At 63.2% G+C, this 50,790-nt stretch carries 52 protein-coding genes, 2 tRNA genes and 1 pseudogene; 31 read left to right on the top strand and 24 right to left on the bottom strand.

Annotated features, from left to right (window positions below; all coding sequences use genetic code 11):
* Positions 1–1,772, top strand: a 1,772-nt coding sequence (locus tag EOB80_RS29040; RefSeq protein ID WP_245466473.1) for a molybdopterin-dependent oxidoreductase, incomplete at its 5' end; no start/stop codon positions are given.
* 54 nt (positions 1,773–1,826) lie between these two features.
* On the opposite strand, the gene EOB80_RS29035 is transcribed toward EOB80_RS29040, so the two are convergent.
* Positions 1,827–2,306: an Lrp/AsnC family transcriptional regulator gene (locus EOB80_RS29035; RefSeq protein WP_164749052.1), complete on the bottom strand. Its 480-nt coding sequence runs from the start codon at positions 2,304–2,306 to the stop codon at positions 1,827–1,829.
* A gap of 106 nt (positions 2,307–2,412) precedes the next feature.
* Here EOB80_RS29035 and EOB80_RS29030 point away from each other — a divergent pair, with 106 nt between their 5' ends.
* The 9 genes from EOB80_RS29030 (at position 2,413) to EOB80_RS28990 (ending at position 12,788) form a co-directional block, all read left to right on the top strand.
* Positions 2,413–3,621 (top strand): diaminopropionate ammonia-lyase, encoded by a 1,209-nt coding sequence (locus EOB80_RS29030; RefSeq protein WP_127331292.1) that lies wholly within the window; start codon positions 2,413–2,415, stop codon positions 3,619–3,621.
* The gene (locus tag EOB80_RS29025) at positions 3,618–4,844 is read left to right on the top strand and encodes a Zn-dependent hydrolase (RefSeq protein WP_127331290.1); all 1,227 of its coding nucleotides are present in this window, start codon (positions 3,618–3,620) and stop codon (positions 4,842–4,844) included. Before EOB80_RS29030 ends, EOB80_RS29025 begins: the two co-directional genes overlap by 4 nt.
* Before the next feature lie 18 nt (positions 4,845–4,862).
* Positions 4,863–6,035, top strand: coding sequence for a M20 aminoacylase family protein (locus tag EOB80_RS29020; protein WP_127331288.1), 1,173 nt, complete (start codon positions 4,863–4,865; stop codon positions 6,033–6,035).
* Positions 6,036–6,437: 402 nt separating this feature from the next.
* Positions 6,438–6,611: a hypothetical protein gene (locus tag EOB80_RS29015; protein WP_081738796.1), complete on the top strand. Its 174-nt coding sequence runs from the start codon at positions 6,438–6,440 to the stop codon at positions 6,609–6,611.
* 97 nt (positions 6,612–6,708) lie between these two features.
* Positions 6,709–8,802 (top strand): ATP-dependent helicase, encoded by a 2,094-nt coding sequence (locus EOB80_RS29010; RefSeq protein WP_127331286.1) that lies wholly within the window; start codon positions 6,709–6,711, stop codon positions 8,800–8,802.
* Between the two features lie 19 nt (positions 8,803–8,821).
* Positions 8,822–9,601, top strand: a complete 780-nt coding sequence (dapB, locus tag EOB80_RS29005) for a 4-hydroxy-tetrahydrodipicolinate reductase (protein ID WP_127331284.1) — start codon at positions 8,822–8,824, stop codon at positions 9,599–9,601.
* Between the two features lie 176 nt (positions 9,602–9,777).
* On the top strand, positions 9,778–10,791 hold the full coding sequence (locus EOB80_RS29000) for an ABC transporter substrate-binding protein (protein WP_127331282.1): 1,014 nt from the start codon (positions 9,778–9,780) through the stop codon (positions 10,789–10,791).
* A 160-nt stretch (positions 10,792–10,951) separates the two neighbouring features.
* The gene (locus tag EOB80_RS28995) at positions 10,952–11,806 is read left to right on the top strand and encodes an ABC transporter ATP-binding protein (protein WP_127331280.1); all 855 of its coding nucleotides are present in this window, start codon (positions 10,952–10,954) and stop codon (positions 11,804–11,806) included.
* A gap of 100 nt (positions 11,807–11,906) precedes the next feature.
* On the top strand, positions 11,907–12,788 hold the full coding sequence (locus tag EOB80_RS28990) for an ABC transporter permease (RefSeq protein WP_127331278.1): 882 nt from the start codon (positions 11,907–11,909) through the stop codon (positions 12,786–12,788).
* A gap of 4 nt (positions 12,789–12,792) precedes the next feature.
* On the opposite strand, the gene EOB80_RS28985 is transcribed toward EOB80_RS28990, so the two are convergent.
* A complete protein-coding gene (locus EOB80_RS28985; RefSeq protein WP_127331276.1) occupies positions 12,793–14,145 on the bottom strand; it encodes a sensor histidine kinase in 1,353 nt (450 codons plus the stop codon).
* Entirely contained in the window at positions 14,135–14,803 is a 669-nt protein-coding gene (locus EOB80_RS28980; protein ID WP_127331274.1) for a response regulator, read from the bottom strand. The genes EOB80_RS28985 and EOB80_RS28980 overlap by 11 nt, the downstream gene beginning before the upstream one ends.
* Positions 14,804–15,272: 469 nt before the next feature.
* Between EOB80_RS28980 and EOB80_RS28975 the strand changes: the two genes are divergently transcribed.
* A complete protein-coding gene (locus EOB80_RS28975) occupies positions 15,273–15,500 on the top strand; it encodes a DUF680 domain-containing protein (protein ID WP_127331272.1) in 228 nt (75 codons plus the stop codon).
* A gap of 168 nt (positions 15,501–15,668) precedes the next feature.
* Here EOB80_RS28975 and EOB80_RS28970 read toward each other — a convergent pair whose 3' ends face one another.
* The 3 genes from EOB80_RS28970 to purM are packed head-to-tail and all read right to left on the bottom strand — an operon-like array spanning position 15,669 to position 17,983.
* On the bottom strand, positions 15,669–16,178 hold the full coding sequence (locus EOB80_RS28970) for a histidine phosphatase family protein (RefSeq protein WP_127331298.1): 510 nt from the start codon (positions 16,176–16,178) through the stop codon (positions 15,669–15,671).
* A gap of 15 nt (positions 16,179–16,193) precedes the next feature.
* Positions 16,194–16,907, bottom strand: coding sequence for a phosphoribosylglycinamide formyltransferase (gene purN, locus EOB80_RS28965; protein ID WP_127331270.1), 714 nt, complete (start codon positions 16,905–16,907; stop codon positions 16,194–16,196).
* A complete protein-coding gene (purM, locus tag EOB80_RS28960; RefSeq protein WP_127331268.1) occupies positions 16,904–17,983 on the bottom strand; it encodes a phosphoribosylformylglycinamidine cyclo-ligase in 1,080 nt (359 codons plus the stop codon). The genes purN and purM overlap by 4 nt, the downstream gene beginning before the upstream one ends.
* A gap of 239 nt (positions 17,984–18,222) precedes the next feature.
* On the opposite strand from purM, the gene EOB80_RS28955 reads away from it, so the two are divergent.
* Genes EOB80_RS28955 through hdaA form a run of 3 tightly spaced genes read left to right on the top strand, consistent with a single transcriptional unit; the run spans position 18,223 to position 20,660 of the window.
* Entirely contained in the window at positions 18,223–18,780 is a 558-nt protein-coding gene (locus EOB80_RS28955) for a CDP-alcohol phosphatidyltransferase family protein (RefSeq protein ID WP_127331266.1), read from the top strand.
* Entirely contained in the window at positions 18,752–19,954 is a 1,203-nt protein-coding gene (locus tag EOB80_RS28950; RefSeq protein ID WP_127331264.1) for an AI-2E family transporter, read from the top strand. Before EOB80_RS28955 ends, EOB80_RS28950 begins: the two co-directional genes overlap by 29 nt.
* Position 19,955: 1 nt before the next feature.
* Positions 19,956–20,660, top strand: coding sequence for a DnaA regulatory inactivator HdaA (gene hdaA / locus EOB80_RS28945; RefSeq protein WP_127331262.1), 705 nt, complete (start codon positions 19,956–19,958; stop codon positions 20,658–20,660).
* An 8-nt stretch (positions 20,661–20,668) separates the two neighbouring features.
* Here the strand turns inward: hdaA and EOB80_RS28940 are convergent, their stop codons facing one another.
* A complete protein-coding gene (locus EOB80_RS28940) occupies positions 20,669–20,956 on the bottom strand; it encodes a hypothetical protein (protein ID WP_127331260.1) in 288 nt (95 codons plus the stop codon).
* Positions 20,957–21,049: 93 nt separating this feature from the next.
* Positions 21,050–21,126 (bottom strand) — tRNA-Pro (locus EOB80_RS28935).
* Between the two features lie 140 nt (positions 21,127–21,266).
* Between EOB80_RS28935 and EOB80_RS28930 the strand changes: the two genes are divergently transcribed.
* Both EOB80_RS28930 and EOB80_RS28925 read left to right on the top strand, forming a co-directional pair.
* Positions 21,267–21,572, top strand: a complete 306-nt coding sequence (locus EOB80_RS28930) for an ETC complex I subunit (protein WP_023812590.1) — start codon at positions 21,267–21,269, stop codon at positions 21,570–21,572.
* Positions 21,573–21,619: 47 nt separating this feature from the next.
* Positions 21,620–21,696: transfer RNA gene (locus EOB80_RS28925), tRNA-Arg, on the top strand.
* An 87-nt stretch (positions 21,697–21,783) separates the two neighbouring features.
* On the opposite strand, the gene EOB80_RS28920 is transcribed toward EOB80_RS28925, so the two are convergent.
* The 3 genes from EOB80_RS28920 to EOB80_RS28910 are packed head-to-tail and all read right to left on the bottom strand — an operon-like array spanning position 21,784 to position 22,667.
* A complete protein-coding gene (locus EOB80_RS28920) occupies positions 21,784–22,062 on the bottom strand; it encodes a hypothetical protein (protein WP_127331258.1) in 279 nt (92 codons plus the stop codon).
* 39 nt (positions 22,063–22,101) lie between these two features.
* Positions 22,102–22,383 (bottom strand): helix-turn-helix transcriptional regulator, encoded by a 282-nt coding sequence (locus EOB80_RS28915; RefSeq protein ID WP_127322157.1) that lies wholly within the window; start codon positions 22,381–22,383, stop codon positions 22,102–22,104.
* Positions 22,380–22,667 carry a hypothetical protein gene (locus EOB80_RS28910; protein ID WP_164762759.1) on the bottom strand — a complete coding sequence of 96 codons (288 nt, stop codon included), beginning with the start codon at positions 22,665–22,667 and terminating at the stop codon, positions 22,380–22,382. Before EOB80_RS28910 ends, EOB80_RS28915 begins: the two co-directional genes overlap by 4 nt.
* Positions 22,668–22,974: 307 nt before the next feature.
* Between EOB80_RS28910 and EOB80_RS28905 the strand changes: the two genes are divergently transcribed.
* The 4 genes from EOB80_RS28905 (at position 22,975) to EOB80_RS28890 (ending at position 26,847) form a co-directional block, all read left to right on the top strand.
* The gene (locus tag EOB80_RS28905) at positions 22,975–23,196 is read left to right on the top strand and encodes a hypothetical protein (RefSeq protein ID WP_127270071.1); all 222 of its coding nucleotides are present in this window, start codon (positions 22,975–22,977) and stop codon (positions 23,194–23,196) included.
* A gap of 255 nt (positions 23,197–23,451) precedes the next feature.
* Positions 23,452–24,240: a GGDEF domain-containing protein gene (locus EOB80_RS28900; RefSeq protein WP_127331256.1), complete on the top strand. Its 789-nt coding sequence runs from the start codon at positions 23,452–23,454 to the stop codon at positions 24,238–24,240.
* Positions 24,241–24,524: 284 nt separating this feature from the next.
* The gene (locus tag EOB80_RS28895; protein ID WP_127331254.1) at positions 24,525–25,487 is read left to right on the top strand and encodes a glycosyltransferase; all 963 of its coding nucleotides are present in this window, start codon (positions 24,525–24,527) and stop codon (positions 25,485–25,487) included.
* 133 nt (positions 25,488–25,620) lie between these two features.
* Entirely contained in the window at positions 25,621–26,847 is a 1,227-nt protein-coding gene (locus EOB80_RS28890) for an anion transporter (protein WP_127331252.1), read from the top strand.
* A gap of 71 nt (positions 26,848–26,918) precedes the next feature.
* On the opposite strand, the gene EOB80_RS28885 is transcribed toward EOB80_RS28890, so the two are convergent.
* Positions 26,919–27,506 (bottom strand): TetR/AcrR family transcriptional regulator, encoded by a 588-nt coding sequence (locus tag EOB80_RS28885; protein WP_164762758.1) that lies wholly within the window; start codon positions 27,504–27,506, stop codon positions 26,919–26,921.
* 87 nt (positions 27,507–27,593) lie between these two features.
* Between EOB80_RS28885 and EOB80_RS28880 the strand changes: the two genes are divergently transcribed.
* Positions 27,594–28,424 (top strand): crotonase/enoyl-CoA hydratase family protein, encoded by an 831-nt coding sequence (locus EOB80_RS28880; RefSeq protein ID WP_127331248.1) that lies wholly within the window; start codon positions 27,594–27,596, stop codon positions 28,422–28,424.
* 110 nt (positions 28,425–28,534) lie between these two features.
* Here EOB80_RS28880 and EOB80_RS28875 read toward each other — a convergent pair whose 3' ends face one another.
* The 9 genes and pseudogenes from EOB80_RS28875 to EOB80_RS28835 form a co-directional block, all read right to left on the bottom strand.
* Positions 28,535–28,843 carry a cupredoxin family copper-binding protein gene (locus EOB80_RS28875; protein ID WP_127331246.1) on the bottom strand — a complete coding sequence of 103 codons (309 nt, stop codon included), beginning with the start codon at positions 28,841–28,843 and terminating at the stop codon, positions 28,535–28,537.
* Positions 28,844–28,854: 11 nt separating this feature from the next.
* Entirely contained in the window at positions 28,855–29,379 is a 525-nt protein-coding gene (locus EOB80_RS28870; protein WP_127331244.1) for a DUF4142 domain-containing protein, read from the bottom strand.
* Positions 29,380–29,494: 115 nt separating this feature from the next.
* Entirely contained in the window at positions 29,495–30,169 is a 675-nt protein-coding gene (locus tag EOB80_RS28865) for an RNA polymerase sigma factor (protein WP_127331242.1), read from the bottom strand.
* Positions 30,170–30,302: 133 nt separating this feature from the next.
* Positions 30,303–31,364, bottom strand: coding sequence for an HPP family protein (locus EOB80_RS28860; RefSeq protein WP_127331240.1), 1,062 nt, complete (start codon positions 31,362–31,364; stop codon positions 30,303–30,305).
* Between the two features lie 129 nt (positions 31,365–31,493).
* Positions 31,494–32,672 (bottom strand): cystathionine beta-lyase, encoded by a 1,179-nt coding sequence (locus tag EOB80_RS28855; protein ID WP_127331238.1) that lies wholly within the window; start codon positions 32,670–32,672, stop codon positions 31,494–31,496.
* Positions 32,673–32,977: 305 nt separating this feature from the next.
* Positions 32,978–34,129: an MFS transporter gene (locus EOB80_RS28850; RefSeq protein WP_127331294.1), complete on the bottom strand. Its 1,152-nt coding sequence runs from the start codon at positions 34,127–34,129 to the stop codon at positions 32,978–32,980.
* A 41-nt stretch (positions 34,130–34,170) separates the two neighbouring features.
* Positions 34,171–35,091, bottom strand: coding sequence for an NAD(P)-dependent oxidoreductase (locus tag EOB80_RS28845; protein ID WP_281035282.1), 921 nt, complete (start codon positions 35,089–35,091; stop codon positions 34,171–34,173).
* A gap of 12 nt (positions 35,092–35,103) precedes the next feature.
* Complete coding sequence (locus tag EOB80_RS28840; protein ID WP_245466472.1) at positions 35,104–35,661, bottom strand: TetR/AcrR family transcriptional regulator; 558 nt, start codon at positions 35,659–35,661, stop codon at positions 35,104–35,106.
* Positions 35,662–35,790: 129 nt separating this feature from the next.
* Positions 35,791–35,910, bottom strand: a pseudogene (locus EOB80_RS28835) (transposase); the annotation flags it as partial.
* Positions 35,911–36,272: 362 nt separating this feature from the next.
* Between EOB80_RS28835 and EOB80_RS28830 the strand changes: the two are divergent.
* The 7 genes from EOB80_RS28830 (at position 36,273) to EOB80_RS28800 (ending at position 43,297) form a co-directional block, all read left to right on the top strand.
* On the top strand, positions 36,273–36,908 hold the full coding sequence (locus EOB80_RS28830; protein WP_127331234.1) for a DUF1326 domain-containing protein: 636 nt from the start codon (positions 36,273–36,275) through the stop codon (positions 36,906–36,908).
* A gap of 9 nt (positions 36,909–36,917) precedes the next feature.
* Entirely contained in the window at positions 36,918–37,748 is an 831-nt protein-coding gene (locus tag EOB80_RS28825) for a DUF2182 domain-containing protein (protein WP_127331232.1), read from the top strand.
* A 441-nt stretch (positions 37,749–38,189) separates the two neighbouring features.
* Positions 38,190–39,218, top strand: a complete 1,029-nt coding sequence (locus EOB80_RS28820; protein WP_127268988.1) for an amino acid ABC transporter substrate-binding protein — start codon at positions 38,190–38,192, stop codon at positions 39,216–39,218.
* A gap of 62 nt (positions 39,219–39,280) precedes the next feature.
* Complete coding sequence (locus EOB80_RS28815; RefSeq protein WP_127331230.1) at positions 39,281–40,468, top strand: amino acid ABC transporter permease; 1,188 nt, start codon at positions 39,281–39,283, stop codon at positions 40,466–40,468.
* Positions 40,469–40,477: 9 nt separating this feature from the next.
* Positions 40,478–41,635 carry an amino acid ABC transporter permease gene (locus EOB80_RS28810; protein WP_127331228.1) on the top strand — a complete coding sequence of 386 codons (1,158 nt, stop codon included), beginning with the start codon at positions 40,478–40,480 and terminating at the stop codon, positions 41,633–41,635.
* An 80-nt stretch (positions 41,636–41,715) separates the two neighbouring features.
* Complete coding sequence (locus EOB80_RS28805) at positions 41,716–42,519, top strand: amino acid ABC transporter ATP-binding protein (protein ID WP_013532420.1); 804 nt, start codon at positions 41,716–41,718, stop codon at positions 42,517–42,519.
* A 109-nt stretch (positions 42,520–42,628) separates the two neighbouring features.
* Positions 42,629–43,297 (top strand): TIGR02117 family protein, encoded by a 669-nt coding sequence (locus EOB80_RS28800; RefSeq protein WP_127331226.1) that lies wholly within the window; start codon positions 42,629–42,631, stop codon positions 43,295–43,297.
* A gap of 237 nt (positions 43,298–43,534) precedes the next feature.
* On the opposite strand, the gene EOB80_RS28790 is transcribed toward EOB80_RS28800, so the two are convergent.
* On the bottom strand, positions 43,535–44,776 hold the full coding sequence (locus EOB80_RS28790; protein ID WP_127331224.1) for an FAD-dependent monooxygenase: 1,242 nt from the start codon (positions 44,774–44,776) through the stop codon (positions 43,535–43,537).
* Between the two features lie 19 nt (positions 44,777–44,795).
* Complete coding sequence (locus EOB80_RS28785; protein WP_023814125.1) at positions 44,796–45,041, bottom strand: zinc-finger domain-containing protein; 246 nt, start codon at positions 45,039–45,041, stop codon at positions 44,796–44,798.
* 246 nt (positions 45,042–45,287) lie between these two features.
* On the opposite strand from EOB80_RS28785, the gene EOB80_RS28780 reads away from it, so the two are divergent.
* Together EOB80_RS28780 and ppx are read left to right on the top strand one after the other, a co-directional pair.
* Positions 45,288–47,489 carry an RNA degradosome polyphosphate kinase gene (locus EOB80_RS28780; RefSeq protein WP_127331222.1) on the top strand — a complete coding sequence of 734 codons (2,202 nt, stop codon included), beginning with the start codon at positions 45,288–45,290 and terminating at the stop codon, positions 47,487–47,489.
* The gene (gene ppx / locus EOB80_RS28775) at positions 47,489–49,024 is read left to right on the top strand and encodes an exopolyphosphatase (protein WP_127331220.1); all 1,536 of its coding nucleotides are present in this window, start codon (positions 47,489–47,491) and stop codon (positions 49,022–49,024) included. Before EOB80_RS28780 ends, ppx begins: the two co-directional genes overlap by 1 nt.
* A 253-nt stretch (positions 49,025–49,277) precedes the next feature.
* Here ppx and EOB80_RS28770 read toward each other — a convergent pair whose 3' ends face one another.
* Positions 49,278–49,898 carry a LysE family translocator gene (locus tag EOB80_RS28770; RefSeq protein ID WP_127331218.1) on the bottom strand — a complete coding sequence of 207 codons (621 nt, stop codon included), beginning with the start codon at positions 49,896–49,898 and terminating at the stop codon, positions 49,278–49,280.
* Between the two features lie 129 nt (positions 49,899–50,027).
* Here EOB80_RS28770 and EOB80_RS28765 point away from each other — a divergent pair, with 129 nt between their 5' ends.
* Complete coding sequence (locus EOB80_RS28765; protein WP_127331216.1) at positions 50,028–50,726, top strand: YafY family protein; 699 nt, start codon at positions 50,028–50,030, stop codon at positions 50,724–50,726.
* The last annotated feature ends 64 nt before the right edge of the window (positions 50,727–50,790 follow it).

Below are 50,790 nucleotides of genomic sequence, written 5' to 3'. Positions count from 1 at the left end.
ATTATTATGCCGGCACGATGGGGCTGGTGCAGCGCGACGGCATCGACCGGCTGCGCCACGCCAAGAAATACTCCGGCTTTTTCGGTTCGATCTGCACCAATCTCGCCTGGACCGGCTGGATGATGGGCGCCGGCGCCTTGCGCGGGCCGGACCCGCGCGAGATGGCGAAATCCGATTGCGTGGTGATCTGGGGCACCAATGCTGTGGTGACGCAGGTCAACGTCATGACGCACGCCATCAAGGCGCGCAAGGAGCGCGGCGCGAAGATCGTCGTCATCGACGTCTATGAGAATGCGACGATGAAGCAGGCCGATCTCGGCCTGGTGCTGAAGCCGGGCACCGATGGCGCGCTGGCCTGCGCGGTCATGCATGTGCTGTTCAGGGATGGCATGGCCGACCGCGCCTACCTCGAAAAGTACACGGACGACCCGAAAGGGCTGGAAGCGCATCTCGAGACGCGCACGCCGGACTGGGCGGCCGGGATCACCGGCTTGACGGTCGCCGAGATCGAGGCCTTCGCCCGCCTCGTCGGCACGACGAAAAAGACCTATTTCCGCCTCGGCTACGGCTTCGCGCGCCAGCGCAATGGCGCCGTCAACATGCATGCAGCGTCCTGCATCGCGGCTGTCACCGGCAGCTGGCAATATGAAGGCGGCGGCGCCTTCCATTCCAACTCCGGCATCTTCAAGCTCAACCAGGAAGTTCTGGAAGGCACCAGGATGCGCGATCCCTCGATCCGCCATCTCGACCATTCGCGCATCGGCCCGGTGCTGACCGGAGCCAGCGACGCGCTTTATGGCGGCCCGCCGGTGACGGCGATGCTGATCCAGAACACCAACCCGGTAAATGTCGCGCCGGAACAGCGGCTGGTGAAACAGGGTTTTATGCGCGACGACCTGTTCTCTTGCGTGCATGAGCAGTTCATGACCGACACGGCCAAGCTTGCCGATGTCGTTCTGCCGGCGACGATGTTCCTCGAGCACGACGACGTCTACAAGGGCGGCGGCAACCAGCACATCACGCTCGGCCCCAAGCTGATCGAGCCGCCGGAAGGGCCGCGCACCAACCATTTCGTCATCGAGCAACTGGCAGAACGCCTCGGCGTCGCCGACCGTCCGGGCTTCGGCCTGACCGAGCAGCAGCATATCGACATCATCCTGGGCAAGCGCGGGCTGGGCAGTTTCGAAAGCTTGAAGGAAGACAAGTGGGTCGACCTGCAGCCGGACTTCGACACCGCGCATTTCATCAAGGGGTTCGGCCACGCCGACGGAAAATTCCGTTTCCGCGCCGACTGGATCGGGCAGGCCGCCCCCAACCGGCCACCGAAAAGCATGGGCCTGTTCGGCCCGGTGGCGCGGCTGCCGGAATTTCCCGACCATGTCGACCTGATCGAGGTCGCCGACGAAGCGCATCCGTTCCGGCTGACCACGTCGCCGGCGCGCAATTTCCTCAACTCGACCTTCTCGGAAACGCCGGTGTCGAAGGCCAGGGAAGGCCGCCCGGAACTCCTGCTGCACCCCGATGATGCCGCAGCACTTGGTCTGGCCGACGGCGACCGTGTCGAGGTCGGCAACACGCGCGGCGAAGTCGTGCTGCATGCGAAACTGTTTGACGGTATCAAGCGCGGCGTCGTCATCGCCGAAGGCATCTGGCCAAACAGCGCGCATGAGCGCGGCGAAGGCATCAATGTGCTGACCGGCGCCGACGCGCCGGCACCCTATGGGGGGGCTGCCTTCCACGACAACAAGGTGTGGCTGCGCGCGGACGGCTAAGGTTGGCGAGAACTCCGCTCGCCTCGCGCCAGATCACACCGTTCAGGGATACGCTCAGCCGGGCAATGGCACCGTCAACCCGACCTTGACCCGGTCCATGGCAACGAACGTTCGGAACTTGCGGACATTGTTGCTGTCGAAGAACAGTTTTCGCGTCAGCGCCTCATAGGCGGCCATGTCGGCCACGGTGATGACCAGGATGAAATCGGCCTCGCCGGTGACATAGTAGCATTGCTGAACCTCGGGGGTTGCCGAGAATTGCCGCTTGGCCGCGTCGATCAGTTCGGCACGTTCGCTCTCGAGTTCCACCTCGACGAAGATGGTGATGGGCTGGCCGACCGCTGCCGGCTCGACGACCGCGACATTGCCGGCGATGACGCCGGTCTGTTCCATACGCTTGATGCGGCGCTGCACCGCCGGTGCCGACAGGTTCACGGCCTCGCCGATCAGCCGCTGCGGCGTCGTGTTGTCGCGCTGCAGGATGGCAAGGATGGCGAGATCGAAACTGTCGAGCATGGGTGGCGATACAGGCAATGGAGAGGTCCTCGGCGAAACAAACTTGCATTTTGGAGGCCATATTGCAGCGCCCTTTGCACCGATCCTGCAATATATTCTCGCCGAACGCCAAGGAGGCCTGCCAGTGTTCCTGCTCAACCGCAATACTCTGCATCGCCTGCCACTCGATCCGGCCGATGCCGAAATCCTCGGCGTGGCCGGCGCTGACACGGTCGAGCGTTTTCTTTCCCGTCGCGACAATCACCTGAAAACGCCGCTGCATGCGCTTCCGGCGTTTGCCAGCGAATTCGGACTTGGCGCTATCCATATCAAGGATGAAGGCTTTCGCCTCGGCCTCGGCAGCTTCAAGGCTCTGGGCGGCGCTTATGCCGTGTTCCGCCTGGTGCTGGAGGAGGCAGGCAACCGGCTTGGCCGGCCCGTCGATGTTGCCGATCTCGATCGGCCCGAAGTGTGTGCCGTCGCCGCGGCGATGACATTTGCCTGTGCGACCGACGGCAATCATGGCCGCTCCGTTGCGCAAGGCGCGCAACTCGTCGGCGCGCGGGCGGCGATCTTCGTCCACGCCGGCGTCAGCGAGGAGCGCATAGCGGCGATCGCCCGCTATGGTGCCGAGATGATCCGCGTCGACGGCAAATATGATGATTCGGTCAGGCAGGCCGCCCAGGTTTCGGCCGAGAAGGGCTGGACCGTCGTGTCCGACACCTCATGGCCGGGCTATGAACGGATTCCTGGCCTGGTCATGCAGGGCTATACGGCGATCGTGCGCGAAGCGCTGCGTCAGCTCCCTCGGACACCAACCCACGTCTTTGTGCAGGCTGGTGTCGGTGGCATTGCCGCCGCGCTGGCCGGTCATCTCGCCATCGTGCTCGGTGACGCCAGGCCGACCTTCATCGTGGTCGAGCCGGCGCGTGCAGCCTGTGTTTTTGCAGCCGCCCAGGCCGGGCACCCGGTCAAGGTCGCGCATGGCCGGCCGACGGTGATGGCCATGCTCGAATGTTACGAAGCCTCGCCGGTCGCCTGGCGGGTGCTGGCGCGCGCCGCCGATGCCTTCATGACGGTGGATGAGGCCGACGCCATCGCGGTGATGCGGCGGCTGGCCCGGCCGGCCGCCGGGGATCCGGTGATCGTCGCCGGCGAAAGCGGCGGTGTTGGTCTTGCCGGGCTGATCCGGGCGATGGCCGACAACCCGACCGAGCTTGGACTGGACGGCAAATCGCGGGTGCTGGTGATCAACACCGAAGGTGCCACCGACCCGCATCGCTATGCCGAGCTGGTTGGCATGAGCCCCGCCGATGTGCTGGAAGGCAAGATGAAAGCCGAGGCAACGGCGTGATCGCGATCGATGCACAGCGCCTGCTTGGCCGTATCCGCGAACTCGGCGCCGTCGGTCGCGACCGCGAGGACAGGCTGATCCGGCTGGCCGCCTCCGACACCGACAAGCAGGGCCGCGATCTCTTCGTCGGCTGGCTGCGGCAGGCCGGGCTCGATGTGGCCATCGACCGGGTCGGCAACATATTCGGCACCTGGCAAAGCCCGGAAAGTATCGGGCAGGCGCCGCTGCTCATCGGCTCGCATATCGACACCGTCATCGATGCCGGCATCTATGACGGCTGCTACGGGGTGCTTGCCGGGCTGGAAGTGATCGAGACGCTCAAGGCGACAGGCTTTTCGCCGTCGCGCCCGATCGCGGTCGCCGCTTTCACCAATGAGGAGGGCGTACGCTACACGCCCGACATGATGGGCTCGCTGGTCCACGCCGGCGGCATCGATGCCGAAACGGTGCTGGCGGCCGTCGGCACGGACGGCAGCGTGCTGGGGCAGGAACTCGCCCGCATCGGCTATGCCGGCGACCGGGAGCCCGGCTTCCTCAAGCCGCACGCCTATCTCGAACTGCACATCGAACAGGGGCCGGTGCTGGAGCGTGAAAGCGTGCCGATCGGCGCGGTGGAGAATCTGCAGGGCATCTCCTGGCAGCGTATCACCATAGAGGGCGTCGCCAATCATGCCGGCACCACGCCGATGTTGATGCGCAACGATGCCGGCCACGCCGCCGCCCGGATCATCACCTTCCTGCTCGACCGGATCAAAGCCTCGAACGCGCCGACGGTGGCGACCGTGGGTACGATCCGCTTCGAGCCGAATGCCATCAACGTCATTCCCTCGCGCGCCGTCTTCACCATCGATCTGCGCGACCCCGACGAACAGCGCCTGCAGGCGGAGGAGGCGGCGCTTGCCGCCTATCTCGAGCAGCTTGCCATCGATGAGAACGTGAAGATCTCGGTCGAGCAACTGGCCCGCTTCGAACTGGTGATCTTCGACCTGCGCATCGTCGAGCTGATCGAGGCCGCCGCGAAAAACCGTGGCCTCGGTGTCCGGCGCATGACGTCAGGCGCCGGCCATGATGCGCAGATGCTGGCGCGCATCGCACCGGCGGCCATGATCTTCGTGCCGAGCGCCGGTGGCATCAGCCACAGTCCGCGCGAACACACCGATGACGCCGAGCTTGTTGCCGGCGCCAACATCCTGCTTGATGTGGCCGCGCAACTGGCAAAGTAGGTCAGAAGGGGCAAAGAAATGTCTGAACTCGATCGCGATGCGCTGAAGCAGGAAATGATTTTCTGGCGGCGCGATCTGCATGCGCATCCCGAGTTCGGTTTCGAGGAGAAGCGTACCGCAGCCTTCGTCGCCGCTAAATTGCGTGAGTTCGGCCTCGATGATGTCACCGAAGGCGTCGGCGGCACCGGCGTCGTCGGCACGCTGACGCGCGGCAGCGGCAACCGGGCGATTGCGCTCAGGGCCGACATGGATGCACTGCGCATATCAGAGCAATCGGACGCATCCTACCGATCCGGCAATCCTGGCATCATGCATGCCTGCGGCCATGACGGCCACACCACCATGCTGCTCGGCGCGGCAAAGCTGCTGGCAGGTGAGGGCGGTTTCGACGGCACCGTGCGCTTCGTCTTTCAGCCGGCCGAGGAATGGGGCAGGGGCGCACTCGCCATGCTCGACGATGGGCTGATGCAGCGCTTTCCCTTCGACGAGATCTTCGGCCTGCACAACATGCCCGGCTTGCCGATCGGGTATTTCGAGACCCGTGCCGGCCCCATAATGTCGGCCGAGGATATCTTCGAGATCGTGCTCAAAGGGCTCGGCGGCCATGCCGCGCGGCCGCATGCGGGCAATGAGACGCTGGTCGCCGCCTGCGCGCTGGTCACCAATCTGCAGACCATCGTCTCGCGCCGGCTGAGCCCGGCCGACATATCGGTGGTTTCGGTGACCGAGCTGATCACCGATGGCACCCGCAACGCTCTGCCCAGCCTTGCCCGCATCCTCGGCGATGCGCGCAGCTTCCGCCCCGAGGTCAGCGCCGAGATCGAGCGGCAGATGCGCATCATTACGCAGGGCACCGCTGCCGCCTACAATGTCGCGGCCGAGGTCAATTACAGCAGGGAGTTCGTGCCGCTGCGCAACGATGCCGAACTGGTCGATGCCGCATTTGCCGCCGCAAGGCAGGTCTTCGAACCCGGCAACATCGCCGTCGCCCGCGAGCCGATGACCGCCTCCGAGGACTTCGCCCGCTTCCTCGACCATGTGCCGGGCTGCTTCGTCTTCCTCGGCAATGGCGAGGGCTCGGCGCCGCTGCACAATTCCAGCTACGATTTCGACGATGACGGGCTGTTGTTCGGCACGAATTTCCATGTCGCGCTGGTCAGGCAACGATTGGGCGGCGAGGCGGGAAGATGAAGGAGATTGCCGGGATGCTGGCCAGGACAAGCTTGTGACGGACCGGCGACCGATAGGGCAGTGCGCCTCGGTACGCTTTTAACAAAGATAATCCGCCGATGACGCAGGGGAAAGACTCAGCTAGCCTTACCTGTGCGGCGGACCTAATTATCCGCTTGGCCGGCGCTTCACTCCTCCCAAGCGGCGCCGGCCTTCTTCCCCAAAAGTCCGTCCGGGACGCCACAGCGGGTTGCGGCAGCACGCGAACCTCGCAAAGGCCAAGTTCCGCTTCCGGTTGCCTCGAGAATGCATCGGGGAGCGCTGGCGAAACCGCCCTCCATCTTCGACTGCGCGCGTGGACGATTGGCAAGGGAACCAAAGGCGGTTTCCCCGGTTGGTTCTGCTCCAAAGGAGTGTTGCACTATGTTCCGTCTGCTCGTCGCCGGCGCCTTCGCCTATGTCACTTATCGCATCGCCAGGAAGATGGTCGAAAACGTGCCCGATACGGTCGACCCGCTGCTGTTGCCGCCGTCGAAGCATGATCGCGAGACCTTGCGGCGGCAGTCGGCCGACATGGGTGTCGATCCGCAACGCTAGGCGCGATCCCTTCCGCCGGACCGGTCCTCGATCTGTTTGGGTTGGGTTTGCCCCGCATCGATATTGCGAACAAAGCAGAAACGATGCTTGATGGGCAATGAACCTCGCCACTGCTGATTCGACCTTTCGGGACCCGACCGTCCAGCCTGCCTATCTCGCCCGGCTCAACGATGCCCAGCGCCAGGCCGTCGAGCACGGCGACGGCCAGATCGCCGGTCCGCTGCTGGTCATTGCCGGCGCGGGTTCGGGCAAAACCAACACGCTGGCTCACCGCGTCGCACATTTGGTCGTCAAGGGGGCCGACCCGCGCCGCATCCTGCTGATGACTTTCTCGCGCCGCGCCGCGTCCGAAATGGCCAGGCGCGTGGAGCGTATCGCCGGCGAAGTGCTCGGCCGCGATGCAGCTGTCATCACCGATGCGCTGACCTGGGCCGGCACCTTTCACGGCATCGGCGCGCGGCTGCTTCGCGACTATGCGCTGGAGATCGGCCTCGACCCTGCCTTCACCATCCATGATCGCGAGGATTCCGCGGACCTGATGAATCTGGTCCGCCACGAACTCGGCTTCTCGAAGACGGAAGCGCGTTTCCCCACCAAGGGCACCTGCCTTGCCATCTATTCGCGCGCCGTCAACGCACAGGCGCCGCTCAACGAGGTGTTGGGTTCCGCTTTTCCCTGGTGCGCCGGCTGGGCGGAGCAGCTGAAACAATTGTTCGCCGGTTATGTCGAGGCCAAGCAGGCGCAAAACGTGCTCGATTACGACGATTTGCTGCTCTACTGGGCGCAGATGGCGGCGGAGCCCGAGATAGCAGCGCATCTGGGCGGGCGTTTCGATCATGTGCTGGTCGATGAGTACCAGGACACTAACCGCTTGCAGGCTTCGATCCTGATGGCGCTGAAACCCGACGGCGCCGGGCTGACGGTGGTGGGCGACGATGCGCAGTCGATCTATTCGTTCCGTGCCGCCGAGGTGCGCAACATCCTCGACTTCCCCAACCAGTTCGCGCAAGCCGCCGACGTCGTGATGCTGGAGCGCAATTACCGCTCGACCGAAACCATCCTGGCGGCCGCCAATGCGGTGATCGGCGAAGCCTCGGAGCGCTTCACCAAGAACCTGTGGTCGGAGCGCAAGTCGACCGACAGGCCAAAACTGGTGAGCGTGCGCGACGAGGTCGAGCAGGCCAATTTCGTCTGCGATACCATCCTGGCCGAGCGCGAGGCCGGCACGGCACTGAAATCACAGGCGGTGCTGTTTCGCGCCTCGCACCACAGCGGCCCGCTGGAGATCGAGTTGACGCGGCGCAACATTCCCTTCGTCAAGTTCGGCGGGCTGAAATTCCTCGATGCCGCCCATGTCAAGGACGTGTTGGCGGTGCTGCGCTTCGCCGAGAACCCGCGCGACCGGGTCGCCGGCTTCCGCGTGCTGCAGCTGATGCCGGGCATCGGCCCTTCGGCCGCCGCGCAGATTGTCGAGACCATGATGACGGCGCTGGATGAGGCGATGGGGCTGGCCGGCTGGCGTCCGCCGCAACGCGCCGCCGATGACTGGCCGGGCTTCGTCTCGCTCTATTCCGGCCTGCGCGCCGGCGCCAAATGGCCTGCTGATCTCGAACAGATCAGGCTGTGGTACGAGCCGCATCTGGAACGCATCCACGAGGATGCAACGACGCGCCGCGCCGATCTCTTGCAACTCGAGCAGATCGGCTCGGGCTACGCCTCGCGCGAACGCTTCCTGACAGAACTGACGCTCGATCCGCCGGACGCCACCAGCGACCAGGCCGGGCCCCCGCATCGCGACGAGGACTATCTGATCCTGTCGACCATCCATTCGGCCAAGGGCCAGGAATGGAAGAACGTCTTCGTGCTCAACACGGTCGACGGCTGTATCCCGGCCGATCTCGGTGTCGGCACCAAGGAAGACATCGAGGAGGAGCGCCGCCTGCTCTACGTGGCGATGACGCGGGCCAAGGACAATCTCAACCTGGTCATGCCGCAGCGTTTCTTTCCACATGGCCAGGCGGCGCGCGGCGACCGCCATCTCTATGCCTCGCGCACCCGCTTCATCCCTCCTTCGATCCTGGCTGCGTTCCAGCAGGTGTCATGGCCGAGCGCGCAGGCGGCACAGGGCAGGGCGGCCCGGCCGGAGGTGCGCGTCGACATCGGCGCGCGCATGCGCGGCATGTGGAAATAAATAGCCGCGGGATAGCGCCATGTCGAAAACACCGGTCAGGGTCGCCGTCGCGGGTGCGCTGGGCCGCATGGGCCGCGAGATGGCGGACGCCGTGCAGGGCGACGCGCGGCTGGCGCTCGCCGCCCGCTTCCACCGGCCGGGCAGTGTCGGCGAAGGTCTGGTGAGCCGTGACGAGGCGCTTGCCGTGGCCGACGTGGTCATCGACTTCACCACGCCGGCTGCCTCGGCTGATCTGGCCAGCATTTGCGCCGAGCGCGGCGGGCCGTCCCTGGTCATCGGGTCGACGGGCTTCGATGCTGCTGAATCGGCTGCTATCACCGACGCCGCGAAAACGATTGCCATCGTGCGCTCCGGCAGCTTTTCGCTCGGGCTCAACATGCTGGTCGGGCTGGTCGAGCAGGCGGCGCGGGCACTCGATCCCGATGACTGGGACGTGGAGATTGTCGAGACGCATCATCGCCACAAGGTCGATGCGCCATCGGGAACGGCGTTGATGCTGGGCCATGCCGCAGCCGGCGGACGCGGCATCGACCTGGACACGGTCGCAAGGCGTGCACGCGATGGCACCATTGGCGCGCGGCCTCCCGGTGAGATCGGCTTTGCGGTGCTGCGTGGCGGCAGCATCATCGGCGAACACAGCGTGAGCTTCTGTGCCGACGGCGAGATTATGACCTTGTCGCATGCGGCCGGCGACCGCGTCATGTTCGCCCGTGGCGCCATCGCCGCGGCACTCTGGGTGGCTGGAGGTCCGCCCGGCGAATATGACATGCGCGACGTGCTTGGGTTCAACGCCTCGTGATGAGCAGTCCCGCCTGATTTCGTCTATTTCCACTCATCGAACGGCTGAAAGCCAGCTGAAAGCTTGGGCATGCCATGACGGGGGCCGCGGTGTTCACCGCGTGACCGGCCCTGGTGGCCGGTGAGGAGGAAATGCGGCGCAGCCTTTCGGCGCGCCGCCCAGGTGGAGGAAGTTTCGTGACAGGTATCATCTCGAAGTGCGCCTTGCGTTCAGCGGCGCTGGCGTTGGCCATCGCCGCAACGGGTGCCACGGCGGCATCGGCGGCCGACAAGATCACCATCATCGTCGGCGGTATGGAAAAGCAGATCTATCTGCCGGCCGTGCTCACCCAGCAACTCGGCTACTTCAAGGATCAGGGGCTCGATGTCGAACTGGTCAACTCGCGCGCCGGCGTCGAGGCCGAGAATGAATTGCTGGCCGGCGCCGTGCAGGGCGTCGTCGGCTTCTACGACCACACCGTCGACCTGCAGTCGAAGGGCAAGTACATCCAGTCGATCGTCCAATTCAGCCAGGCGCCGGGCGAGGTCGAGCTGGTCTCTGCCAAGCACCCCGAGATCAAGTCGCCGGCCGACTTCAAGGGGGCCACGCTTGGCGTCACCGGCCTCGGCTCGTCGACCGATTTCCTCAGCCAGTATCTGGCCGTGCGCAACGGCCTGAAGCCCGGCGACTATACGCTGCTGCCGGTCGGCGCCGGCAACACCTTCATCGCCGCCGTCAAGCAGGATCAGATCCAGGCGGGCATGACCACCGAGCCGACCATTGCCCAATTGCTCAAGACCGGCGAGGCCAATGTCCTGGTCGATATGCGCACCCCGGAAAAGACCAAGGAAGCGCTGGGCGGTCCCTATCCGGCGGCGTCCTTCTACGTCCAGTCCGCTTGGCTCGAAGACCACAAGGATGAGGCACAGAAGCTCGCCAATGCCTTCGTCATGACGATGAAGTTCATCGCCACCCATTCGGCCGAGGAGATCGCCGACAAGATGCCGAAGGACTATTACGCCGGCAACAGGGATCTCTACGTGCAGGGGCTGGCCAGCGGCAAGGCGATGTTCACGCCGGACGGCCGCATGCCGGCCGACGGCCCGCCGACCGTGCTCAAGGTCCTCTCGACATTCTCCAAGAGCCTGCAGGGTAAGCAGATCGACTTGTCGAAGACCTACACAACGGCATTCGTCGACGCCGCCAAATAGCCTCGTCCCCAACGGTGCGGGCTTCCCGTCTTCGTCCATCGAAGAACAATAGCTTGCGCCGTTTGCCTAAATCAAACCGGCAGCGGCACAGCCCTTGCCGGACCATCTGGAGACCCGCGGCCGCGCTGTGGCTCCTTCCCCATTGCGACAGGAGAGTGCCATGCAACTGCAACCCATGGCGGCCGAGAGACTGTCTCGGGCCGCGCCGCCAGCCGATGCCGCGATCGCCATCGACGATGTGACACTGCGCTTCGTCACACCGGACGGCCACATGATGACGGCGATCCGCGATTTCACCATGACCGTGGCGCGCGGCGAATTCGCCTGCGTCGTCGGGCCGACCGGCTGCGGCAAGTCGACGACGCTCAACCTCGTCACCGGCCTGTTGCGGCCGACGACAGGCAATGTCCGGGTCATGGGCAATCCCGTCAACGACATCAGCCGCGACATCGGCTTCGTCTTCCAGGCCGATGCGCTGTTTCCGTGGCGCAGCGTCATCGACAATGTCGCCGCCGGTCCGCTCTATCGCGGCACGCCCAAGGCGCAGGCCTATGAGCGGGCGCGTGACTGGATCGGCCGTGTCGGCCTTGGGCGCTTCGAAAAGCACTATCCGCACCAGCTATCCGGCGGCATGCGCAAGCGCGTCGCACTCGCCCAGACCTTCATCAACCAGCCCAAGATCCTGCTGATGGACGAGCCCTTCAGTGCGCTCGACATGCAGACGCGCACCGCCATGCAGGACGAACTGCTGGGCCTGTGGTCGGAGCAGAAGTCTTCCGTCGTGTTCGTCACCCACGACCTGGAGGAGGCGGTGGCACTGGCCGACAAGGTTTATGTGCTGACGGCGGGACCGGGCACGGTCAAGAGCGTCTACCGCATCGACCTGCCGCGTCCGCGCGTTATGGCCGACATCCGATACGATCCGAAATTCGTTGAGATCGCCAAGGTGATCTGGAACGACCTGCGCGAGGAAGTGCAGCTCGGCCAGAGCCGCACTTTGCAAACCGGCCATTAGAGCGGGTCGCGGACCCGCTCTAATGGTTTTGTTTTTCGAAATTCCGGACGGAAAACCGCTTGTCACTTTTTCTGGAATTGCTCTGAGAGGAGACACCGCCATGACCGCCATCTCTCCCACCACCACTTCTCAGGCCGCCGTCCGCGATGCCTCCATCGCCGTTGCCGAAGGTCGGGCGAAGGCGCGGCTGCGCCGCCGTCATGTGCTGGTCATCGGCCTGCGCCTGGCTATCCTGGTCGTCTTCCTCGGCCTGTGGGAACTCGGTGCCGACTACAACATCATCGATCCGTTCTTCTTCGCCAGCCCGTCCGGCATCCGGGACCAGATCCGGGTGTGGGTCACCGAAGGCACGTCGCAAGGTCCGCTCTGGCTGCAGATCTATGTGACGCTCGAGGAAACATTCCTCGGCTTCGTCATCGGCGCGGTCGGCGGCATCGCCGCAGGCATCATCCTTGGCCGTAACCGGCTGCTGGCGGACGTCTTTTCCATCTACATCAAGATCGCCAATTCGGTGCCGCGAGTCGTGCTGGGTTCGGTGTTCATCATCGCGCTCGGCCTCGGCATGGCGTCCAAGGTGGCGCTCGCCGTGGTGATGGTGTTCTTCGTCGTCTTCGCCAATGCCTTTCAGGGTGTACGCGAAGCCGACCGGGCGATGATCGCCAACGCCCAGATCCTCGGCGCCTCGCCATTCCAGATCACACGCACCGTCATCATCCCGTCGGCGATGAGCTGGATCCTGGCCAGCCTGCATGTCAGCTTCGGTTTTGCGCTGGTCGGCGCGGTGGTCGGCGAATTCCTCGGCGCCAAGCAAGGCATGGGCCTGCTGATCTCTACAGCGCAGGGCGCCTTCAATGCCAATGGCGTCTTTGCCGCCATGATCATCCTGGCGGTGATGGCGCTGGTGGTGGAGTTCATCATCACCCGCTTCGAGAACTATGTCGTCAAGTGGCGGCCGGCTCCGTTCAACGAACAGGGGACCTGATTGATCAGGCCAAAGGCAACTTGACCTCGACCACCAGACCGCCGGTCGCGCCATCTCCAAGGGTGACGCGGCCGCCGGCATTTTCGACAACCTCGCGCACGATGGCGAGGCCGAGCCCGCTGCCTTCCTCGGTCGAGCCGACGATGCGGTAGAAGCGTTCGAATACGTGGTCGCGTTCGTCCGCCGGAATGCCGGGCCCGTCATCGTCGACTGTCAGCACGGCTTCGCCGTCGGTGGCCGCCAACTTCACCGTGACGCTGCCGCCGGCCCGGGTGTAGCGCAGTGCGTTATCGACAAGATTGACGATCATCTCGCGCAGCATGGTGCCGTCGCCGATAACCGGCACAGGTCCGGCCTCCTCGAGGCCGAGATCGATGTTGCGACCGATTGCTATTGGCGCATGCGTTTCCAGAACGTGCCGAGCGGCTTCGGTCAGGTCGACGTGGTCGGCGCGCGGCCGCCGACTGCCCGGTTCGGCGCGTGACAGGGTGAGCAACTGTTCGGCCAATCGCGCCAGCTTGCCGGAGCTTGTCTGCAGCGCGACCAGCGCTTCCTGGCGTGCGTCGGGGACAGTTTCGCGAAGCGCGTAGCTCGCCTGCGTCGACAGCAGCGCCAGCGGTGTGCGCAACTGGTGCGCCGCATTGGCGATGAATCGGCGCTGTGCCGCCATCTGCGCCCGCACGCGCTCCATATAGGCGTTGAGCGCATCGATCAGCGGGCGGATCTCGCTTTGCGCACCTGGCGCTTCAATGGGATCGAGGTCGCTGCGGCGTGGCGAGCGCACCGCGTCGCGCAGCCTTATCAGCGGCGCCAGGCCGCGACGCAGGCCGAGCAGCACGAAGATGCCGGCAATGGCCACCAGGGCCAGTTGCTGGGCGAAGGCGCTGAGCCACAGCCGTTTCACCATCGCATCATGCCCAGCCATCGTGACGCCCACGGTGACCGTTATAGGTGAATCGGGACCGGCGCCGACCACCGCATGACTGAACGTCAGCAGCCGCAGCGCTTGGTCACGATAGACCGCTTCCACGCTCGGCTGCCTCGTATCCTCGGGCAGGTCGGGGTAGCCGGTCAGCAAACGCCCGCCAGCCGTCTCGACATGATAATAGACGCTGTCGCGATCACCGGTGTCGAACATCTCGATTGCCGCCGGCGGCACCGTGGCATCGAGAACGCCATCCACTATGGCGACCTGTTCGGCAATCGCGCGTGCCGAACCGAGCAGCATTCGGTCCGTGACCAGATCGGCGGTCGCCAGCGCGCTGCGGTGACTGGTCCATAGGTTGATGGTGGCGAGCCCCGCAAGCGGCAGCACCACCCAGGCCAGCAACTGCAAACGGAGGCTGCTAATCCTCATGGCGCAGCAGGTAGCCAAGACCACGCAAGGTGGCGATCTGAACCCGAGACCCTTCGAGCTTCTTGCGTACACGGTGCACATAGATCTCGATGGCGCTGGGGTCGGCGTCGGTCTCGAAGTCGTATATCGCCGCCGACAGCGCCGCCTTGCTCACTGTGCGTCCCGCCTTGACCATCAATTGTTCCAGTACCGCGTGTTCGCGCGGCGTCAGCCCCAGCGTTTCGCCGGCGAGCGAAAACAATCGCGTGTTGGTGTCGAAGACAAGATCGCCGCAAGCAACGACGGGCGCGGTGCGGTCATTGGCGCGGCGCAGCTGCACGCGGATGCGCGCCTCCAGTTCCTCGATCTGGAATGGTTTCGCCAGATAGTCGTCGGCGCCCTCATTGAGGCCCTTGACTCGACCGTCGAGGCTGGCATTGGCGGTCAATACAATCACCGGCACCGCATTGCCGCGCGCCCTCAGCATGCGCAGCACTTCCAGGCCGCCCATGCGAGGCAATGCCAGGTCAAGGATGATAAGCGCGTGGTCACCGGCGGCCAGCGCGTGCTCGACATCCTCGCCGTCATGGACGACGTCGACGACATAGTTCGCCTGACGCAGGGTCTTGCCCAGCCAGTCGGCCAGTTCGCGATTGTCTTCGACGAGCAGCAGCCGCATATCTATCGCTGTCCTGGGAAGCTGCCACCGCGTTTCGGAGGATGCGGCTGGCAGCGTACAAATGCATACTCAGGAACAATCGATAGTATCGATCCAGCCGCAAGGCAAATAGCAGACGGCCTGCTGCCGCCGCGTTTGAGCAGCCTGAATTCGCCTACCATGGATAAAACCGAACCGTTCGGTTCGATTATCATTGACGGACCGTCCATGTTGGGTGAACGTCGGCTCATCGAATGATAGCGTCATGCGCTGGCGATTTCTCATAATTATTTGATTCTAATGAATAAAAAACTCACCGCCGAGGGCCTGTGCCAAATTTCAAGGCCCGGATTCAAGCTGCGGAGGAACATCTTCGTGATTGGAATCCGCGGCAGGGCAAACCCATCTCGGGGTGGTCCGAGCAACGCGAAATTCCTCCCAAGGGCACGCCACTAGACGGACAGAACAAAGAAATACTGGAGTAACTAAAATGACCAAGATCGCTCTTGCCGCCGCCGCCATCCTCGTTGCCACGGGCACTGCTTTTGCCGGCAGCGACAATTATGGCTCTTACAATGCCAACCAGCCGGTTGCGAACCAGTCCGTGTCCAACGTCGACACCACGCACACCGGCTCGATCCCGAAGTCTGTAAAGACGCAGGGTGATGCCAATGCCAAGGTGCCGGCTCAGTCGGGCCAGGGCATCTGGGGTCGTTGATTTTCTGAAGTCTGCGACCACAAAGAGCGGTGGGCTTTGCCCGCCGCTCTTGTTTTTTATGGAACCAGCAACAATCGGGGCATCGTTTGAGCAGCCGATTTGGCGCAGTCGGCATGAACCGTTGGTTCGAAGTCTGCCGGGTGGCAGCTTGCCCGCCGCGCCCGAATTCTAGCCCAAATCCTTCGGGTGCACACAATGCGTCAGCGGGGCGCTCGACAGGCCGGACCAGTCACCTTCGAAAGCGAAGCGTGCCAGGGCTGCCGTCGGGAATTTTTCTTCAAGTCTCGCGAGCGCCTTGGCCTCCGACCCCGGCCCGGCAAGCTGTCTGGCCAACTGTTCCAAGCCCGGATTGTGGCCAATTACCAGCAAGCTGCCGCTTGAAGCGTCGGTCTGACCAATCTGGCTCAGAATATCCGCCGCTGAAGCATCGTAAAGCGCCTCGACGAATGCGATCCGGGGCTGGACGGGCAGCTCCGCCGCCACCAGCCGCCAAGTCTCACGGGTGCGCAGCGCCGGCGACACCAGCGCCAGGTCCGGCAGCCAGCCGCGCGCCGCAAGTTCGCGCCCCATCAACCGGGCTGCCCTCGATCCGCGTTCGGCCAAAGGCCGGTCGAAATCATCAAGGCCAGGGTCGTCCCAGCTGGATTTAGCGTGACGAAGCAGGAGAAGCTGTTTCATCGTCACGCTCTCGCCTCACGGCGTGATGCGCGCCAGATGCTCGAGGTCGGTTTCCTCGCGCAGCGGGTCGGGGGCCATCACCACCGAAGTGCCGTTGTCGGCATCGTCGGCGAAGTGGGCAAGCACGGTGCGGCCGGCCTCCATGCGCGCCTTGCCTTCGGCAACCAGTCCTAATGCCAGCGGATAGAGCCGGTGCTCGGCCTTCAGCACGCGGGCTGCCAAAGTATCGGCGGTGTCGCCGACCATCACCGGCACGGCCGCCTGTGCGATGATCGGACCGTCATCCATCTCGGAGGTGACGAAGTGCACGGTGCAGCCATGGATGCGGATGCCGGCGGCCAGTGCGCGCACATGGGTGTCGAGCCCCTTGAACGCCGGCAGCAGGGCAGGGTGGATGTTGATCATGCGGCCCTGCCATCTCTGGACGAAGCCGGGGGTGAGGATGCGCATATAGCCGGCCAGCGCCACGATCTCGGCGTTGAGGGCCGCGAGCGCCGCGTCTATTGCGGCGTCATGCGCCTGCTTGCTGCCATGGTCGGCACGCGAGACGACCTGCGTGGCGATGCCGCGCGCTCTGGCGATGCCGAGCCCGGCGGCGTCCGCCTTGTCGGAAATGACACCGACGATCTCGGCCGGGAACGCCGGGTCGCTGGCCGCGGCAATCAGCGCGGTCATGTTGGAGCCGCGCCCCGAGATCAGGACGACGGTGCGTTTCCTCTGCGCGTTCATAGGCCGATCGAGCCCCGATAGATGACGCCGGCGTCGCGGCGCGGCACGATGCGGCCGATCGGCGCCACCGTCTCGCCGGCCTCCTGCAGCACGGCGGCGACCTGTGCTGCCTGACCGGATGCGACTGCCAGAATCATGCCGATGCCGCAATTGAAGGTGCGCATCATCTCTTCCGGCGCCACGCCGCCGGTCTTGGCCAGCCACGAAAACACCGCAGGAACGTCGATCGCCTCGAGGTCGAGTTCGGCCGAAAAATCCTTGGGCAGCACGCGCGGGATGTTTTCCGGGAAGCCGCCGCCGGTAATGTGGGCGAGCGCCTTGATACCATGCGTGTTGCGGATCGCCTTGAGAATCGACTTGACGTAGATGCGGGTCGGCTCGAGCAGCGCCTCGGCCAGAGTGGCCTCGTCGTTGAACGGCGCCGGATCGCTCCACGACAGACCGCTGACGGCGACTATGCGGCGCACCAGCGAATATCCGTTCGAGTGCAAGCCGGAGGAAGCCAGGCCCAGCAGCACGTCGCCTTCGACAATATCGTCGGTGGGCAGCAATTGGCCGCGTTCGGCGGCGCCCACCGCAAAGCCGGCCAGGTCGTAATCATTGCCGTGATACATGCCGGGCATCTCGGCCGTCTCGCCGCCGATCAGCGCGCAGCCGGCCTGGCGGCAGCCCTCGGCAATGCCGCCGACGATCGCGGCACCCTGGTCGGGATCGAGCTTGCCGGTGGCGAAATAGTCGAGGAAGAACAGCGGTTCGGCACCTTGCACGACGATGTCGTTGACGCACATGGCGACGAGGTCGATGCCAATCGTGTCGTGCTTGCCGGCATCGATGGCGATCTTGAGCTTGGTGCCGACGCCGTCATTGGCCGCCACCAGCACCGGGTCGGTAAAGCCCGCGGCCTTGAGGTCGAACAGGCCTCCGAAACCGCCGATCTCGCCGTCGGCGCCCGGCCGGCGCGTCGCGCGCACCAGCGGCTTGATCTTCTCGACCATGAGATTGCCCGCGTCGATATCGACACCGGCCTCGGCATAGGTGAGCCCGTTCTTGCGCTTGTTCACGTCGCGCTTGCTCATTTCTGGTGCCCGTTCAACAATTTTCCTTGTCGCGGGCTCTTCGCATGAACGGTTTCTGTCCGCAAGGATAACGGCCATTTCGGCCCATAAAACCGTGGACAGGGCGCGCGTATAGGCGCTCGTGATTGGCGAAAGCCAAGCTGAAAGCCGCTCTCCCGTGCGGGAGATCGGCAGCTTCTCTCTTGTTGCCACCCGCTATCTTCATCATCTATCTCCGACCAAGAGGAGGTGCCAAGCATTTGACCATCCCAAACCTGATCACCATCCTGCGCCTTATCCTGGTGCCGGCGGTGGTGCTGGCGATGCTGCAGGCGCGCTGGGACTGGGCTTTTGCCGGGTTCCTCGTCGCCGGCATTTCCGACGGCGTCGACGGGTTCATCGCCCGCCGTTTCAACCAGCAGTCCACGCTCGGCGCGTATCTCGACCCGGTGGCCGACAAGCTGCTGCTGGTTTCGGTGTTCGTGGTCATGAGCTTCATCGGGCAATTGCCGCTGTGGCTTGTCGTCATCATGGTGTCGCGCGACGCGTTGATCGTCTGCGCGGTGGTGTTGTCCGCCGTCATGACCCATCCGGTCGAGATGAAACCGTTGTTCGTGTCGAAGGCCAACACCGCGATCCAGATCGTGCTGGCCGCGCTTGTGCTGGGAGAACTTGCCCTTGACGTTCACCTCGACCCGCTGAGGTCAGCCCTCATATTGCTGTCCGGGGTCTTGACCGTGGCTTCGGCCGCAGCCTATCTCGTGACTTGGCTGAGGCACATGAGCGGCTATGGCGAAGGCTCCACTCCGGACATCTGAGACAGAAGCGGCAGCGATCGAGGCCGCGGCCGCCGACATCGCCGCATCCGCGACCTTTCGCCGGCAGATCTTCTTCTGGCTGGCCGGTGCCGCGCTGCTGGCGCTTTTCCTCTATGTTTTCAGCGCCATCCTGCTGCCCTTCGTCGCCGGCATGGTGCTGGCCTATTTCCTCGATCCCGTTGCCGACCGGCTGCAGCGGCTCGGCCTGTCCCGTTTCATGGCGACGGTGGTCATCCTCATCACCTTCCTCATCGTGCTGGTGCTGGCCTTTGTCATCCTCATTCCGGTTCTGGCCACGCAGATGGCCGATTTCGCCGGCAAATTGCCGGAATATCTGACCCGGCTGCAAAGCCTGATCACCTCGTTCGATCCGAAATGGCTGGAACAGAAGTTCGGCGTCAACGCCAATAGCTTGCGCGACGGGCTGAATTCGCTGCTGACCTCGGGCTTCGGCCTGATCACCACCGTGTTCACCTCGCTGTGGAGCTCCGGCATGGCGCTGGTCTCGGTGGTCAGCCTGTTCGTGGTGACGCCGGTGGTCGCCTTCTACATGCTGCTCGACTGGGACCGCATGGTGGCGGTCATCGACGGTTGGGTGCCGCGCGACAACGTCCAGACCGTGCGCGCCATCGCTCGTGACATCAACACCGCCACGGCTGGCTTCGTGCGCGGCCAGGGCACGCTGTGCCTGGTGCTGGGCGCCATGTATGCCACCGGGCTGACGCTGACCGGACTGAATTTCGGCATCCTCATCGGCCTGTTCGCCGGGCTGATTTCCTTCATCCCCTATGTCGGCTCGCTGACCGGGCTGGTGCTGGCCGTCGGCGTCGCCTTCGTCCAGTTCTGGCCGGACTGGACGATGATCGTTGCGGTCGCGGTCGTGTTCTTCATCGGCCAGTTCATCGAGGGCAACATCCTGCAGCCGCGGCTGGTCGGCAAGAGCGTCGGCCTGCACCCGGTATGGCTGATGTTTTCGCTGTTTGCCTTCGGTGCGCTGTTCGGCTTCGTCGGCTTGTTGATCGCGGTGCCGGCTTCTGCGGCCGTCGCCGTGCTGGTGCGGTTCGCCATTGCCCGCTATCTCGAATCGCCGCTCTACAAGGGCCGCGGCGCGGCACCTGTGCCGCAGCTCCCGGCCGATCGCGGCGGCGGCCACCGCACGCAACCGCGTCGCTGAAGTGACCGCCCAGCCAACCGACCCGCCACGCCAGTTGCCGCTCGACCTCGGCCATGGCACCGGCTATTCGCGCGACGAACTCGTCGTCTCCGGCACCAACAACCAGGCGGTGGCGCTGGTCGACCGCTGGCCGGACTGGCCATCGCCGGTGGTGGTGCTGGCCGGTCCCGCGGGTTCGGGCAAGACGCATCTGGCCTCGATCTGGCGCGCCCGTGCCAATGCGGTGGCGGTCGACGCCAGGCGCATCGGCGACAGCATTGCCAATCTCGGCGCGCGGCCGGCACTGATCGACGATGTCGATACCGGCGCGGTCGATGAACAGGGCCTGTTCCATCTGATCAATGCGGTGCGTGGTGCCGGGTCGACGCTGCTCCTGACGGCGCGCCGCTTCCCGTCCGCCTGGCGCGTCACGCTGCCTGACCTCGCCTCACGGCTGAAAGCGGCGGCGACAGTGGAAATTCATGAGCCCGACGATCTCCTGCTCGCCGGGGTCATCACGAAACTGTTCGCCGACCGTCAGATCGAGGTCGAACCGCATGTCGTGCAGTATCTGGTCCGCCGTATCGAGCGCTCGCTGGCGACAGCGATGCGTGTGGTGGAGCGGCTCGACCGGACCGCGCTCGAACGCAAGACGCCGATCACCAGGGCGCTGGCAGCCGAAACCGTCAACGCCATGGATGAAGGGCAGGGCGAATTCGAGATTTAGCTGAGAGGTCAGTCCCAGAGCCACATTCTGGCGAAATGACGGACCGCGAGGTAGACGGCAGAGTGGGCGGCGATATAGCCGGCGGCGACCAGCACAAACATTCCGATACTGACACGCCAGGAGCGGGAGACGACGGCGCCTGGGGCCTGCCTCGCCTGTCTGCGGCTTTCACGGTTGTTCCACATCGCCAGCGCGGCGCAGGCAATTGCCCACGTCACCATGAACGGAACGGTGATGCCGGCATAGGCAAAGTAGGCCGGTCCGAAAAGCGACACCCAGGCATCGATTCCAAGCATCTGAACCCCTGTTTGCCGAACCGGCCACGGATGCACGACCGGAGCCGGAGCAAGTGACCATATGGCTGCGCCGGGCATTGGGCTATGAGGGGATGGTCGGAGTGGAGAGATTCGAACTCCCGACCCTCTGGTCCCAAACCAGATGCGCTACCAGGCTGCGCTACACTCCGAACGGTCTGTTGCCTATTCATTTCGGTGGTGCATGGCAAGTGCAAAAACCTGCGAGAGCAAAAACCTTGCCGCCGTGCGCATTGCGCAGTAATGACGGGCGAAGGGTGGCGATGCTGCCTTGCACAAGAACGAGGTGGCCATGTCCGCGCGCATTTTCAGCCCAGCCAAAACCGCGATGCAGTCCGGCAAGGCCAAGACCGGCCACTGGGTGCTGGAATTCGATCCCGAGACGCGCAAGAAGATCGACCCGCTGATGGGCTATACGACGTCGGCAGACATGAGAAGCCAGATCAGGCTTAGCTTCGACACGCGGGAAGAGGCGGTAGCCTACGCCGAAAAGCAAGGGCTCGCTTTCCGCGTCGAAGAGCCGAAAGAGACCAAGCGCCGCCAGATTTCCTATGCGGAGAATTTCCGCTATGACCGCAGGACGCCCTGGACGCATTGAACGGCGGTCAGTGCCAAGATATCCAGCCGGCCCAAAGGCCGGCCAGCGGTCCCGTAGCTCAGCTGGATAGAGCACCGGCCTTCTAAGCCGATGGTCACAGGTTCGAATCCTGTCGGGATCGCCAAAGCCTTTCGGGTCCGTTCCGGACACATAGGTTACGGTTTATACCGGAGACATGGGCTTTCAGAGAGCGGCATCGGGCCTCGTGCGCTCAAACCGCCGCCGCCAGAAGCAGCGTTACCCCCAAAACCGTCGACGCATAGATCGTCGCTAGAAGCACGATCGGCCGAGGATACTCGGCGGGTGTCGCGAGGCCGGCAAAGTCGGGATTTCGGGTTTCGGTGCCGGGCCACGGGACGTCGTCGTCGTCGGCGGCGTTGTCATTGCAAGCGCACACAGAAAAACGCCGGGCTATATCGGCGGCGATCAGAGGATCGTCCGCCACCAATTTCGACCAGTCCGAAACAATGCCGATTTCACGTTTGAACATCGCTCGCCTCCCGTTTGCGCTCTAACAGCGATATCTAAATTATGTTCCACCGATAGTTTGACGAGGCGGACCGCTCTTGGTCACTGCGGCCTTCTGATTGATGAAAACCACGCCTGCTGCCTCCAACCCTCGCCGGATGGCAGCCAGCTTGGCCGAACTCGGAATCCTTCGTCCGCTCTCGAAACTGCCAATCGTTCCTTCGCTGAGGCCGCACTTCGCGGCGAGTCGCACCTGCGACCATTTCAGCATCGCTCGTGCGGCTCTGCACTGCTGGGATGTAAGGGGCTGGATCCCTGAGACGGTGGAGCTTCGCTTGTTCACATCCTCAGATCCCTTCGCTTCGGCGGGACGTGGCTTTGCACCAGGCGCACCTTGTCCCTATCCACTGTGACCATTGTCCCGAGCGATACCGTGACCTTGTCGCCGTCGATCCGCGTAACCCCGCCGGATAATTCCATCTGCTGGCCCTTGGTCAGCCTGGTCGCCGGATCAATGACCGAATGCGGAAAATTGTAACCGGGGATCGACACGCTGACGCGGTCTTCCGTGACGCGCTTCAGCACCGTCGCCATGACCGCCACTTCGTCGCCGACCTTTATTGCCATGCCACTGATTCTGGGGCGTCATCTGCCGGCGTCAAGGATTAGCTAGGGCTGATATAGCAAAATCGCGGAATCAGCTTTCTCCATGCAGGGTCGCCCCGACAGCGGCAAATACCGCAAGCCGTCCAACTCTGTTCGGTGATGAGGCGTTGGCGTGGCTCGGGCAGCCGGCCCGGCGCCAGCGTATTATTTCGTGACTCCGCCTTTTCGGAACCTTCCTGCGCACAGCGCGTTCGGCCCGCTGTATTCGAGGACCCTCATATAAAAGTGGACAGGCGGGAGGCAAACAAGGGTGGGGAGGAGTGTTGCCATGTCGAAGCGAGAAATAGGCATATCTTCGGCTCTGGATCGGCGTATCGCCGATCTCAAGGCCAAGATGCAGGACGCCCGGATCACGGAATACGAAATGAAAACCTTTCAAAAAGTGGCTTCAGCCATGGGAGGCGACGGAGGTTCCCTGCGCCTCGATGCCGACGACCTGATCGCGGCATCCTTTGTCGTCGATGCGCTGAGTGAGTCAACGCTCAACTGACGACGGGCGGCCTGGTTCGCGCGCCGTTTTGCCTTTGTCCGGCCGGCAATTGGCCCACGCCTTCAAGCTCTGAAACAGGATGGCTGCTTTCAGCGGCCGTCTTGTGGCACGTTTGCGCAAGCCTCCGTCGCAAGTCACCGATCGGGGCTGGCGGGTGGATTTGATTCCGCCGCCCGACAGAAATTGGAGGGAAAGTCTTATAAATTTGTTTGGGTTGGTGCGTCATAGTAGCGACGGCTAACGGAGTTGAACGGGATGAAGCTCGATCTGTCGCCGACGAGCTGGGGCAGGGTGATCGCTGTCACGGTAGTCGGTACTGCATTCTTCATTGCCGTGGCGTTCTTCGTCGATTCCTTCAATTTCCCCTATCTTTCGCCCGAGGCCGTGTGGCGGGCGAAGATGACCGACTTGTTGCTGCCTTTGGTGCTGGGCGGCTCGTTTCTGTTTTTCCTGATGTGGAAGATTCGCCAGCTGGCCATCGCGCAGCGCGATCTCAGCATCATCGCCGCGACAGACAGCCTGACGGCGGTGCTGAACCGTGGCGCCTTCTCTATGCTGGTCGAAGCCTATCTCGAGCAGACCCGAAAGCAGGAGCAGACCCGTTCGGGGGCGCTGCTGATCATCGACGCCGACCACTTCAAGTCGATCAATGACCGCCTGGGCCACGATTGCGGAGACCAGGCGCTCAAACTGATAGCGCAGGCGATCAAAGGGCAACTGCGTGGCGGCGATATCGTCGGCCGCATCGGAGGCGAAGAATTCGGCGTGTTTCTGCCCGGCGTGGACCCCTCGCAATCCTGGGTGGTCGCCGAAAGCATCCGCCGGCGTATCAGGGAGATGGAATTCTCACCCGGCGGCAGGCCTTGTCCGCTTTCCGTCAGCATCGGCGGCACAAGCTTTACCGGCCCGATCACCTATGAGGAAATCTTCTCCGCTGCCGACAAAAGGCTTTACACGGCCAAGTCGAACGGACGCGATCAAGTCAGCTTCGATCCGGCCGGAACGTCTCCGGCGCCTCCGCCCGAGGTTGCCACCGTGCATTGATGGCAGAAACTTGCAGATTACTGGATCGGGAAGCGCAGACCGCTCCTCTACGCTTTCAGAGCTTACAGTCATGTGCAGGAAATCCGATCTTTACGGATAGCATGCCGGCTCGATAGGCCATGGACGGCAACCGCTTGACGGTATATTCCCCCGGATTGGCGATGTTTCGTTGTTGGTAGAAACGGTTCTGACTCCTGAGTTTCTATGCGTTCCGGCCGACTTGCGATCATGATTTTTGATGCTGGCGGGCATGTGGCGGGAACGGTCAGGTAAGCACAGCTATTATGATCCATTTGTTCAACGGCTTTCAGGATCCCTTTGGCGGCAGTGATCTCAAGACTTTGGAACTCTATCGGCTGTTGAGCGCCGATTCGGAAGTGCGCCTTTGGGCTGCGTCATCGAGGGCTTCAGATGAATTAATGCGGCAATTCCCGATACGTCGTATTTCCCCGCTTACGCGAAAAGTTCCGGATGGCGGCACTTACGTCTTTCTCGGAGCGCATTGGCGCAACAAGGTGTGGCCTTACCTGATCCCACGGCCGCGCCGGCTGATTTACGACTTCAACACCCTTCATCCGAAGGTTCTCAACCTTACCACGCGCATGCCTCGGAGCCTGGGATGGCCCGCCGTCGAGATAGTGCTTGTTTCTGATTTCCAGAAGCGATTGCTCCAAATCGAAGGCACCGTGCACCCGTCTCCGATCGAGATCGAACGTTTTTCTCCACGGCGTCTGGATTCGGATCGTCCGTTCACCGTCGGACGCTTGAGCCGCGATGGGCCGGGCAAACATCATCCCGATGACATACCCCTGTACGAGACATTGCTGGCCGAGGGCACAGCCTTGCGGATTCAGGGCGGGACAGGGCTCAAGGACAGCCTCATGCCGCATCCGCAACTCGAGCTGTTGCCGCCCGGCCAATTTTCCGCCGAAGAGTTTCTGCAGACACTCGACGTGTTTTATTATCGCACCGGTTGGCATGTGGAAACCTTCGGTCGCGTCGTGTTGGAGGCGATGGCCTGCGGTCTGCCTGTGGTCTGCCATTCCCATGGCGGCTACATCGACCACATAAGGCATGGCGAAAACGGTTTCTTGTTCGAGACGACTGAACAGGCGTTGCGCATCCTTGCCGATCTCAAAGCCGATCCGACATTGCGGGCGACAGTGGGAAAAAGGGCGCGGCAGTCCTTCGAGCAGATCTATTCTTCCCAAGCTGTGCGACAGAGGCTGGATTTCTATTTGCGTTAGCCCGGCGTCTGAAACCGTCAGCCCGGCCGGTTTGGCATCCAGCTCGACATCGCGTTAAAGGGTGAGCACCCGAATGGCCTCCGGGTGGGTGGCAGGCTTCGGCGCGGAAATAGACTGGGCAGGACTTCTATCGATGACATTGATGGGCGCGGCGGCACTGCTGATCCTGATCCTGACTTACGCCGGTGTCGCCATTGGCCGCATCCCCGGTCTGCGCCTCGACCGGGCAGGGATCGCGCTGCTCGGCGGGGCCGCGATGATCGCCATCGGCGCGCTCAGCATGGAGGATGCCTACCAGGCGATCAATTTCGACACCATCACGCTTCTGCTCGGCATGATGATCGTGGTGGCGCATCTGAAAGTGTCAGGCGCCTTTCGCGGCCTTGGCGCCGTCGCCATTGAGCACGCGCACGCCCCCTTCATGCTTTTGGTGATGGTGACGCTGCTGACCGGCGTGCTGTCCGCCTTCCTGGTCAACGACGCCATCTGCCTCGTCATGGCGCCGATCGTCGTCCATGTCACCCGTGTGATCAAGCGCAACCCGATCCCCTATCTGATCGCCACCGCCACTGCGTCGAATTGCGGCAGCGTCGCTACCATCACCGGCAATCCGCAAAACATGGTCATCGGCGCGCTGTCGGGCATTTCCTATCCGGCCTTTTCGGCAGCGCTGGCTCCGGTCGCCCTTTTCGGCCTCGTCGCGGTCGTTGTCATCATCCGCATCGTCTACCGGGCCGAATTCGCCCGAACGGTCCAACTGACGCCCGAGGTCTCGCGTGGCCGCATGCACAAGGGGCAGGTGCTGAAGGCGGTGGTGGTCTGCATCGGGCTGGCAATCGCCTTCTTCGCCGGTGTGCCTGTCACCAAGGCCGCACTCATCGGCGGCGCCATCCTCTTGCTCACCCGCGCCATCAAGCCCGAACGCATCTACCGCGAGATCGACGGGCCGCTGCTGTTCATGTTCGCCGGTCTGTTCGTGGTCGTCGCCGGCGCCGAAAAGACGCTTCTTTCGCCAGACATGATCGCTTCGGCCAAGAACCTCGGGCTGGACGATGTCTGGCGCCTGTCCGGGTTCACCGCGGTGCTTTCCAACATCATGAGCAATGTCCCGGCCGTGCTGGCGCTGCGACCCTTCATACCCGGCCTGGAAAACCCCGAGCGCGCCTGGCTGGTCGTCGCCATGAGCTCGACACTGGCCGGCAATTTCACGCTGCTGGGTTCGGTCGCCAACCTGATCGTCGCCGAACAGGCACGCGCCGCCGGCACGACGCTGTCGTTCGGCGCTTTTTTCAAGGTCGGCTTGCCTCTGACGCTGATAACGCTGACCGCCGGCACCGCATGGCTGGCGTTTGGGTTCTAATGCATGTCGCCCAAAAGTGGCCCGGTTTTGGGGCAACGATATAAAACCAAAGGCTTAAAGCGCGTCGCGCTTTAGACCTGGCTGCCTGAAATCCGCGCCCGCACCAGCGTCGCCGCGGCGCGGCCGGCGGCCTCGATGTAATCGGGGTTGCGGTGGATCAGCATGATCGAAAAGCAGCCGTCGATCAAAAGCACGATCTCGCGTGCCAAGGCAGGCGGCTCGCCGACGCCATGGTCCGACAAGGCGCCGGCCAGCCATGTTTCGAAATTCAGCTTGTGCCGCGCGCCGACCTCGACCGCCGGATGTCCGGGCATCGAGGCGAGTTCGGCGGCCGTGCGCAGGAAGCCGCATCCTTTCCATTTCGGGTGACGAGCGGACCTCGCCAGATTGGTGAAGATCGCCTCGACCTTGCGATCCGCGCCGCCTTCGGCGGCATCGAACCAGCCGGCCATCCGCTTCAGATTGGGTTGGTCGCGGCCATCGAGATAGGCGGCGATGAGGTCGTCCTTGCTCTTGAAATGGTAGTAGAGCGTGCGCTTGGTGAGACCCGCTTCCTCGGCGACGGCATCGACGCTGACGCGACCGATTCCTTCGGCATAGAAGAGCCTGGTCGCGGCATCGACAATGCGTTTGCGTGTAGGACTTTGCGTGTCAGGCATGAGCTTATGTATACCGACTAGTGAATATACACAAGCGGAAAGGGGCATAGTCTTCCGGTCATCAGCATGATGAAGAAGGAAGAGCCAATGACCGATCTTGTCCTCAAGGAACCCCAGGATGGGATTGCCATCCTCACCCTCAATCGGCCGGAGAAGCTCAACGCCTTGAACTATGCCCTGATCGATCGCCTGCTTGCGATCCTTGACGACATTGAAGTCGATGACAGCGTTCGTGCGGTCATTCTGACCGGTGCAGGGGAGCGGGCGTTTTCGGCCGGCGGCGACATTCATGAGTTCTCGGCCAGCGTGGCGCTCGGCGTGGATGTCGCGATGCGTGATTTCGTCATGCGCGGGCAACGGCTGACGGCGAGGCTGGAAGCGTTTCGCAAACCCGTCATCGCTGCCGTCAACGGCATTGCCTTTGGTGGCGGTTGCGAAATCACCGAGGCGGTGCCGCTCGCCATCGCCAGTGACCGCGCTTTGTTCGCCAAGCCGGAAATCAACCTCGCAATGCCGCCGACCTTCGGTGGAACCCAACGCCTGCCGAGGCTCGCCGGGCGCAAGCGGGCGCTGGAGTTGCTGTTGACCGGTGACTGGTTTGCGCCGCCGCGGGCGCTTGAGTTGGGTCTCGTCAACGAGGTTGTGCCGCATGCCGAATTGATGCCGGCCGCGATCGGCCTGGCCAGGCGTATCCTGCGGCACTCCGATCTGGCGATTGCCGGCATCCTCACGGCAGTGGCGCGCGGCCTCAACCAGAGCATCGCCGAAGGTTTGCTGGTCGAGGCCGAGCAGTTCGCCCGCATGGCCCCGACCGCTGATCTGCGCGAAGGGCTGAATGCCTGGATGGCACGCCGCGAGCCGGGCTATGACGGCTCGTGGACGCATATCGCGCGTCCCGACGAGGCCAGGCGAGCCTGAAGCGGGTCGCCTGAAAGGCCAGGCGACTCGCTTCAGCTCTTTGATTTTATGCATGTCGTTCTCCCAAAACCGAGGTCACTTTTGGGCGACATGCACTCGTTGGCGTTGGATCAGGGCACCACCACCAAACGGCCTTTCATGTTGGGGTGAAAGCGGCAGAAATAGTCGACCGGTCCCGCGGCCTTCAATGTCAGGCTTGCGGATTTGTTCGGCGGGATCATCACTTCCCAGCCGCCTTTCACGGTGGCCGTGTGGGCGAGCACATCCTTGTTCACCCACTCGATCGTGTCGCCGACCTTGGCCTCGACGGTGGCTGGCGAGAACACCAGCCTGTCGATGATGACCTGGATGGTTTCTGCTCGCGCCGGAACGGTACCGACGGCCAGCGTCAACGCAATCCACAGATGGCGTTTCGGCATGCTCCCGGTCCTTACTTGAGCATGCCGGCGACGTGCTCGGCGTGCTGCTCATGGCCCTGGAAGATCTTCAGGCCGGTTTCCAGCAGGCTCTTCAGTTCGGCATTCTGCGCCGACGGGATCAAAAGGGTTTCGAGCGCGCCGTTGACCTGCTTGTGGTAGGCGACCTCCTTGTCGACATAGGCCTTGTCGAAGGCAGCGCCGTCGAGTTTGGCGAGCTTGGCCCGCTCCTCCGCCGCAGCTTTGGTCAGCGCCTGGCTGGTGGCGTTGTCTTCCGGCGTGACCTTGAGCTTCTTCACCAGATCGAGCGCCTGCACGTTCACGGCTTCGTGGTCGCGCACCATGTCGTTGGCGAAATCCACGACCTCCTTGGTCTTCGATTTTTCGATGGCCAGCTTGGCCGCTTCAACATCGATGACCCCGGCCGTATAGGCGATGTGGGCGATCTGCGGATCGGTTGGCTTGTCGGCGGCTTGTGCGAACGGGGCGGTGCCGAGCAGCAGCAGGGCGGCGAGCGCGGCAGTGTGTCGGATGGACATGGCATCTCCTTCGCCGGACGCTGAAAATCTCGCCGGACTGTGTTTTCGGTTGACGGTCATTGGATGCGGGCCAGCGGCAAACGTTCCCGCCAAAATCAATTGAATCCGGTGAGGCTCAGCTTTCCAGCCCGAGCCGCCGCATGACCGCGCTGGTCAGTCGTTCGCAACGCCGGCCGGCGAAGGGGAAGGCATCGAGCAGCACCGGCCCGATCTGATCGTCCAGCGCCTTGCGCACGAGGGCGCGGGCGCGGTGCAGCCTTGTCTTGACGGTTTGCGGCCGCACGCCGAGGAGATCGGCGGTCTCCTCGATGCTCAGCCCCTCGATCACCCGCGCCACGAACACCGTCCGGTAGACGTCGGGAAGGCTGTCTGTGGCCTGTTCGACCAGTTGGAGGATCTGCCTTTGCGCCATCGTCCGTTCCGGATCGTCGCTGGGGTGGAGGGGGAACCGGATGATCTCGGCTTGCAGATTTTCCGGCATTGCCACCGTTCTGCGCCTTTTGCGCAGGCGGCCGAGCGCCTCGTTGATGACGATGCGCGACAGCCATGTGGCGAGCGAGGAGTCGCCGCGAAACGCATCGAGATGGGCGAAAGCCTTGAGGTAGGCCTCCTGGACGATGTCCTCGGCCTCGCTGTCATTGCGCACGACGCCGCGCGCGATCCGGTAGAGCCGCTGATTATGTGTCTTGATGATGGTGCGGAAGGCGTCGCCGTCGCGCGCCAGCGCGCGGTGCACAAGCTGCATCTCGCCTGGCACAGCGGAAGGCACGGCCGTCAACACAGCAGGCATCGCCAGTTTCCTCAACCCAATCTCCGAACCAAGATTCTCGATCGGGAGATTGGACGCTGTCGCCGGCAGAAGGTTCCCGAAGATTTTCTGCCGGGTCCGGCGGCCGCTACCCTGCAGTGCGAGCGAAGGCTTGTCAGGCAGCCTGCAGGCGCGCCGTGGCCGCCAACAGATCGGTCTGGGTGATCAGCCCGAGAATCCGCTTGTCCTCGTCGACGATGATGACCGCATGGCTGCGGCCGTCGGTGAGCACCGGCAGCAGACCCATGGCGGCAAAGCCTGCGGCGGCTGTTGCCGCGGGCGATATAACGGATCCGACCGTCCCAAAGGCCTGGGTGAGTTCGCGCAATCCCACGGTCCCTGCCAGCCTGGCTTCAGCATTGACGACCGGCAGGGTCCGGATGTTGTGGTCAAGCAGCAATTGGCGCGCCGCCTCGGTCGAGGTGTGAGCATCGACCGAGATGACATCGCGCGACATGATGTCCTCGCACAGAAGGGTCTTGTGCGCGCGCACCATCGCCTGCAATTCGACCTGCCGCAGCAGCCGGTCGAGATCGTTGCGGTCGATATCGAACGTCTCGTCGAGTGCGCCAAGCGCGGCATCGATGTCTTCGGAGCGGAAGCCGACGCGCAGTTGCGCCGGCGGATCGCCGGTGCCGTGGCTGTTCGCCGGCGCTGCAACCGGCACATGCGGATAATTGCGCCGGGCCAGCCTGTGGAAGCCGTAGCCGAGCGCCACCAGCAGGATCGAGTTCAGCGCCACCGGCACGAATGGAAACAGGAAGCCGGCGCTGATGACGGCAGGCCCTCCCAGCACCGCGGTCAGCGCGGCCGCTCCGCCCGGCGGATGCAGGCAGCGCGTGAACGACATGGCGGCGATGGCCAGTGCTACCGCGATGCCGCTGGCAAGGGCGGTTTCGTGGATGAAATGCGCCACGATCACGCCGACCAGCGCCGATATCGTGTTGCCGCCGATGATCGACCATGGCTGTGCCAGCGGACTGGCGGGCACGGCGAACAGCAGCACCGCCGACGCCCCCATCGGCGCCACCAGCAGCGGCACATGCGGGCCGTTGCCGAGTACAAGGCTGGCGATCACGCCGGTGAGCGCAATGCCGATCGTCGCGCCGATACAGGCGACGAGACGCTCGCGCAGCGTCGCGCCGGCAAGAATGGGAACAAAAAGGCGGAAAGCCATGGGGTCGAAAACTCTGCCGGTATTCCAGGGGAGTCGAAAATGTGCTGATCGCACCGCAATGACGCGGCATCGTTGAATTTGAAAGCCAAACTGATCCGGCAAACCGCAATTTTAGGGAATAGAATTCCGCTACGCAGCCGCCGCGGCGGTCAGGCCGCGCGAGATGTCGGCCTTCAGGTCTTCGACGTCCTCGAGGCCGATCTGCAGGCGGATCAACGGACCCTCATAGGGCGCTTTTGCAACGACGCGGTCGCCGAGCCAGACCGGTACGGCAAGGCTCTCATAGCCGCCCCAGGAATAGCCGAGGCCGAAGATCCGCAGCGAGTCGAGAAAGGCGTGCTGCTGCTTCTGGCCGCCACCGGCAAGAACGATGGAAAAGATGCCGCTGGAGCCGGAGAAATCCCGCTTCCACAGAGCGTGGTCCGGATGGCTGGGCAGGGCCGGGTGGAGCACGCGCGCCACGCCCTTCTGGCCCTCGAGCCAGGAGGCGATGGCAAGCGTACTGCGCTGATGGTGTTCGAGGCGCACGCCCATGCTGCGCAGGCCACGCAGCACCTGGTAGACGTCGTCGGGCCCGGCGCAACAGCCAAGCGTGCAGAAGCTCTCGTAAAGATGCGTCCAGCAGCTCTCATTGGCCGACACCGTGCCGAGCAGCACGTCGGAATGGCCGGCCGGGTATTTGGTCGCCGCATGGATCGAGATGTCGACACCGTGGTCGAGCGGACGGAAATAGAGTGGCGTCGCCCACGTATTGTCCATCATGACGATGGCGCCCGCGGCGTGTGCCGCCTTGGCGATGGCCGGGATGTCCTGCACCTCGAACGTGTTGGAGGCCGGCGATTCCGTGAACACCACCTTGGTGTTGGGCTTGATCAACGCCGCGATGCCGGCGCCGACATCGGGGGCGTAATACTCGACCTCGACGCCCAGCCGCTTCAGCATCGTGTCGGCGAAATTGCGGGTCGGATGATAGACGGTATCGACGATTAGCAGATGGTCGCCGGCCGAGACGAAGGCGAGCAGCGGTACCGTCACCGCCGCAAGGCCCGACGGCACTACGATCGTGCCTGCCGAGCCTTCCAGCGCGTCTATGGCATGGGCAAGCGCATCGGTCGTCGGTGTGCCGCGCGTGCCGTAAGTGTATTTCTGGGTGCGCGCCGCCATCGAAGCCGCGTCGCGAAACAGCACGGTCGAAGCATGCACCACCGGCGGATTGACGAAGCCGAAATAGTCGTGCGGATTGTTGCCCGAATGGGCAAGCCGCGTGTTGATGCCCATCCCGCCGTGCTCGCTGCCGTCTTTCGCCATACTGCGTCGCCTTGTTTGACAAGCCGCTAGCCATAGTGCGGCGCTATGGACCGTGCAACAGCCACCGCCCGCCAGGAGGCGGACTTCGAATATGCCAATTCGTCGCGGCAAAAACAGCGATGCTGGGATGCGGCGTGACCCCGACGGTGTGCATCGTCGGCAACTGCGCTAGCCCGAATCATCTCGTAGGGCGGGGTTTCCATGCACGTTGCTCGCACTGTTGTAGTGGTTGCTCTCAGCACAGCGCTGACGGGTAGCGCGGCGAACGCTTGCATGGGATGGCTGCAACGATAACGCTGGCGGCTCTATCGCGGGCCGTCGCTCGGGCGTTCCGTCTGATGACAAATCAGCGCGATGATCGGGAGAGCCAAGCCGACCGATGACGCGAGCGTCCAACCTCCTTGCGCATAGGTCCATCCGCCAACAGCGGAGCCAATCGCACCACCAGCGAAAAAGGTTGCCATGTAGAGGCCGTTGAGACGGGAGCGATATTCGGCTCCTAGCGCATAGATGGCGCGCTGTCCGAGCGTCACATTAGCTGCCACCCCGAAATCGAGCAGGATCGCCGCCGCAACCAATAGACCGAGCGCCAGTGCCGAGCCTTCGACGGCAACATGGGTCATCAGGAAGGCGCACGCGACGGCCAGCATAGCGAAGGTCGTTGCGGCGCGGCTCCAGCCATCCGCCAACCGACCGGCAATCGGCGTAGCAACGGCTCCAGCGACACCGGCCAGCGCGAACAGCGCGATGCCACCTTGCGACAAATGGAACGCCGGTCCCGCCAGCAATAGCGGTGTCGTCGTCCAAAACAGGCTGAACGCGCCAAACAGACAGGCGTGATACAATGCGCGCCGTTGCAGAATCGGTGTCGCCACCACGAGATGTCCCATTGACGCCAATAGGTCACCATAGCGCAGTTTCGATACTGGCACGCGCAGCGGAAGCCTGCAGGCGAGGACAGCCGCCAGCCCTGCCATGATGACGGCAGACAGATAGAAGACGACGCGCCATGACGAGAGTTCGGTAATCAAGCTCGCAACGGGCCGGGCGAGCATGATGCCGAGCATCAACCCGCTCATTACATTGCCAACGACACGCCCCCTGATCGCTTCGGGCGCCATATGTGCCGCGTAAGGGACAAGGACCTGCACCGCCACGGAGCCGATCCCGATCAGCAAGGCGGCGGCCAGAAAGGGAAGCGCGTGGGGCGCGGCTGCCGCGCCAAGCAGTCCGGCTATAGCCACGATGATCAATGCGAGCGCGAGCTTGCGATTTTCAACCAGATCACCGAGCGGCACGATGAGCAACAATCCCAACCCATAGCCAATCTGCGTCAGCGTAACGATCAGCCCTCCGGCTCGTGGCGAGAGGCCGAGGGCAGCGCCGATCGGACCGACAAGGGGTTGGGCATAATAAATGTTGGCGGCGATCAGCCCGGATGCGCAGGCCAGCAGCATGGAAAGCCCGCGCAAGGAGGATGGCGCCTCTGCTGCTATGGTCACTGCTGCGCTGCGCGGCGCGTGGAAACACGCGACAGCGCGGCCCAATCCAGATGGCCTTCGCCGTGCGCAACGCTATCGAGATGATTGTCGCGGAGAACGCTGCCTATTGGCATCGGGACGTTGACCTTCTCCCCGGCTTCCAGAGCGAGACGCACATCCTTCAGACCAAGCGTCAGCCTGAAGCCGGCCGGCTCGAAGCGATCCTCCGCAATCGCCCCGCCATAACCCTTGTAAACGGGTGCGGCGAAGATCGTGGATGTGATCAGATTGACGAAATTGCCCTTGGGGACACCATAACCTTGCGCGAGCGCCACTGCCTCGCCCATCGTCCCGATGGCACTGCCGATCATGAAATTCACGGCTAGCTTGATGGCGTTGGCCTGTTCGGGCTGGTTTCCGAAACACCATGTCTTCTGCCCAAGAATATCGAACAGCGGCTGTACGCGTCCCAAAGCTTCAGCATCACCTGCCGCAAGGATGTTGAGCTGACCAGCTTCGGCCACGTTCACCCGCCCGAGAACCGGAGCCGCGACATACCCGACGCCCTTTTCCCGGTGCAGTAGCTCCATCACGTTCGCGAAGGCGACCGAGACTGTCGCCATGTTGATGTGGATCGCGCCCGGCTTCAGCGCGTCCAGCACCTGGCCGTCGATGACGACGGCGCGCGTGGCCGCATCATCCGCGAGCATGGAGATGAGCACATCCGCGCCTTCGGCCGCCTGGCGTGGATCGGTTCCTATCTCGGCGCCGAGCGCGGCAAGAGCGGCAACCGGCTCTTGCGAACGGTTCCACACCCGGACCCTGTATCCGGCTTTGACAAGGTTTGCGGCCATGGGTTTGCCCATGGTTCCCAGGCCCAAGAATCCAATCTGCATCACGGAGGCGTCCTTCATAATTCGGAAATTTCGTTTTCTAATTGAGGAAGAAAGTTAGTGGAGTGACTTGATGGCGATGTCCACGACAGCTTGCATGTCGTCCCGGCTCCGCCCGGTCTTGCCGACCACCCGCATACCCTGCACGAGACAAAGCATCATGCGGGCAGAAGTTTCGCTATCGACATGAGAAGGGATCGAGCCATCGTTATGCCCTTGACGGACGAGGTCCGTCAGCAGGGCTTCATTGCGTTCCAGCGCAGTCGTGATATGCCGCGCCACTTCGAGGTCGAAGGTCGAGATTTCGGCGGCGCTGCCGACGACGAGGCATCCTTGCCGTCCTTCCTCCCCATGTGCGGACTCGACGTAAAAACCGAGCGCCCGGCGAAGTCGCTCCAGCCCGCTTCCGCTGTCGCCGATGGCTTTGCGCAACTTCTCTGTCCTTATCGAGCGGTAGCGCTGGAAGGCAGCTAGAAAGACGCCCTGCTTGTCCTTGAACGCCTTGTAGATGCTGCCCTGTGCGAGGTTCATCACATGGGTCAAGTCGGTGATCGAGGTGCCGTGATAGCCACGCTCCGAAAATACGCGCACAGCCCTGTCCAACGCGATGTCCATGTCGAACTCGCGGGGTCGGCCCGGCCTTCGGGATGTGGATACGGATGCAAGTGCAGCCCTTTTCATCCTTGATATATAGGAAATGATCGTTTCCGATTCAAGAGGCTCTAGGCTGTAGTGACAATTTAATCATTTGAGCCAGAGTATGATGGCTGCGAGCTTGACGAAGCCGAGGAAGTTGGCGGCTATTTTGTCATAGCGCGTTGCGATGCGGCGCCACTGCTTGAGCTTGGCGAAGAAGGCCTCGATGCCCCAGCGGTTCGTAGCTGCGTCACTGGCGCAAATCAGCACCATAGTTAAACGCAAATCAGCACCATAGTTAAAAATGTACTATAGCTGAGGTCATGGAGTCAAGAAAAAATTCCTATCATAGCGACACGCAAGCTGCCGACACTGCCGAACTGGCTGCCGCCAGGCCATTTGTTGACCTGGGGTCGGAGCCCTATCTCCGCCTGCCTATTGTGGGCGGCTGTGAACGGTATATGATCTGAAACTAATATTAATCGCCGGATTGCTTCGATCAGATGCTGCCGGATGGTTGCTGCCGGTTGGCCTCTGGTCCTCCACGATCCGGATCGCGCTCACGAAGCGTGGGGCAAGGGAGGAATGCCATGCCGGACGTCAAATGGGCCATGAAGGCGCGCGAATTCATCAATTGCAACTGCGCCTATGGCTGCCCGTGCCAGTTCAACGCCATGCCGACATACGGATTCTGCCAGGCGGTCGCCGGCATGGAAATCGAGAGCGGCCATCACGGCGACACCAAGCTCGACGGGTTGCGGTTCGTCGGGATTTTCAGCTGGCCCGGCGCCATACACCAGGGCGGGGGTGAAGCCGCGGTGGTCATCGACGAGAGGGCGACGGAAGCCCAACGTGGCGCGCTGCTTCGCATATTGGGCGGTCTGGACACCGAGCCAGGTGCAACGATATTTCAGGTCTTTTCGACCACGCTGGAGAAATTCCACGATCCGATCTTCGCGCCGATCGAATTCAAGATCGACGTCGACGCGCGAACCGGTCAGTTGCATGTCGAGGGTATAACCGACGGTCGCGGCGAGCCGATCCGGAATCCGGTCACCGGCGCCGCGCACCAGGCGCGCATCGACTTGCCGCACGGCTTCGAATACGCGATCGCCGAGGTCGGGCGCGGCTGGACCAAGGCGACGGGCCCGATCAAGTTCGAGCTGGCCGATACGCACAGCCATTTCGCCAATCTGCATCTTACGCAGAGCGGCATCGTGCATTGACCTGATCCAATGGGCGATACGGCCCTCGAGGCGGTGCTGAGGCGCGATCGCGCGGTCGTGATGGCCGCGCTCGTGGTGATTGCCGTGCTCGCCTGGGCCTATGTGCTGTGGCTCGCCGCCACCATGGTCATGCCCGGCTCCCCCTTGCCGGATAGCGGAGGCGGCGACATGGCCGGCATGGATATGGGCGCCGCCATGGCGCCCGGCTTCCGGCCCTGGGCATTGGGCGATTTCGCCTTCACCTTCACGATGTGGGCGGTGATGATGGTCGGCATGATGACGCCGTCGGTCGCGCCGATGTTGCTGCTCTATGCCGGTGTCGGCCGCAAGGCGCGGGCGGATGGCCGGCCCATCGCTTCGACGGGATGGTTTTTTGCCGGCTATCTCGCCGTCTGGGTCGTCTTCAGCCTCCTGGCGACCGGTGCGCAATGGCTTCTCGCCCGTCTAGCCTTGCTCGATCCCTCGATGGCGACCGGCAGCGCGATCCTCGGCGGCCTCGTTCTGATCGCCGCCGGTCTCTATCAATGGACGCCGATGAAGGGCGTCTGCCTGCGCCAATGTCAGGCGCCGATCGCGTTCCTGGCCGGCCATGGCGGATTCCGCTCCGCTCCGCTCGGCGCGCTTCGGCTGGGCATCGATCACGGCGCTTATTGCCTGGGGTGCTGCTGGGCGCTGATGGCTCTGTTGTTCGTCGGTGGCGTCATGAACGTGCTGTGGATCGCCGGCATCGCCATCCTTGTTCTGCTGGAGAAGACGGTGCCGACCGGGCAGCTGATTCCGCGCGTTTCAGGCGCGTTGATGGCCGCCATCGGGATCTGGATCGTCTTTCAAGCCCTTTGAGAACAGTCTTCGTCGGCGGTCTGTATTGGTATGCAGCCGTCAGTAAATTGTCAGATGACAATCTTGGGACCTGGTAGTTCGTCGCACGCGGAGGTCAACAACGACGAGCTATTGCCCGGGATGGATTTCGCTGCCGCGGCCCGTATTGGCCCCGCGTTGGCGTTGCATGAGATTTGCCGCCTTTATTAGCCCTGCTGGCTAAATCGCGGGCGTGTTTGTCTGTAAATCGGGCATTTGCGGCAATCGGTTTTCAAACTCTTTGGGTTTCGGTCATTTCCCTTGACCTCACAGGAATTATCGCCTTCGATGACATTTGTGAATGGGAGGCGGCGCGTCGGTTACGATGCGGGGTTTCGGGAATGGGCCGGGATGAAGCCGCGTTCACACGGGAGAAAAAAATCAGGATTTACTCCTGAAAACAGAGAAAAGGGTCTGTGGGTCATGAAACACATTGCTATCGGCATTCTAGGCGCCGCCACGCTTGGATTGATGGCGTCCGCCGCGTCGGCGGCCACGCTCGACACCGTCAAGGCGAAGGGCTTCATCCAGTGCGGCGTCTCCACCGGCCTTGCCGGCTTTTCGGCGCCGGACGACAAGGGTGACTGGCAAGGCATCGATGCGGATTTCTGCCGCGCTGTCGCGGCCGCCGTCTTTGGTGATGGCTCCAAGGTCAAGTTCACGCCGCTCAGCGCCAAGGAGCGGTTCACCGCGCTGCAGTCGGGCGAGATCGACATCCTGTCGCGCAACACCACCTGGACCATCAACCGCGATACGGCGCTTGGCCTGAATTTCATCGGCGTCACCTACTATGACGGCCAGGGTTTCATGATCAACGCCAAGAAGCTTCCGGGCGTCAATTCGGCCCTGCAGCTTTCGGGCGCAGCCGTCTGCGTGCAGAGCGGCACCACCACCGAGCTGAACCTCGCCGACTACTTCAAGGCCAACAAGATGGAGTACAATCCCGTCGTCTTCGAAAAGCTGGAAGAGGTCAACGCCGCCTATGATGCCGGCCGCTGCGATGTCTACACCACCGATCAGTCGGGCCTCTACGGCATCCGCCTGACGCTGGGAGCGCCGGCCGACCACGTCGTGCTGCCCGAGATCATCTCCAAGGAGCCGCTCGGACCGGCCGTTCGCCAGGGCGACGACCAGTGGTACCACATCGTCAAGTGGACCTATTTCGCGCTGCTGCAGGCTGAAGAGCTCGGCATCACCAAGGCCAATGTCGAGGAGATGAAGAATTCGGCCAGTCCCGAGATCAAGCGCGTGCTCGGCCAGGAAGCCGATACCAAGATCGGTACCGATCTCGGCGTCTCCAATGACTGGGTGGTCAACATCGTCAAGGCCGTCGGCAATTATGGCGAAATGTTCGAGCGCAATGTCGGCTCGGGCAGCCCGCTGAAGATCGCGCGCGGCATCAACGCGTTGTGGACCAAGGGCGGCCTGCAATACGCGCCGCCGATCCGCTGATCGAAATGTGATCCGGGAGGCAGATCATCTGCCTCCCGGTTTCTCTTTCCAGGGACGGTCGAATGGCATCGCAGGAAGTACTTCGCGAGGAGCCCAGCCGCGGTTCCTTCATCAACGATCCGAAAATCCGGGGCATATTCTTCCAGGTGCTGGTCGTCGTGCTGCTAGTGGCGGGCGTCTGGTGGATTGCCCACAACGTCATCGACAACCTGACGCGGCTGCGCATCGCTTCAGGCTTCGGCTTCCTCAAGGGCCGCGCCGGCTTCGACATCAGCGAGAGCGCGATCGCCTATTCATCGGATTCGACCTATGGCCGCGCCATTCTGGTCGGCCTCATCAACACGGTCATCGTCGCCATCGTCGGCATCATCACCGCGACAATCATCGGCTTCGTCATCGGCATCGGCCGGCTCTCGCAGAACTGGCTGATCAGGAAGATCTGCACGGTCTATGTCGAGGTTTTCCGCAACATCCCGCCGCTGCTGGTCATCTTCTTCTGGTATTCCGGCGTGCTGGCTGTGCTGCCGGCGCCGCGCGACAGCATCGGTTTGCCGTTCGGCTCCTTCCTCAACCAGCGCGGTTTCTATTTTCCACGCGCCGTGTGGGGCGACGGCTCATGGCTGATCTTCGTCGCCCTGCTCGTCGGCATCGCCATGGCGTGGTTCGTCGCGCGCAAGGCGCGGCAACGGCAGATGGCGACCGGCCAGCAATTTCCAGTGTTTTGGACGTCAACCGCGCTGATCGCCGGGCTGCCGCTGCTCGCCTATGCGCTGAGCGGCTTTCCCCTGAGCTTCGACTACCCGAAGCAGTCGACTTTCAACCTGACCGGCGGCTTCCAGGTCCGGCCGGAGTTCCTGTCGCTTTATCTGGCGCTGTCCTGCTATACCGCCGCCTTCATCGCCGAGATCGTGCGCGCCGGCATAAGGGGTGTCAGCGCGGGCCAGACGGAAGCTGCCGGTGCGTTGGGCTTGCGGTCCGGATCGATCCTGCGGCTGGTCGTCGTGCCGCAGGCCATGCGCATCGTCATTCCGCCGCTGACCAGCCAGTATCTCAACCTGACCAAGAACTCGTCGCTGGCTATCGCCATCGGCTATCCGGACCTGACGGCGACCGCCGGGACGGTGCTGAACCAGACCGGCCAGGCCGTCGAGGGCGTGGTGATCATGATGGTGATCTATCTCGCCATCAGTCTCCTGACCTCGCTTGTGATGAACTGGTTCAACGCCAAGATGGCGCTGGTGGAGAGGTGAGGTAAGGACATGCAAGAACATGATATGTCCTGGGTGCGCACCGAAATGGTGTTGGCGCAGCCGGCGCCCGCCAGCGTCACCGGCCTCGGCGCATGGGTGCGCAAGAACCTGATCGCTTCCACCGGCGACACCATTTTGACGATCGTCGGCATCGCCCTGGTGGCGATGATCCTGCCGCAGATCATCAATTGGGCGTTCATCAACGCCGTGTGGACGGGACCGGACCGAACCGTATGCGCCACGGTGGCGCAAGGAGGCATCCAGCCGGATGGCTGGACCGGCGCCTGCTGGGCTTTCGTCAACGCCAAATTCGGCCAGTTCATGCTCGGCCGCTATCCCATCGAGGAGCGCTGGCGGCCGATCCTGGTCGCTATCCTGTTCGTGGCGCTGCTGGTGCCGATGCTGATCCCGAAGGTGCCGCGCAAAGGGCTGAATGCGGTTCTGCTGTTCTTCGTGCTGCCGATCGTCGCCTTCGTCCTGCTGGTCGGCGGCATGTTCGGCCTGCCGCATGTCGAGACCTCGCTTTGGGGTGGGCTCTTGGTAACGCTCAGCCTGTCCTTCGTCGGCATTGCCGTGTCGCTGCCGCTCGGCATCGTGCTGGCGCTCGGCCGCCGTTCCAAGATGCCGATCATCAAGACGCTGTGCGTCGTCTTCATCGAGACGGTGCGCGGCATCCCGCTGATCACCGTGCTGTTCTTCGCCAGCGTCATGCTGCCGCTGTTCCTGCCGGAGGGTGTGTCGTTCGACAAGTTCCTGCGCGCGCTGATCGGCGTGTCGCTGTTTGCCGCGGCCTATATGGCCGAAGTGGTGCGCGGCGGCCTGCAGGCGATCCCCAAGGGCCAGTATGAAGGTGCCGATTCGCTCGGCCTCGGCTATTGGCAGAAGATGTATTTCATCGTCATGCCTCAGGCGCTGAAATTGGTCATCCCGGGCATCGTCAACACCTTCATCGGCATGTTCAAGGACACCAGCCTGGTCATCATCATCTCGATGTTCGACCTGCTCGGCATCGTCAAACAGAATTTCTCCGATGCAAACTGGGCAACCGCGCAGACGGCGAGGTCCGGCCTGATCTTCGCGGCCTTCGTCTTCTGGCTGTTCTGCTTCGGCATGTCGCGCTATTCAATGTACACCGAACGCCGGCTCGACACCGGCCACAAACGCTGATGCATGTCGCCCAAAAGTGTATAGCGCTTTTGGGATAACGACATGCATCAACCAACGATAAAGAAAAAGGGGATCCTGTCATGGCCACCGAAAATGCCGTCAGCGCCGAAGAGATCAAGGTCAACGCCGCCAAGATGCAGATTTCGACGACCGATGTCGCCATCGACATCATCGCCATGCACAAATGGTACGGCGAGTTCCATGTGCTGAAGGACATCAACCTGAAAGTGATGCGCGGCGAGCGCATCGTCATCTGCGGCCCCTCCGGCTCCGGCAAATCGACCATGATCCGCTGCATCAACCGTCTGGAGGAGCACCAGAAGGGCAAGATCATCGTCGACGGCAAGGAACTGACCAACGATCTCAAGAAGATCGACGAGGTGCGCCGCGAGGTCGGCATGGTGTTCCAGCACTTCAACCTGTTCCCGCACCTGACCATCCTGGAGAACTGCACGCTGGCGCCGATCTGGGTACGCAAGACGCCGAAGAAGCAGGCCGAGGAAATCGCCATGCATTTCCTCAAGCGCGTCAAGATCCCGGAACAGGCCAACAAATATCCCGGCCAGCTTTCCGGTGGCCAGCAGCAGCGTGTGGCGATCGCCCGCTCGCTGTGCATGAACCCGCGCATCATGCTGTTCGATGAGCCGACCTCGGCGCTCGATCCGGAGATGATCAAGGAAGTGCTGGAGACCATGGTCGGCCTTGCCGAGGAAGGCATGACCATGCTGTGTGTCACCCACGAGATGGGCTTCGCCCGCAAGGTCGCCAACCGGGTGATCTTCATGGACCAGGGCCAGATCGTCGAGCAGAACACGCCGGCCGAGTTCTTCGACCACCCGCGCCACGAGCGCACGAAGCTGTTCCTGTCGCAGATCCTGCACTAGGCCTCGACGGCCACGAAGAGCCCGGCTGAAACACTGCCGGGCTCTTTTGCGTATGGGAGAACAGGCGGGCGTTCGTGTCGCCGGAGTGCGTTTGCAGGGCCGCCTTTCAATGAAAAGACTGGGACGTTTTCTGGGTCTTCTGTTGGTTCTCGTCGCACTCGCCGTGACGACGGGCACCCTCGTGCCACGGCCGCTGTGGCCGGCCGCCGCCGCCGTGCCAGCCGCGACGCGTCACATCCTGGTGCTGAACAATCCGATCCACACCGATATCGCCATCCCGGTCGATGACGCCGTGCGCCGGCGTTTCCATTTCCTGGTCGACGCGGGCATACCGGCCGACAGGCCGGAGGTCCGCTACATCGTCTTCGGCTGGGGCGGCCGCGCCTTCTACCTGGAGACGCCGACATGGTCCGAGCTGAAGGCGGTGCCGGTGATGAAGGCACTGACACTCGACGCGTCGGTCATGCATGTCGATGTCGCCGGTGACATCCTCGAACCGCGCCCCGATGTCGCGGGGTTCGACATCACCGAGGATCGGTTCGCGGCGTTGCTCGATTTCATCGATGCGAGTTTCCAGCGGGGCCCGAAAGGCCCGATCCTCGTTCCGGACGCAGCCTATTCCAGATTCGACGGCTTCTACGAAGCCAATGGCCATTTCAACGCACTGGTTGGCTGCAACACCTGGACGGCGGCGGCCTTGCGCATCGCCGGCCTGCGCACCGGCTGGTGGAACCCGCTGCCTGCATCGCTCGGGCTATCGATGCGGCTGTATAATTAGCTGTCTCGTCTTGTCGCGTTTCGCCAATGCGAGACGCCTCATTCCTTCGCGCCCCCTCTGTCCTGCCGGACATCTCCCCCACGAGGGGGGAGATTGGCGGTTCGGCGCCCCGCTCTTTCCTGCGGCCCTGCAACGTTCGAGATTGGTGAAATCGGCGGTGCCGGCCGATCTCCCCTCAAGTGGGGGAGATGTCCGGCAGGACAGAGGGGGGCGCTGTCCCGCCAGCCTGTCAGGCTTTCAACGCCTGACAGCAGCCTCAACTGCCCGCCACCCATAGAGCCAATCCAGATCCGCCGCGAGCTTTTCCGAGCGCGCCTTCAGGAACACATTGCGCGCAATCGCCACTGGACCCGAGGCATGCCAGGCCAGCCGGTTGACGGCGCCGCGTCGGGCGACCTGCGCGACACGCGGCCGCCGTGACTGCTCCCAAACCGCAAGCGCGGCCAAGGGGTTAGTGGGGGAGGCGTCGACGGCCTCGGCAAGCGTCGCCGCATCCTCGATCGCCATCGCCGCGCCTTGCGCCGCGAACGGGGTCATCGCATGCGCGGCGTCGCCGATCAGCGCGATGCCGTTCGGCGTTGTCCAGGGCTGTTGCGGGTCAACAGTGTGGATCGGCCATGCGGTCCATGGGCCGGCCTGCTCGACCAGGCGGGCAAGTTCTGCCGCGGTGCCGCGCAGGGCTCGGGTCAGGATCCCGGCGTCGGCGTTGCCGGACCAGCCCTCGGCAATGCGGTCGCCCCTGGTGAAGGCCGCGAGATTGAAGGCCGCACCCTTGCTGACGGGATAGGCGACCATATGGAAGCCGGGATGCAGGAAAGTGGTGACGCAGTCCCTGGCGCCTATGGCTGCAAAGCTCCGACCGGCGGCACTGTCGGCCGCGACGGTGGCGCGCCAGGCCAGTTCGCCGGAGAAACGGCTCGTTGCGAGGGTCGCTCCCTTGGCCGAGCGGGCAAGCCTGCGCACCGACGACCAGACGCCATCGGCCCCAACCAGCAGGAGGCCCTCCGCCTCGACGGTTTTGCCATTGATCTCGGCCGTCGCGGTGATGCCATCCGGGCCGGTGTCAACGTCGCCGATGCGGGCGCCGGTGGTGAGATGGATATCCGGCATCTCGGCAACGCGCGCGGTCAGTGCGCTCTGCAGATCGGCCCTGTGCGCCACGAGATAGGGCGCCTGCCAGCGCGTTTCGGCGGCTTGCCCCAACGGCACCCGCGCCAGTTCGCGCAACGTCGCGGCGTCCTTCAGGACCACCGCTTCCGGCCGCACCGTTGCCGGCAGCAGCTTGTCGAGTACGCCAAGCTGGCGAAGGATACGTGTCGCGTTGGGAGAGAGCTGGATGCCGGCGCCGGCAGCTTCCAGGCGCTGCGCCTGTTCGAACACCCGAACAGGGTAGCCGCGGTCGGCGAATGCAAGCGCTGCGGTCAATCCGGCGACACCCGCCCCGGCGATGACAATTTGCCGGGATCGCGTGTCGGTCATCGGGCTGGTCGCGAAAGACTCAGGCGGCCTGATCGATGTAGATGCAGCCGGCCGGCAGCGTCTCGGTCGCCTTCAGCTTCGGAGAATAGCGGTAGAGCGTCGAGCAATAGGGGCAGACTTTTTCGTTGTCGTCGCCCATGTCCAGAAACACATGCGGGTGGTCGAAAGGCGGATTGGCGCCCGTGCACATGAATTCCTTCACGCCGATGTCGATTGCCTGATAGCCCGCATCGTTCTGAAAATGGGGAATGGAACCGCCTGCCATCGTCGTCTCCTTAACGCAGTCTCGTCTGCATCTGGATCATATCAGGCCTCTTTGCAAGTTCGATGAAATGAAACTGTCGCAAAAGCCTGTCAGAGGATAAGTTAAGCCGGTTAACGCATGGCCCCGAAGACCGACACCGGTTTTCGGCAAGGACCATGCGTCGCCTTGGAGTGGCAGAGCGTCCTTTGCGCGTCCTGAATGACGCACGACGCTTTAGCTGGCTGACGGTGTGGAAGAGCGGGAATCATGAACGAACTGAAGCCGGTGCAGAACGAATTCGTGGATGTCGAGGTGGCCCGCCCGGAGGGCGGCAATCCGGACCGGTTTGTCAACCGCGAGTTTTCCTGGCTGCAGTTCAACCGGCGCGTTCTCGAGGAGTCGCTGAACCTCAATCATCCGCTGCTGGAGCGCGTCCGCTTCCTGTCGATCTCGGCCGCCAACCTCGACGAGTTCTTCATGGTCCGCGTTGCCGGTCTTGCCGGCCAGGTGCGCGAGGGCATCACGCTGAAGAGCCCTGACGGACGCACCCCCGAACAGCAGCTCGAACAGCTGCTGCGTGAGGTCGAGCGGCTGCAGGAAGACCAGCAGAAGAGCCTTTCGGCGCTTACCGTGCTGCTCAACAAGGAAGGCATCGAGAGCATCACCCGCGATGCGCTGACCAAGGACGAGAAAGTCTGGCTGGAAGACCATTTCCAGGAACAGGTTTTCCCGGTGCTCACCCCGCTGTCGATCGACCCGGCGCATCCGTTTCCGTTCATTCCAAATCTCGGCTTCTCGATGGCGCTGCAATTGCGCCATCGCAAGAACGGTGAGGAGATGAGCGCGCTGCTGCGCCTGCCGGTGGCGCTGAAGCGCTTCATCCGTCTGCCGGACCGCAAGCATCATGTCCGCTTCATCCCGCTGGAAGAGGCGGTCGGCCTCTATATCGGCAAGCTCTTCCCCGGCTACGAGGTCAAGGGCTCCGGCACGTTCCGCATCATTCGCGATAGCGATATCGAGGTCGAGGAGGAGTCCGAGGACCTGGTTCGCCTGTTCGAAACGGCGCTGAAGCGGCGGCGGCGGGGTTCGGTGATCCGCATCGAATTCGACAGGCTGATGCCTGGCGAATTGCGCGACTTCGTGGCAGGCGAGCTTGGCGTGTCCTCGAGCCGCATCAGCGTGCTCACCGGGCCGCTGGCGCTCAGCCAGATTTCCGAGATCGTCGCCGTCCCTCGCGACGACCTGAAATTCATGCCCTACAATCCGCGTTTTCCCGAGCGTATCCGCGAGCATGGCGGCGATTGTTTCGCCGCCATCCGCGAGAAGGACATCGTCGTCCATCACCCCTACGAATCGTTTGACGTCGTGGTGCAGTTCCTGCGCCAGGCGATGGCCGATCCGGAAGTGGTGGCGATCAAGCAGACGCTTTACCGCACCTCCAATGACAGCCCGATCGTGCGTGCGCTGGTCGACGCGGCCGAGGCCGGCAAGTCGGTCACCGCGCTGGTCGAGCTCAAGGCGCGTTTCGACGAAGAAGCCAACATTCGCTGGGCGCGCGATCTGGAGCGTGCCGGCGTGCAGGTCGTGTTCGGCTTTCTCGAGCTGAAAACCCATTCGAAAATGTCGCTGGTGGTGCGGCGCGAGGACGGCAAGCTGCGCAACTACGTGCACCTCGGCACCGGCAACTACCATCCGGTAACGGCGCGCATCTACACCGACCTGTCCTTCTTCACCACCGATCCGACGATTGCCCGCGATGTCGCCCAGCTGTTCAATTTCATCACCGGCTATGCCGAGCCGACCGACGAAATGCGGCTTGCGATCTCGCCGTTCACGCTGAGAAGCCGCATCCTGAAGCACATTGCCGACGAGATTGCCTACGCGGTGCAGGGGAAACCGGCGCGCATCTGGATGAAGATGAACGCACTCGTCGATCCGATCATCATCGACGCGCTCTACGATGCCAGCCGGGCCGGCGTCGAGGTCGACCTGGTCGTGCGCGGCATCTGCTGCCTGAGGCCGCAGGTTCCGGGCCTGTCGGAAAACATCCGCGTAAAATCGATCGTCGGCCGTTTTCTCGAGCACAGCCGCATCTATTGTTTCGGCAACGGTCACGGCCTGCCGTCGGACGAGGCGATCGTCTACATCTCCTCGGCCGATCTAATGCCGCGCAATCTCGACCGCCGCGTCGAAACCATGGTGCCGATCACGAATCCAACTGTGCACGAACAGATCCTTGGCCAGATCATGCTGGGCAACATCATGGACAATCAGCAAAGTTTCGACGTATTGGCTGATGGAACCTCCCGGCGCGTCGTGCTGGAGGAGGGCGAGGAACCGTTCAACGCGCAGGAATATTTCATGACCAATCCGAGCCTGTCGGGACGGGGTGACGCGCTGAAGTCGCATGCGCCCAAGCGCATTGCGCAGTTCAAGCGCCGCAAGAAGAACGCTGCAGCGTCCGGCTGATGCTGTCTGATTCCCAGGGCCGGCTGCAGGACCGCCGACCGCTGTCCATCATCGACATCGGATCGAACTCGATCCGCCTCGTCGTCTATGAGGGGCTGGCGCGCTCGCCGACCATGCTGTTCAACGAAAAGATGCTGGCCGGTCTCGGCCGGGGCATCGTTTCGACCGGCAAGCTCGACGCCGAGGCGGTGACGCGCTCGATGGAAGAGTTCCGTCGCTTTCGCGCGCTTTCCGACCAAGCCGGCGCCGAGCAGATGTATGTGCTGGCCACCGCCGCGGCCCGCGAGGCGGTCAATGGCCCTGATTTCATTCACCGCGCCGAGGAGGTGCTGAAGACTGAGATCCGTGTCATCAGCGGCCGTCAGGAAGCGTATTATTCGGCGCTCGGCGTCATTTCCGGCTTCCATCCGGCCGACGGCATCGCCGGCGATCTGGGCGGCGGCAGCCTCGAACTGGTCGACGTCGCCGGCGAAGCGATCGGCGACGGCATCACGCTGCCGCTGGGCGGTCTGCGCCTGCAGGACATGGCGAAGAACTCGCTGGCTCAGGCGGCCAAGATCACGCGTGACGAACTGGCGAAGGCCAAGCTGTTGAAAGGCGGGCAGGGCAGGCCCTTCTACGCCGTCGGCGGCACCTGGCGAAATCTCGCCCGGCTGCACATGGAGATGACCAACTATCCGCTTGGCGTCATGCACCATTACGAGATCTCGGCCGAAAGCGCGGCGAACTTCCTCAAGCAAGTGGCCAAGGCCGAGATCGAGAAGGTCAAGGGCATCGAAGGCGTTTCCAAGAACCGCCGTTCGCTGCTGCCCTATGGCGCCGTCGTGCTGCAGGAGATCATGGCAGCGATGCAGCCGTCGAAGATCATCGTCTCGGCTCTGGGTGTACGCGAAGGCTTTCTCTATTCGCTGCTCGATGAGGCCGAGCAGAAGGCCGACCCCTTGATTTCGGCGTCGGAGGAACTCGCCCGCCTGCGCTCGCGCTCCGTCGCCCATGCGCATGAACTTGTCGACTGGACCGCCAAAACCTTTGCCGCTTTCGGCATCGACGAGACCGAGGACGAGGCGCGCTACCGCCACGCGGCCGCATTGCTGGCCGATATCGGCTGGCGCGCGCACCCCGAATATCGCGGCAAGCAATCGCTCAACATCATTGCGCACGCCTCCTTCTTCGGCGTCGACCATCCCGGCCGTGCTTTCCTGGCCATGGCCAACGCCTATCGTCACGACGGCATCTTCAACGAAGCCATCGCCCCCGAGATCAAGGCGCTGGCGCCGCCGCGTTATCTGGAGCGCGCCCGCGTGCTCGCCGCGATGATGCGCGTCGTCTACCTGCTGACGGCGTCGATGCCCGGCATCATGCCCAGGCTGAAATGGGAACAGCGCGCCAACGGCGTGCTGGCGCTGGTCTTGCCGGCATCGCTGGCCGATCTCTATGGCGAGCGGCCGGCCGGGCGCCTGGCGCAACTGGCAAGGATAACCAACCGCCGGCTGGTGCTGGCCGTCGAGGGTGGGCCCAGCATGTCGGTGAAGTAGGGCGTGTCGGTCAAGTAGGCGTTACGCCGAACCACGCCCGTCGACGCAGGGCCATGGACTCTTGCGAAGAGGACCCCCACCCTAGCCCTCCCCACAAGGGGGAGGGAACGCTGCCGCGCACTCCTACTCGAACCTTGACGCCTGAAAGCCTCGGCAGTTGCCATTGTCAGCGCCGGCGGGAGTCTCCCTCCCCTTGTGGGGAGGGGTTAGGGGTGGGGGTCTTCTTCGCAAGAAATCCCTACGCCGCTCTCAGTCACTCCCATGCCGTGAACACCGACACGGCAAAGAGCAGCAGTCCGGCCGCCCGGCCGGCAAAAATGGTCGCCCGCGGATTGGCGATCAGAAGGTTGCGGCTGCGGCCAGCCGTGATCGCCAGCCCGCCATAGATCGCAGCCTGGGTGGCCACGGTCAGCAGCCCCATGACCGTCGCCTGCATCCAGATCGGACCGTAGTCCGGTTTCAGGAACTGCGGGTAGACGGCAAGCACGAACAGGTATGCCTTCGGGTTGATCAGGCAGGTCACAAAACCCTGGCGAAAGGCCTTCCATGCGGAACGGCTGCCGGCAGGCCCCTCCTGACCGACAGTGATGGAACTGCGCATCAGCGTGATACCTATAAAGGCCATGTAGGCGGCGCCGGCAAGCAGAAGCGGCTTGAACAGGATCGGCACGAAATGCATCAGCAGGCCGACGCCGATGGCGCCGTTCAGCGTGTGCACCATGCCGCCGACGATGATGCCGCCGGTCGCGGCGAGAGCCCTGTCGCGCCCGCCGGTCAGTGCATTGGCAAGCACGAAGAGCATGTCCATGCCCGGTACGGCGATGATGCCGAACAGCAGGATAAAGAAAAGCCAGAGATTTTCCGCATAGCCCATGTCAGTTGCCTGCCGCCTCGCTCCGCCAAACCGCAGCGGAACCTGTTGATTTTCAATTCGATAGGCGCTCCTATAGGTCAGCCCAACTGACAATGCTGTGTCAGTTGGGCGCGCAAGCTGGGGTAAAAAATGCGCAAGGCGTCACGCCTGTTCGAGATCATCCAGATCGTGCGGCTGGCGCGGCAGCCGGTGACGGCGGCAACGATTGCCGAGCGGCTGGAAGTGACGGTGCGCTCGATCTATCGCGACATCGCAGCGCTGCAGGCGATGCGCGTTCCGATCGAAGGGGGCCGCGGCATCGGCTATATCCTGCGCCCCGGCTTCGACCTGCCGCCGCTGATGTTCTCGATCGAGGAGATGGAGGCGATCGTCCTGTCGCTGGCGCTGCTGGAGCGCACCGGAGACAGCGAGCTCAAGCAAGCGGCCAAGCGCGTCAGCGCCAAGATCGCCGGCGCGGTGCCGCCACCCTTGCGGCAGGCATTCGACGCCAATGCGCTGCATGCATGGGGGTTCGCCGCGCCTTCGACCGGCGCGATCGATCTGGCGCTGGTGCGCCGCGCCATCCGCGACGAGGAGAAGCTCGACCTCTCCTATCGAGACGAGATGGGCCGCGCCTCCGAGCGTCTCATCCGCCCGATCGCGCTCATCTACTACGCCGAAACCGCCAACATCGTCGCCTGGTGCGAGCTGCGCCAGGCGATCCGCAATTTCCGCAGCGACCGGATCGAGGATTGCCAGGCGACGGGGCTGCGGTTCAAGGGCGAAGGCGACCGCTTGCGGCAGGTCTGGGTGAGCGGGTGGGAGATCAATGCGGCGGTTGGCGGCTGACGCGATTTCCCCTTCTCCCCTTGTGGGAGAAGGTGGATCGGCGCGCAGCGCCGAGACGGATGAG

It is taken from the genome of Mesorhizobium sp. M7A.F.Ca.MR.245.00.0.0, from assembly GCF_003997415.1.
Lineage (GTDB): Bacteria > Pseudomonadota > Alphaproteobacteria > Rhizobiales > Rhizobiaceae > Mesorhizobium.
The sequence above is the reverse complement of the archived record's forward strand: the minus strand, read 5'-3'. Positions and strand labels throughout refer to the sequence as shown.

What these genes read in the sequence shown, in the direction of transcription:
- EOB80_RS28885 (WP_164762758.1), bottom strand. Translation starts at nt 27,506, where the DNA reads ATGCCTGACACGCAAAGTCCTACACGCAAACGCATTGTCGATGCCGCG.
- EOB80_RS28890 (WP_127331252.1), top strand. Translation starts at nt 25,621, where the DNA reads ATGACATTGATGGGCGCGGCGGCACTGCTGATCCTGATCCTGACTTAC.
- EOB80_RS28895 (WP_127331254.1), top strand. Translation starts at nt 24,525, where the DNA reads ATGATCCATTTGTTCAACGGCTTTCAGGATCCCTTTGGCGGCAGTGAT.
- EOB80_RS28765 (WP_127331216.1), top strand. Translation starts at nt 50,028, where the DNA reads ATGCGCAAGGCGTCACGCCTGTTCGAGATCATCCAGATCGTGCGGCTG.
- EOB80_RS28920 (WP_127331258.1), bottom strand. Translation starts at nt 22,062, where the DNA reads ATGTTCAAACGTGAAATCGGCATTGTTTCGGACTGGTCGAAATTGGTG.
- EOB80_RS28950 (WP_127331264.1), top strand. Translation starts at nt 18,752, where the DNA reads ATGGCGAAGGCTCCACTCCGGACATCTGAGACAGAAGCGGCAGCGATC.
- EOB80_RS28785 (WP_023814125.1), bottom strand. Translation starts at nt 45,041, where the DNA reads ATGGCAGGCGGTTCCATTCCCCATTTTCAGAACGATGCGGGCTATCAG.
- EOB80_RS28805 (WP_013532420.1), top strand. Translation starts at nt 41,716, where the DNA reads ATGGCCACCGAAAATGCCGTCAGCGCCGAAGAGATCAAGGTCAACGCC.
- EOB80_RS28990 (WP_127331278.1), top strand. Translation starts at nt 11,907, where the DNA reads ATGACCGCCATCTCTCCCACCACCACTTCTCAGGCCGCCGTCCGCGAT.
- EOB80_RS28770 (WP_127331218.1), bottom strand. Translation starts at nt 49,898, where the DNA reads ATGGGCTATGCGGAAAATCTCTGGCTTTTCTTTATCCTGCTGTTCGGC.
- EOB80_RS28815 (WP_127331230.1), top strand. Translation starts at nt 39,281, where the DNA reads ATGGCATCGCAGGAAGTACTTCGCGAGGAGCCCAGCCGCGGTTCCTTC.
- EOB80_RS28780 (WP_127331222.1), top strand. Translation starts at nt 45,288, where the DNA reads ATGAACGAACTGAAGCCGGTGCAGAACGAATTCGTGGATGTCGAGGTG.
- EOB80_RS28975 (WP_127331272.1), top strand. Translation starts at nt 15,273, where the DNA reads ATGACCAAGATCGCTCTTGCCGCCGCCGCCATCCTCGTTGCCACGGGC.
- EOB80_RS28830 (WP_127331234.1), top strand. Translation starts at nt 36,273, where the DNA reads ATGCCGGACGTCAAATGGGCCATGAAGGCGCGCGAATTCATCAATTGC.
- purN (WP_127331270.1), bottom strand. Translation starts at nt 16,907, where the DNA reads ATGAACGCGCAGAGGAAACGCACCGTCGTCCTGATCTCGGGGCGCGGC.
- EOB80_RS28810 (WP_127331228.1), top strand. Translation starts at nt 40,478, where the DNA reads ATGCAAGAACATGATATGTCCTGGGTGCGCACCGAAATGGTGTTGGCG.
- EOB80_RS28905 (WP_127270071.1), top strand. Translation starts at nt 22,975, where the DNA reads ATGTCGAAGCGAGAAATAGGCATATCTTCGGCTCTGGATCGGCGTATC.
- EOB80_RS28850 (WP_127331294.1), bottom strand. Translation starts at nt 34,129, where the DNA reads ATGCTGCTGGCCTGCGCATCCGGGCTGATCGCCGCCAACATTTATTAT.
- EOB80_RS28855 (WP_127331238.1), bottom strand. Translation starts at nt 32,672, where the DNA reads ATGGCGAAAGACGGCAGCGAGCACGGCGGGATGGGCATCAACACGCGG.
- EOB80_RS28995 (WP_127331280.1), top strand. Translation starts at nt 10,952, where the DNA reads ATGCAACTGCAACCCATGGCGGCCGAGAGACTGTCTCGGGCCGCGCCG.
- EOB80_RS28820 (WP_127268988.1), top strand. Translation starts at nt 38,190, where the DNA reads ATGAAACACATTGCTATCGGCATTCTAGGCGCCGCCACGCTTGGATTG.
- EOB80_RS28985 (WP_127331276.1), bottom strand. Translation starts at nt 14,145, where the DNA reads ATGAGGATTAGCAGCCTCCGTTTGCAGTTGCTGGCCTGGGTGGTGCTG.
- EOB80_RS29020 (WP_127331288.1), top strand. Translation starts at nt 4,863, where the DNA reads ATGTCTGAACTCGATCGCGATGCGCTGAAGCAGGAAATGATTTTCTGG.
- EOB80_RS28970 (WP_127331298.1), bottom strand. Translation starts at nt 16,178, where the DNA reads ATGAAACAGCTTCTCCTGCTTCGTCACGCTAAATCCAGCTGGGACGAC.
- EOB80_RS28940 (WP_127331260.1), bottom strand. Translation starts at nt 20,956, where the DNA reads ATGCTTGGAATCGATGCCTGGGTGTCGCTTTTCGGACCGGCCTACTTT.
- EOB80_RS28980 (WP_127331274.1), bottom strand. Translation starts at nt 14,803, where the DNA reads ATGCGGCTGCTGCTCGTCGAAGACAATCGCGAACTGGCCGACTGGCTG.
- purM (WP_127331268.1), bottom strand. Translation starts at nt 17,983, where the DNA reads ATGAGCAAGCGCGACGTGAACAAGCGCAAGAACGGGCTCACCTATGCC.
- ppx (WP_127331220.1), top strand. Translation starts at nt 47,489, where the DNA reads ATGCTGTCTGATTCCCAGGGCCGGCTGCAGGACCGCCGACCGCTGTCC.
- EOB80_RS28790 (WP_127331224.1), bottom strand. Translation starts at nt 44,776, where the DNA reads ATGACCGACACGCGATCCCGGCAAATTGTCATCGCCGGGGCGGGTGTC.
- EOB80_RS29015 (WP_081738796.1), top strand. Translation starts at nt 6,438, where the DNA reads ATGTTCCGTCTGCTCGTCGCCGGCGCCTTCGCCTATGTCACTTATCGC.
- EOB80_RS28880 (WP_127331248.1), top strand. Translation starts at nt 27,594, where the DNA reads ATGACCGATCTTGTCCTCAAGGAACCCCAGGATGGGATTGCCATCCTC.
- EOB80_RS28825 (WP_127331232.1), top strand. Translation starts at nt 36,918, where the DNA reads ATGGGCGATACGGCCCTCGAGGCGGTGCTGAGGCGCGATCGCGCGGTC.
- EOB80_RS28800 (WP_127331226.1), top strand. Translation starts at nt 42,629, where the DNA reads ATGAAAAGACTGGGACGTTTTCTGGGTCTTCTGTTGGTTCTCGTCGCA.
- EOB80_RS28900 (WP_127331256.1), top strand. Translation starts at nt 23,452, where the DNA reads ATGAAGCTCGATCTGTCGCCGACGAGCTGGGGCAGGGTGATCGCTGTC.
- EOB80_RS28870 (WP_127331244.1), bottom strand. Translation starts at nt 29,379, where the DNA reads ATGTCCATCCGACACACTGCCGCGCTCGCCGCCCTGCTGCTGCTCGGC.
- EOB80_RS29010 (WP_127331286.1), top strand. Translation starts at nt 6,709, where the DNA reads ATGAACCTCGCCACTGCTGATTCGACCTTTCGGGACCCGACCGTCCAG.
- EOB80_RS28840 (WP_245466472.1), bottom strand. Translation starts at nt 35,661, where the DNA reads ATGGACATCGCGTTGGACAGGGCTGTGCGCGTATTTTCGGAGCGTGGC.
- dapB (WP_127331284.1), top strand. Translation starts at nt 8,822, where the DNA reads ATGTCGAAAACACCGGTCAGGGTCGCCGTCGCGGGTGCGCTGGGCCGC.
- EOB80_RS28930 (WP_023812590.1), top strand. Translation starts at nt 21,267, where the DNA reads ATGTCCGCGCGCATTTTCAGCCCAGCCAAAACCGCGATGCAGTCCGGC.
- EOB80_RS28860 (WP_127331240.1), bottom strand. Translation starts at nt 31,364, where the DNA reads ATGGCTTTCCGCCTTTTTGTTCCCATTCTTGCCGGCGCGACGCTGCGC.
- EOB80_RS28910 (WP_164762759.1), bottom strand. Translation starts at nt 22,667, where the DNA reads ATGGCAATAAAGGTCGGCGACGAAGTGGCGGTCATGGCGACGGTGCTG.
- EOB80_RS28875 (WP_127331246.1), bottom strand. Translation starts at nt 28,843, where the DNA reads ATGCCGAAACGCCATCTGTGGATTGCGTTGACGCTGGCCGTCGGTACC.
- EOB80_RS28865 (WP_127331242.1), bottom strand. Translation starts at nt 30,169, where the DNA reads ATGCCTGCTGTGTTGACGGCCGTGCCTTCCGCTGTGCCAGGCGAGATG.